Origin of the sequence: Paraburkholderia sp. Ac-20336 (assembly GCF_017105025.1) — a bacterium.
In the GTDB taxonomy this organism is placed as follows: Bacteria; Pseudomonadota; Gammaproteobacteria; order Burkholderiales; family Burkholderiaceae; genus Paraburkholderia.
In genome coordinates this window covers 1-50,586 of record NZ_JAAGPS010000044.1, presented here as the reverse complement: position 1 = coordinate 50,586, position 50,586 = coordinate 1, and the positions used below count along the sequence as shown (strand labels likewise).

The 50,586-nt window shown below is 63.1% G+C and carries 48 protein-coding genes, 1 tRNA gene and 1 riboswitch; of the genes, 26 read left to right on the top strand and 23 right to left on the bottom strand.

The features are described from left to right. Positions 1–653, top strand: a 653-nt coding sequence (locus GXB81_RS15415) for a crotonase/enoyl-CoA hydratase family protein (protein WP_205989677.1), incomplete at its 5' end; no start/stop codon positions are given. 258 nt (positions 654–911) lie between these two features. Next, positions 912–2,069: an MFS transporter gene (locus GXB81_RS15410; protein ID WP_167036175.1), complete on the top strand. Its 1,158-nt coding sequence runs from the start codon at positions 912–914 to the stop codon at positions 2,067–2,069. Positions 2,070–2,087: 18 nt separating this feature from the next. On the opposite strand, the gene fahA is transcribed toward GXB81_RS15410, so the two are convergent. Together fahA and hmgA are read right to left on the bottom strand one after the other, a co-directional pair. Further along, on the bottom strand, positions 2,088–3,386 hold the full coding sequence (gene fahA / locus GXB81_RS15405; protein ID WP_205989676.1) for a fumarylacetoacetase: 1,299 nt from the start codon (positions 3,384–3,386) through the stop codon (positions 2,088–2,090). Next, complete coding sequence (gene hmgA, locus GXB81_RS15400) at positions 3,383–4,729, bottom strand: homogentisate 1,2-dioxygenase (RefSeq protein ID WP_205989675.1); 1,347 nt, start codon at positions 4,727–4,729, stop codon at positions 3,383–3,385. Before hmgA ends, fahA begins: the two co-directional genes overlap by 4 nt. 440 nt (positions 4,730–5,169) lie before the next feature. Here hmgA and GXB81_RS15395 point away from each other — a divergent pair, with 440 nt between their 5' ends. Next, on the top strand, positions 5,170–6,003 hold the full coding sequence (locus GXB81_RS15395) for an EAL domain-containing protein (RefSeq protein ID WP_205989674.1): 834 nt from the start codon (positions 5,170–5,172) through the stop codon (positions 6,001–6,003). 123 nt (positions 6,004–6,126) lie between these two features. Here the strand turns inward: GXB81_RS15395 and GXB81_RS15390 are convergent, their stop codons facing one another. Next, positions 6,127–6,912 (bottom strand): IclR family transcriptional regulator, encoded by a 786-nt coding sequence (locus GXB81_RS15390; RefSeq protein ID WP_167282191.1) that lies wholly within the window; start codon positions 6,910–6,912, stop codon positions 6,127–6,129. Between the two features lie 94 nt (positions 6,913–7,006). Here GXB81_RS15390 and GXB81_RS15385 point away from each other — a divergent pair, with 94 nt between their 5' ends. After that, positions 7,007–8,197, top strand: a complete 1,191-nt coding sequence (locus GXB81_RS15385) for an acyl-CoA dehydrogenase (RefSeq protein ID WP_205989673.1) — start codon at positions 7,007–7,009, stop codon at positions 8,195–8,197. Positions 8,198–8,403: 206 nt separating this feature from the next. Here the strand turns inward: GXB81_RS15385 and GXB81_RS15380 are convergent, their stop codons facing one another. Further along, on the bottom strand, positions 8,404–9,042 hold the full coding sequence (locus tag GXB81_RS15380; protein ID WP_167036157.1) for a peroxiredoxin: 639 nt from the start codon (positions 9,040–9,042) through the stop codon (positions 8,404–8,406). Between the two features lie 353 nt (positions 9,043–9,395). Between GXB81_RS15380 and GXB81_RS15375 the strand changes: the two genes are divergently transcribed. From GXB81_RS15375 to GXB81_RS15365, 3 genes are all read left to right on the top strand, one after another. Then, on the top strand, positions 9,396–9,698 hold the full coding sequence (locus GXB81_RS15375) for a DUF883 family protein (RefSeq protein ID WP_007584918.1): 303 nt from the start codon (positions 9,396–9,398) through the stop codon (positions 9,696–9,698). A gap of 132 nt (positions 9,699–9,830) precedes the next feature. After that, positions 9,831–10,217 carry a phage holin family protein gene (locus GXB81_RS15370; protein WP_167036154.1) on the top strand — a complete coding sequence of 129 codons (387 nt, stop codon included), beginning with the start codon at positions 9,831–9,833 and terminating at the stop codon, positions 10,215–10,217. Between the two features lie 61 nt (positions 10,218–10,278). Further along, positions 10,279–10,797 carry a DUF3318 domain-containing protein gene (locus GXB81_RS15365; RefSeq protein WP_205989672.1) on the top strand — a complete coding sequence of 173 codons (519 nt, stop codon included), beginning with the start codon at positions 10,279–10,281 and terminating at the stop codon, positions 10,795–10,797. 169 nt (positions 10,798–10,966) lie between these two features. Here the strand turns inward: GXB81_RS15365 and GXB81_RS15360 are convergent, their stop codons facing one another. From GXB81_RS15360 to glyA, 7 genes are all read right to left on the bottom strand, one after another. After that, positions 10,967–11,398: a type IV pilin protein gene (locus GXB81_RS15360; RefSeq protein ID WP_167282195.1), complete on the bottom strand. Its 432-nt coding sequence runs from the start codon at positions 11,396–11,398 to the stop codon at positions 10,967–10,969. A 10-nt stretch (positions 11,399–11,408) separates the two neighbouring features. Continuing rightward, positions 11,409–11,867 (bottom strand): hypothetical protein, encoded by a 459-nt coding sequence (locus tag GXB81_RS15355; protein WP_346777797.1) that lies wholly within the window; start codon positions 11,865–11,867, stop codon positions 11,409–11,411. Between the two features lie 161 nt (positions 11,868–12,028). Beyond that, complete coding sequence (locus GXB81_RS15350) at positions 12,029–12,841, bottom strand: PilW family protein (RefSeq protein ID WP_205989671.1); 813 nt, start codon at positions 12,839–12,841, stop codon at positions 12,029–12,031. Next, positions 12,838–13,290 carry a hypothetical protein gene (locus GXB81_RS15345; RefSeq protein WP_205989670.1) on the bottom strand — a complete coding sequence of 151 codons (453 nt, stop codon included), beginning with the start codon at positions 13,288–13,290 and terminating at the stop codon, positions 12,838–12,840. Before GXB81_RS15345 ends, GXB81_RS15350 begins: the two co-directional genes overlap by 4 nt. Then, positions 13,287–13,847: a GspH/FimT family pseudopilin gene (locus GXB81_RS15340; RefSeq protein WP_205192475.1), complete on the bottom strand. Its 561-nt coding sequence runs from the start codon at positions 13,845–13,847 to the stop codon at positions 13,287–13,289. Before GXB81_RS15340 ends, GXB81_RS15345 begins: the two co-directional genes overlap by 4 nt. Positions 13,848–14,076: 229 nt before the next feature. Continuing rightward, entirely contained in the window at positions 14,077–14,559 is a 483-nt protein-coding gene (gene nrdR, locus GXB81_RS15335; RefSeq protein ID WP_027799387.1) for a transcriptional regulator NrdR, read from the bottom strand. A 6-nt stretch (positions 14,560–14,565) separates the two neighbouring features. After that, positions 14,566–15,813, bottom strand: coding sequence for a serine hydroxymethyltransferase (gene glyA, locus GXB81_RS15330; RefSeq protein WP_205989669.1), 1,248 nt, complete (start codon positions 15,811–15,813; stop codon positions 14,566–14,568). Between the two features lie 166 nt (positions 15,814–15,979). Further along, positions 15,980–16,106, bottom strand: a riboswitch (ZMP/ZTP riboswitch). A gap of 247 nt (positions 16,107–16,353) precedes the next feature. On the opposite strand from glyA, the gene ydfG reads away from it, so the two are divergent. The 10 genes from ydfG to GXB81_RS15280 all read left to right on the top strand — a co-directional run bounded on the left by ydfG (position 16,354) and on the right by GXB81_RS15280 (position 24,331). Then, a complete protein-coding gene (ydfG, locus tag GXB81_RS15325) occupies positions 16,354–17,100 on the top strand; it encodes a bifunctional NADP-dependent 3-hydroxy acid dehydrogenase/3-hydroxypropionate dehydrogenase YdfG (RefSeq protein WP_205989668.1) in 747 nt (248 codons plus the stop codon). 231 nt (positions 17,101–17,331) lie between these two features. Beyond that, complete coding sequence (gene ybgC / locus GXB81_RS15320) at positions 17,332–17,784, top strand: tol-pal system-associated acyl-CoA thioesterase (protein WP_167284251.1); 453 nt, start codon at positions 17,332–17,334, stop codon at positions 17,782–17,784. 187 nt (positions 17,785–17,971) lie between these two features. After that, positions 17,972–18,649 carry a protein TolQ gene (gene tolQ / locus GXB81_RS15315; protein ID WP_007179119.1) on the top strand — a complete coding sequence of 226 codons (678 nt, stop codon included), beginning with the start codon at positions 17,972–17,974 and terminating at the stop codon, positions 18,647–18,649. A 10-nt stretch (positions 18,650–18,659) separates the two neighbouring features. Next, the gene (gene tolR, locus GXB81_RS15310; protein WP_167036130.1) at positions 18,660–19,106 is read left to right on the top strand and encodes a protein TolR; all 447 of its coding nucleotides are present in this window, start codon (positions 18,660–18,662) and stop codon (positions 19,104–19,106) included. Next, a complete protein-coding gene (tolA, locus tag GXB81_RS15305) occupies positions 19,103–20,113 on the top strand; it encodes a cell envelope integrity protein TolA (protein ID WP_205989667.1) in 1,011 nt (336 codons plus the stop codon). The genes tolR and tolA overlap by 4 nt, the downstream gene beginning before the upstream one ends. Positions 20,114–20,295: 182 nt before the next feature. Beyond that, entirely contained in the window at positions 20,296–21,588 is a 1,293-nt protein-coding gene (gene tolB / locus GXB81_RS15300; RefSeq protein WP_205989666.1) for a Tol-Pal system beta propeller repeat protein TolB, read from the top strand. Between the two features lie 32 nt (positions 21,589–21,620). Next, complete coding sequence (gene pal, locus GXB81_RS15295; protein WP_167036121.1) at positions 21,621–22,127, top strand: peptidoglycan-associated lipoprotein Pal; 507 nt, start codon at positions 21,621–21,623, stop codon at positions 22,125–22,127. A 20-nt stretch (positions 22,128–22,147) separates the two neighbouring features. After that, positions 22,148–22,897, top strand: coding sequence for a tol-pal system protein YbgF (gene ybgF / locus GXB81_RS15290; RefSeq protein ID WP_167036118.1), 750 nt, complete (start codon positions 22,148–22,150; stop codon positions 22,895–22,897). A 210-nt stretch (positions 22,898–23,107) separates the two neighbouring features. Then, positions 23,108–23,183 (top strand) — tRNA-Lys (locus GXB81_RS15285). A gap of 800 nt (positions 23,184–23,983) precedes the next feature. Beyond that, complete coding sequence (locus tag GXB81_RS15280) at positions 23,984–24,331, top strand: DUF4188 domain-containing protein (protein WP_167284231.1); 348 nt, start codon at positions 23,984–23,986, stop codon at positions 24,329–24,331. A 7-nt stretch (positions 24,332–24,338) separates the two neighbouring features. Here the strand turns inward: GXB81_RS15280 and GXB81_RS15275 are convergent, their stop codons facing one another. Then, positions 24,339–25,037, bottom strand: a complete 699-nt coding sequence (locus tag GXB81_RS15275) for a helix-turn-helix domain-containing protein (RefSeq protein ID WP_345889901.1) — start codon at positions 25,035–25,037, stop codon at positions 24,339–24,341. A 606-nt stretch (positions 25,038–25,643) separates the two neighbouring features. Here GXB81_RS15275 and GXB81_RS15270 point away from each other — a divergent pair. After that, positions 25,644–26,948 (top strand): amino acid permease, encoded by a 1,305-nt coding sequence (locus GXB81_RS15270; protein ID WP_167284233.1) that lies wholly within the window; start codon positions 25,644–25,646, stop codon positions 26,946–26,948. Between the two features lie 57 nt (positions 26,949–27,005). On the opposite strand, the gene GXB81_RS15265 is transcribed toward GXB81_RS15270, so the two are convergent. Then, on the bottom strand, positions 27,006–27,362 hold the full coding sequence (locus tag GXB81_RS15265) for an STAS/SEC14 domain-containing protein (RefSeq protein ID WP_167036109.1): 357 nt from the start codon (positions 27,360–27,362) through the stop codon (positions 27,006–27,008). Between the two features lie 402 nt (positions 27,363–27,764). Here GXB81_RS15265 and GXB81_RS15260 point away from each other — a divergent pair, with 402 nt between their 5' ends. Next, positions 27,765–28,391, top strand: coding sequence for an alpha/beta fold hydrolase (locus GXB81_RS15260; protein ID WP_167036106.1), 627 nt, complete (start codon positions 27,765–27,767; stop codon positions 28,389–28,391). Positions 28,392–28,541: 150 nt separating this feature from the next. On the opposite strand, the gene GXB81_RS15255 is transcribed toward GXB81_RS15260, so the two are convergent. Next, on the bottom strand, positions 28,542–30,347 hold the full coding sequence (locus tag GXB81_RS15255; RefSeq protein ID WP_205299337.1) for a hypothetical protein: 1,806 nt from the start codon (positions 30,345–30,347) through the stop codon (positions 28,542–28,544). A 534-nt stretch (positions 30,348–30,881) separates the two neighbouring features. On the opposite strand from GXB81_RS15255, the gene GXB81_RS15250 reads away from it, so the two are divergent. Beyond that, a complete protein-coding gene (locus GXB81_RS15250; protein ID WP_205989665.1) occupies positions 30,882–31,910 on the top strand; it encodes an alcohol dehydrogenase catalytic domain-containing protein in 1,029 nt (342 codons plus the stop codon). Between the two features lie 82 nt (positions 31,911–31,992). Here GXB81_RS15250 and GXB81_RS15245 read toward each other — a convergent pair whose 3' ends face one another. After that, on the bottom strand, positions 31,993–33,756 hold the full coding sequence (locus GXB81_RS15245; protein ID WP_205989664.1) for a hypothetical protein: 1,764 nt from the start codon (positions 33,754–33,756) through the stop codon (positions 31,993–31,995). A gap of 854 nt (positions 33,757–34,610) precedes the next feature. On the opposite strand from GXB81_RS15245, the gene GXB81_RS15240 reads away from it, so the two are divergent. Continuing rightward, complete coding sequence (locus GXB81_RS15240; protein ID WP_167036097.1) at positions 34,611–35,318, top strand: response regulator transcription factor; 708 nt, start codon at positions 34,611–34,613, stop codon at positions 35,316–35,318. Further along, on the top strand, positions 35,305–36,702 hold the full coding sequence (locus GXB81_RS15235) for an ATP-binding protein (protein ID WP_205989663.1): 1,398 nt from the start codon (positions 35,305–35,307) through the stop codon (positions 36,700–36,702). The genes GXB81_RS15240 and GXB81_RS15235 overlap by 14 nt, the downstream gene beginning before the upstream one ends. 48 nt (positions 36,703–36,750) lie before the next feature. Here the strand turns inward: GXB81_RS15235 and GXB81_RS15230 are convergent, their stop codons facing one another. The 7 genes from GXB81_RS15230 to GXB81_RS15200 form a co-directional block, all read right to left on the bottom strand. Beyond that, the gene (locus GXB81_RS15230; RefSeq protein WP_205989662.1) at positions 36,751–38,331 is read right to left on the bottom strand and encodes a dynamin family protein; all 1,581 of its coding nucleotides are present in this window, start codon (positions 38,329–38,331) and stop codon (positions 36,751–36,753) included. After that, positions 38,328–39,584 carry a GTPase gene (locus GXB81_RS15225; RefSeq protein WP_205989661.1) on the bottom strand — a complete coding sequence of 419 codons (1,257 nt, stop codon included), beginning with the start codon at positions 39,582–39,584 and terminating at the stop codon, positions 38,328–38,330. The genes GXB81_RS15230 and GXB81_RS15225 overlap by 4 nt, the downstream gene beginning before the upstream one ends. A gap of 231 nt (positions 39,585–39,815) precedes the next feature. Next, positions 39,816–40,751 carry a catechol 1,2-dioxygenase gene (catA, locus tag GXB81_RS15220; protein ID WP_167036086.1) on the bottom strand — a complete coding sequence of 312 codons (936 nt, stop codon included), beginning with the start codon at positions 40,749–40,751 and terminating at the stop codon, positions 39,816–39,818. 77 nt (positions 40,752–40,828) lie between these two features. After that, positions 40,829–41,119 (bottom strand): muconolactone Delta-isomerase, encoded by a 291-nt coding sequence (gene catC, locus GXB81_RS15215; protein WP_167036084.1) that lies wholly within the window; start codon positions 41,117–41,119, stop codon positions 40,829–40,831. A gap of 29 nt (positions 41,120–41,148) precedes the next feature. Continuing rightward, positions 41,149–42,285, bottom strand: a complete 1,137-nt coding sequence (locus tag GXB81_RS15210; protein WP_205989660.1) for a muconate/chloromuconate family cycloisomerase — start codon at positions 42,283–42,285, stop codon at positions 41,149–41,151. Between the two features lie 412 nt (positions 42,286–42,697). Then, positions 42,698–44,914, bottom strand: coding sequence for a catalase/peroxidase HPI (gene katG, locus GXB81_RS15205; RefSeq protein WP_205989659.1), 2,217 nt, complete (start codon positions 44,912–44,914; stop codon positions 42,698–42,700). A 392-nt stretch (positions 44,915–45,306) separates the two neighbouring features. After that, positions 45,307–45,558, bottom strand: a complete 252-nt coding sequence (locus GXB81_RS15200; protein ID WP_167036078.1) for a hypothetical protein — start codon at positions 45,556–45,558, stop codon at positions 45,307–45,309. 20 nt (positions 45,559–45,578) lie between these two features. Between GXB81_RS15200 and GXB81_RS15195 the strand changes: the two genes are divergently transcribed. Together GXB81_RS15195 and GXB81_RS15190 are read left to right on the top strand one after the other, a co-directional pair. Beyond that, positions 45,579–45,953: a hypothetical protein gene (locus tag GXB81_RS15195; RefSeq protein WP_167036075.1), complete on the top strand. Its 375-nt coding sequence runs from the start codon at positions 45,579–45,581 to the stop codon at positions 45,951–45,953. Between the two features lie 193 nt (positions 45,954–46,146). After that, positions 46,147–46,965: a mechanosensitive ion channel family protein gene (locus tag GXB81_RS15190; RefSeq protein WP_167036072.1), complete on the top strand. Its 819-nt coding sequence runs from the start codon at positions 46,147–46,149 to the stop codon at positions 46,963–46,965. A 194-nt stretch (positions 46,966–47,159) separates the two neighbouring features. Here GXB81_RS15190 and GXB81_RS15185 read toward each other — a convergent pair whose 3' ends face one another. Further along, complete coding sequence (locus GXB81_RS15185; RefSeq protein ID WP_167036069.1) at positions 47,160–47,831, bottom strand: VTT domain-containing protein; 672 nt, start codon at positions 47,829–47,831, stop codon at positions 47,160–47,162. A 218-nt stretch (positions 47,832–48,049) separates the two neighbouring features. Here GXB81_RS15185 and mutL point away from each other — a divergent pair, with 218 nt between their 5' ends. Beyond that, positions 48,050–50,179, top strand: a complete 2,130-nt coding sequence (mutL, locus tag GXB81_RS15180; RefSeq protein WP_205989658.1) for a DNA mismatch repair endonuclease MutL — start codon at positions 48,050–48,052, stop codon at positions 50,177–50,179. Between the two features lie 45 nt (positions 50,180–50,224). Then, on the top strand, positions 50,225–50,586 hold a 362-nt coding region (locus GXB81_RS15175; protein WP_277396789.1), incomplete at its 3' end, for an isopentenyl transferase family protein.

Below are 50,586 nucleotides of genomic sequence, written 5' to 3'. Positions count from 1 at the left end.
CATGGCGCGCGGCGGTGCTGTTCGGCGCGGGCGGCACGTTTTGCGCGGGCGCGGACCTGAGCGCGCTTGGCGACGACACGCGCCGCAACGAACTGCGCGCCGACGGCAGCGGCCCCGGTCCGATGGGACCGACGCGCATGCACTTCAGCAAGCCGGTGATCGCGGCGATAGCGGGCCATGCGGTGGCGGGCGGGTTGGAGCTTGCGGCCATGTGCGATCTGCGGGTGGTCGAGGACGATGCGGTGCTGGGCGTGTTCTGCCGGCGCGTCGGGATTCCGCTGATCGACGGCGGCACGATCCGCCTGCCGCGGCTGATCGGCTTGTCGCGCGCGCTCGATCTGATCCTGACCGGCCGCGCGGTCGATGCCCGCGAAGCGCTCGCGATCGGTCTTGCCAACCGCGTGGTGCCGCACGGCACGGCCCGCGCGGCGGCCGAGCAACTGGCCGCCGAGCTTGCCGCGTTGCCGCAGGCCGCCCTGCTGGCCGACCGCCGCTCGGCATTGGAAAACAGTGCGCTCGACGATCTCGCCGAGGCGCTGCGGCGCGAAGGCGCGGGCGGATATCAGGCGGTGTTCGCCGAAGGTGTCGCGGGCGCGGCGCGCTTTGTCTCGGGGGCGGGGCGTCATGGGGAAACGTTCGGTCACGGTCAATGAGGCGATAGAGTAAGGCGATAATGAGGCGAACTCGCCGCTGCACGGCAACAGCCGGACAACCGCAACCTGGCAACCACAGCCTGTTTTACGACACATTCCGCACAAAACAACAGCCGTCCCAGCTGCGAGCACGCCTGTTTTGACTTAGGTAGAATCCCCTACTGTTTTACCCGATCCGGCGCCGGCGTTCTCGCCCCGACAACGTCCGCCGTCCGGCGCGTATCCGGCGCGCCGCTTCACGCCTCGTATCCCGTCATCATGCCTTTGCCCCTGCTTGCCCTTGCCGTTGCCGCCTTTGGGATCGGTACCACCGAGTTCGTCATCATGGGGCTGCTGCCCGACGTCGCGCGCGATCTGTCCGTCTCGATCCCGGCCGCGGGCATGCTCGTGTCGGCATATGCGCTCGGCGTCACGATCGGCGCGCCGATCGTCGCGATCGCCGTCGCCAACATGCCGCGCAAGAAAGCACTGATGAGCCTGATCGGCGTGTTCATCGTCGGCAATCTGCTGTGCGCGGTCGCGCCGGGCTACGCGGTGCTGATGGCCGCGCGCATCGTCACCGCGTTCTGTCATGGCGCGTTCTTCGGCATCGGCTCGGTGGTCGCGGCGGGGCTCGTCGCACCGAATCGCCGCGCGCAGGCCATCGCCCTGATGTTCACCGGCCTCACGCTCGCCAACGTGCTTGGCGTGCCGCTCGGCACCGCGCTTGGCCAGGCGGTCGGCTGGCGCGCGACGTTCTGGGCCGTGACCGGCATCGGCGTGCTGGCGGCGGCCGCGCTCGCGGTATGCCTGCCCGCGAAGATCGAGATGCAGAAGGCGAGCCTCGTGCGCGAATTCAGCGTGTTGAAGAACCCGCAGGTGCTGATGGTGCTCGGCATCAGCGTGCTCGCCTCGGCCAGCCTGTTTTCCACCTTCACCTACATCACGCCGATTCTCGAAGACGTGACCGGCTTCACGCCGCACGCGGTCACGCTCGTGCTGCTGCTGTTCGGCCTCGGCCTGACGGTCGGCAGCACGCTCGGCGGCAAGCTCGCCGACTGGCGACTGCTGCCTTCGCTGATCGCGTTCCTGCTCGCGATCGTCGTGATCCTGTGCGTGTTCGCGGGCACGATGCACGCGCGCATTCCGGCGATGCTGACGGTCTTCGTGTGGGGCGTGCTCGCGTTCGCGATCGTGCCGCCGCTGCAGATGCTGATCGTCGATCGCGCGAGCCATGCGCCGAACCTCGCCTCGACGCTGAACCAAGGCGCCTTCAATCTCGGCAACGCGACTGGCGCCTGGCTCGGCGGCATGGCGATCGGCGCGGGCGCACCGCTCACGACGCTGCCGTGGGTCGGCGTCGCGACCTCGTTCGGTGCGCTGCTGCTCACGCTGTGGTCGGTGTCGATCGAGCGGCGCATGGCGATGGCGGGCTGACGGCGAGCGGCGTGCGCCTCAGCGCAGCGCCGGCAGAATCTCGCCCGCGCACACGCCAAACCCGACGCGATACCCCTCGCCCTGGCACCATCCGGCCAGCGTCAGCTCGTCGCCATCCTCGATGAACGTGCGCGTGCCGCCCTCCTTCAGTTCGAGCGGCCTCTTGCCGTTCCACGTCAGTTCGAGCAGGCTGCCGTAGGAATCCTCGGTCGGTCCGCTGATCGTGCCCGAGCCCATCAGATCGCCGACGCGCGTATTGCAGCCCGACACCGTGTGATGCGCGAGCTGTTGCGCCATCGTCCAGTACATGTGCCTGAAGTTGGTCCGCGAGATCGTGTTTGCCTCGCGCGCGTGCTGCGCGCGCAAGGTGACTTCGAGATGGATATCGAACGCATGCTGGCCGTCGTGCCGCAGATAGTCGAGCGGCTGCGGTTCCTGCTGCGGCTGCGCGACGCGGAACGGTTCGAGCGCGTCGAGCGTGACGATCCACGGCGAGATCGTCGTCGCGAAGGTCTTCGAGTTGAACGGGCCGAGCGGCACGTATTCCCATTGCTGGATGTCGCGCGCGCTCCAGTCGTTCAACAGCACCATGCCGAAGATATGCGCCTCGGCATCCTCGCAGGCAATCGGCTCCCCCAACGCATTACCGCCGCCGACGATAAAGCCCATCTCGAGTTCGATATCGAGCTTGCGGCATGCGCCGAACACCGGCCGTTCCTGATCGGGCAGCTTCAGTTGACCGTTCGGGCGCCGCACCGGCGTGCCGCTCACGACCACCGACGACGCCCGTCCGTTGTAGCCGATCGGCATCTCCGACCAGTTCGGCAGCAGCGCATTCTTCGGATCGCGAAACATCGAACCGACGTTGGTCGCGTGCTCCTTCGACGAATAGAAATCGGTGTAGCCCGGAATCCGCAGCGGCAGATGGAGGCGCGCCTCGGCCTGGCTCACGAGCGCCTTCGCGCGCAACGCGGCATCGTCGCGCAGGGTGGCGCACTCGCGCGCGAGCAACTGGCTCAACTGGATGCGCACGCTACGCCACGCCTCGCGGCCAAGCGCGATGAAGTCGTTGAGCGCATCGCGCGCGAACACGCCCTGCGCGGGTACGTTCAGCAGGCTCGCCGCCTGCAACGCGGCGAGATCGACGATCGTGTCGCCGATCGCGACGCCCACGCGCGGCACGTCGTTGCCACGGTCGCTGAAAATGCCGAACGGCAGGTTCTGGATCGGGAAGTCGCTGGCCGGATCGTTGGCCGACTCGACCCAGCTTTTGCGCGACGGATCGAGCGTCGCCTGAAAATCGTTTACCGCGTTCATCGTTGCTCCGGATTGAAGTGTTTCTTGAGGCCTTGCCAGCACTCGTAGTAACGCGCCTGCAATTGCGCGGTTTCGAGCGCGAAACGGGTCGGCCGGATCAGCGTGCGCGTCTCGAACATGAAGGCCATCGTGTCGCCAACCTTCTTCGGCACCGACGTATCGATCTGCGATGCCTTCTCGAACGTATCCGCGTCGGGGCCGTGGCCCGTCATGCAGTTGTGCAGGCTCGCGCCACCCGGCACGAAGCCCTCGGCCTTCGCGTCGTAGACGCCATGCACGAGGCCCATGAACTCGCTCGCGACATTGCGATGGAACCACGGCGGACGGAACGTATCTTCGGCGGCGAGCCAGCGCGGCGGGAAGATCACGAAGTCGACCGTATCGACGCCGGGGGTATCGCTTTGCGATTGCAGCACGAGGAAGATCGACGGGTCCGGATGGTCGTAGCTGATCGAGCCGATCGTGTTGAAGCGGCGCAGGTCGTATTTGTACGGCGCGTAGTTGCCGTGCCACGCGACCACGTCGAGCGGCGAATGATCGATGTCCGCGCGCCACAGATGGCCGTTCATCTTCGCGACCAGTTCGAACGCGCCTTCGCGGTCTTCGTATGCGGCATGCGGCGTGAGGAAGTCGCGCGGATTGGCGAGCCCGTTCGAGCCGATCGGCCCGAGTTCCGGCAGGCGCAGCAGCGCACCGAAGTTCTCGCAGATATAGCCGCGCGCGCTGCCGTCCGGCAGGCTCACCGCGAAACGCACGCCGCGCGGAATCACCGCGATCTCGAACGGCTCGATATCGAGCCGGCCCAATTCGGTCGCGATATGCAGGCGCCCTTGTTGCGGCACGATCAGCAATTCGCCGTCGGCGCTATAGAAGAAGCGCTCCTGCATCGAGCGGTTCGCCGCGTACAGGTGAATCGCGCAGCCGCTCATCGCTTCGGCCGCGCCGTTGCCGGCCATCGTCACCCAACCGTCGATGAAATCGGTCGGCGCGGCAGGCATCGACAGCGGATCCCAGCGCAACTGGTTCGGCGGCGTCGGCGGCATCGCCGCGAAATTGGCGACGAGCCGCTCCGAGGGCATCAAGGTGAACGGCTGGTGCATGGCCGCCGGGCGAATCCGGTACAGCCAGGAGCGGCGGTTGTGGCCGCGCGGCGCCGTGAACGCGGTGCCCGACAGCTGTTCGGCGTACAGCCCGTAGGCCGCGCGCTGCGGCGAATTGCGCCCGCTCGGCAGCGCGCCCGGCAAGGCCTCGGTCGCGAACTCGTTCGCGAAACCCGACTGATAGCCCGGCTCGATTTCCGGCCGCAGGCGTCCGGCGGCCGGCGTGCGTGATGAGGTGTCCATACGAGGTTCTCCGTTAATACGCGATCTTTTCAGTCAGGCGGTCAAGCGATCAGGCCGGCATGGCGGGTCGGACCTGCTACGCCGCGCGGCCGACAGCCCGGCTCGACCCGGCTCGGTGTCAACGTTCCCGACCGTCGCAGCCGCCCTTTAATTTACGAATAGTAAAACGAATTATGAATAGTGAAAATAACGTATACCCTGGAGGCCGATCGGGCAATCTGTCCCCGAACTGGCGCCAGAGCCGCTTCCCGCGCGCCGTACCGCCCGGTGAAGCCCGCGCGGACAGGCGTCCGGCCAATATCGTTATGAGCATTTTGTTCATGTGCGCGCGGCGCGGACTGCTACCATCGAACCATGCGCCCATTGCGTCGCGTTTTGTGTCGCGCTTCGCATCGCCACGCGGCGGGCGCGGCATCCATCGTTGCCCTTGATCCCATTTCATGATTCCGCCGACCATCCCCGATCTCGTCGCCCGCGCCGCCCACCATCCGTTTCTCGGCAAGTATCTGGCGATGGGGGACGGCGCGCACGACGGCATCGCGCTCGCACGCTGCGACGGCCTCGAACTCGCGAGCGCCTACGAGCCGATCTTCGACATCAGCGTGCATGCGCTCGCGCAGTCGCTGTCATGCGGCGCGGAAGGCGTCGACCGCTTCGGCGACGAACTCGGCTTTCAGGCCGTCACGCACCGGCTCGACACGCCGCCGTCCGACGTCTTCGATCCCTTCGACCGGATCGCCGACGATCAGCAACTGGTCGCGCTCGATCGCATGTCGCGCGCGCTGCATGCGATCAATTTCTTTGGCGCCCAACGGCATGGGCTGCTGTTTCTGCGCGTGCACGAGCGGCTGCTCAAGAGCGTGAAATACGATCACGGCCAGCATTTTTCGAACGTGCTGACGTCGTTCGGATTGAGTCCGGCGCGCATCGTGATCGAGTTGCCGGCGGCCGCGGTCGCACACAAGACCTTCCTCGGCTACCTGACGCGCAGCTATCAGCATTACGGCTTCAAGGTGGCGGGCAATCTGTCGAACGCGGGGCAGATCCTGTCGGTGTCGGAAACGGCGCGGCTCGACTTCATCAAGATGGATGCGGGCGTCGCGTTGCGCGATGCGACGGTCAAGCCGCTGGTCGGCTATGCGAACCGCCTGCATGTGCCGCTGATTTTCAATCGTGTGGTGGATGAAGCGCAGTTCGTCGCGTTGCAGCAGTACGACGTGCGCTTCGTGCAGGGGCCGTTGTTCAACGCGCATTATCACGACCGGGCGGCGTGAGTTTTTCCGGCGCGTTCATGCGGCGCGGGTTCGCGCCGCGCTATCGACCCGTTGCCTTATTGGCCCAATGCAACGGTCCGACGGTCCATTGGCCCATCGCCCGCTTGCCTCGTCAGCCCTTTTTCAGCCCGGCTCGCCTAGTCGCCGCGCAAGCGCCTTCAGGCGCGGCGCGACGTTCTCGCGAAACACCTCCTCCCCCATCGACGAAGCCGGCCCGCTGCAACTGAGCACGAGCCAGCGCCCCTCGCGCGGCTCGCGAAACGGCACCGCGACCGCGTTGACGTCGTCGTGCCACGCGCGAAACGAATAGCAGCAGCGCTCGGCCGCGAACGCGGCGATTTCCTTTTCGGCCTCGGCAACCCGCAGCGCACCGGCCTTGCCCGCCGCCTTCCTCAGTTCGGCGATCAGCGCCGTGCGTGCGTCGGGCGGCTGCACGGCGAGATAGGCGCGGCCCATCGAACTCGTCAGCATCGACAGCTTCGAGCCCGAGGCAAGCCCGAGCGTCAGCGCGGTCTCGCTGCGGATCGTCTCGAGATAGATCATGTCGAGCCCGTCGCGGCAACCGAGCGACACCGCCGCGCCGACCTCGCGCGCGAACGCGCGCATATGTGGACGCGCGAGTTCGAGCGTATCGGTGCTCGCCAGCAGCGCAAAACCAAGTGACAGCACGCCCGCGTCGAGCGCATATTTGCCGTGCGTTTCGTCGAGCCGCAAATAGCCGAGCACGGTCAGCGTGTACGCAAGGCGATTGACGGTCGCCTTCGGCAACCCCGTGCGTTCGACGAAATCGCGGTTGCCGAGCATCGTCTCGCCAGGCCGGAACGCGCGCAGCAGGTCGAGCCCGCGCGCCAGCGCCACGACGAATTTGCGCTCGTCGAGCGGTGCGGAGAAAGTGGAAGGCAGCGTCATAGGGTGATACACTCAGGCGTCGTTTGCAAAACATTGTTTCGCAAGGCGGAACTTGAGTCAAGCTTGTTCCGGGCGAAAAATCAGGAGATACGTCATGGCCGTCGCCGCGCAGTTTTACTGGGAAGACCCGTTGCTGCTGGATCAGCAGCTCACCGAAGACGAACGCATGGTGCGCGATGCCGCCGCGGCGTACTCGCAGGACAAGCTGCTGCCGCGCGTGCTCGAAGCGTTCCGCCACGAGAAGACCGATGTCGAGATCTTTCGCGAAATGGGCGAACTCGGTCTGCTCGGCCCGACGATTCCCGAGCAATACGGCGGCCCCGGCCTGAACTACGTCGCGTACGGCCTGATCGCGCGCGAAGTGGAGCGCGTCGATTCCGGCTACCGCTCGATGATGTCGGTGCAATCGTCGCTCGTAATGGTGCCGATCTACGAATTCGGCTCGGACGCGCAGAAGGAAAAATATCTGCCGAAGCTCGCGCGCGGCGAGTGGATCGGCTGCTTCGGGCTGACCGAGCCGAATCACGGCTCCGATCCGGGCAGCATGGTCACGCGCGCGAAGAAGGTCGACGGCGGCTATTCGCTGTCGGGCTCGAAGATGTGGATCACCAATTCGCCGATCGCCGACGTGTTCGTCGTATGGGCGAAGCTCGAGGAAAACGGCAAGGACAGCATCCGCGGCTTCATTCTCGAGAAGGGCTGGAAAGGTCTGTCGGCACCGGCGATCCACGGCAAGGTAGGCTTGCGCGCCTCGATCACCGGCGAAATCGTGCTCGACGAAGTGTTCGTGCCGGAAGAGAACATCATGCCCGGTGTGAGCGGCCTGCGTGGCCCGTTCACGTGCCTGAATTCGGCGCGCTACGGCATCGCCTGGGGAGCGCTCGGCGCGGCTGAAGCGTGCTGGCACACCGCGCGTCAATACGTGCTCGATCGCAAGCAGTTCGGCCGGCCGCTCGCCGCGAACCAGCTGATCCAGAAAAAGCTCGCCGACATGCAGACCGAAATCACGCTCGGCCTGCAAGGCGTGCTGCGCCTTGGCCGCATGAAGGACGAAGGCACGGCGGCCGTCGAAATCACCTCGATCATGAAGCGCAATTCGTGCGGCAAGGCGCTCGACATCGCCCGCCTCGCCCGCGACATGCTTGGCGGCAATGGCATCTCGGACGAGTTCGGCATCGCGCGCCACCTCGTGAACCTCGAAGTCGTGAACACCTATGAAGGCACGCACGATGTGCACGCGCTGATTCTCGGCCGCGCGCAAACGGGTATTCAGGCGTTTTTCTGATTTTCGCTGCCCGGTCGATGTACCGGGCGTGTCCCGGGTGTGTTGTGTTGACTCGCGCGGTGGGTGGCGATCCACGATCCATCGCCCAAAACAGAAAGCCGGTTCTTACGAGCCGGCTTTCTGTTTTTGTGCGGCCTCAAGCGCGTGCTACTCAAGACATAGCGAAGCGCGCGTCGAGCCCGCCTCACTATGCTTCAGCCCACCGCTTACCGGTCCGGCTGCGGCGTCATGCGCAGATACGGACGCAACGCCTTGTAGCCCTTCGGGAATTTCTGCTTGATGACTTCCTCGTCCTTCAGCGACGGGACGATCACGACGTCATCGCCCTGCTTCCAGTTGCCCGGCGTCGCCACCGAGTGACTGTCGGTCAGTTGCAGCGAGTCGATCACGCGCAGCACTTCGTCGAAATTGCGGCCGGTGCTCGCCGGGTACGTGATGATGAGACGCACCTTCTTTTTCGGATCGATCACGAAGAGCGAGCGGACCGTGAGCGTTTCGTTCGCGTTCGGGTGGATCATGTCGTACAGCTCGGCAACCTTGCGATCGCCGTCCGCGAGAATCGGAAAGCCGACGCTCGCCGCCTGCGTCTCGTTGATGTCCTTGATCCACTCCTTGTGCGACTCCGCGCTGTCGACCGACAACGCGATCGTCTTCACATCGCGCTTTTCGAACTCGCTCGCGAGCTTCGCGGTCAGGCCCAGTTCGGTCGTGCAGACCGGCGTGAAATCGGCCGGGTGCGAAAACAGCACGCCCCAGCTATTGCCGAGCCATTCATGAAACCGGATCCGGCCGACACTCGACTCCTGCTCGAAATCGGGCGCGATGTCGCCAAGACGTAGACTCATAGTGCATCTCCTCATAGGTTTTCGGAAAGTATCCGGACGTGTTGCACGCGAGCCGTTGCCCGCGGCGCCCCGCAACGTTAAAGCATACGGCAGCGACGGTATATGACGAACCAACATCGCGTCACTACTTTATGCATTTTTGTAATTTTCTCCTATTTCAGGGAAACTTTGCGGGACAGATCAACTCCATCTGATGCCGATCTGGAGCAGACTGCCCTCAAACGGGTGTCATCGTGCTTTGCGGTATCGGGAACGGTTCATGCGTCGGCCTGGAACAACCGGGCACTGCGCTCGCCAGCGGCCGTTTCTTTGGTTACGATTCACGCGTGGCGTGAGACAAAGGGGAGCTGTCAATGTCGGAAGTCAACAAGGAGAGATTGATGTCGGATATCAAAACCGTCCTCGCGGACGCTGAGGACCTGCTGAAGCAGGCTGCGAGCGCCACCGGCGAGCGCGCTTCGGAACTGCGCGAAACCGCGCTGTCGCGCCTGAAGCAGGCCAAGGAAAAGGCGGCCGACGTACAGGTCGTCGTGGTCGAAAAAGGCAAGAAAGCCGCGCGTGCCACCGACGACTACGTGCACGAGCATCCGTGGGCGTCCATCGGCATCGCAGCCGGTGTCGGTGTGCTGGTCGGCTTGCTGATCAATCGCAAGTAAGGCCGGTGCGGCCGCCGGAGCAGGCACGTCCGGCGCACCGGCAAACCGGGCGGACCGGCGCAAGCCTCGCCGGTCCGCTTGTTCTGGCGCGCGTGCGCGCCAGCGAGGCCCTCACCAGCAACGCCCACAGCCATGACGACCGAAACCCAATCGCAGCGCGCAGAGCATAGTCCGTTGCGCCGCATTCTCAGTTCCGTGTTTACCATTCTGCAGACGCGGCTCGAACTGGTGGGCATCGAACTCGCCGAGGAAAAAGACCGTCTGCTAGGCGTGCTGTTTCTCGGCCTTGCCGCGATGATGCTCGCCACGATGGCACTGATCGCCCTGACCGCGCTGATCGCCATCGCCTTCTGGGACACCTACCGCCTGCAGGCGCTCGGCGGCATCACCGCGGTTTACGCGATTGCCGGCCTCGTATGCGCGCTGAAAGCACGCAGCGGTTTGCGCAACGCGCCCATGGTGTTCGAAGCCACCCTCGCAGAGTTCGAAAAAGACCGCGACGCGTTTCGCAAGCCGTGACGTCGTTCGCCCGACGCCGATCGCCCTCTCCCTCACTGCCGCCGTCACGCCCCGACACGCCATGAACCAGCCCCGTCCCGATACCGCATTCCGTCACCCGCGCCATCTGTCGAAGGACTTGAGCGCGCCGCATCTGCGCGCGCTGCGCAAGGAACTGCTGCTCGTGCGCGCGGACGTGGAGCGCGTCGAACTCGCGCAGGCCACCATCGAATTGCGCCAGGCGGTCACGCACTTCAGTTGGCTCAAGTTCATCGTTCCGGGCTTCGGCGGCGCGCGCATGGGCCGTGGATCGAAGGGGAGCGTGCTCAACGCGGGCACCCTCGGCGCGCTTCTGAAGCAGTACCCGTTCGTCAGCTCGATCATCTCGATGCTGCTCGCCAAGCCGCTGCGCGCGACCGTCATGGCAAGCGCCAAACCCGCGCTCAAATGGGGCGGCGTGGCGCTCGCCGCGTGGGAAGCGTTTCGCATCTGGCAGCAGATGAAGAACGATTCGTCGGCGAAGGCGGCGGCCCAGACGGCTACGGCAGCGACGGGAGAGTCTGCTGCGGAGAAGGCCGATTCGGCCGAAAGCGGGTATTGATACGGTGTAATGCGGATGCGTTGCAATGCGAATACGTTGTAGTGCGTTGCGATGCGTTGAACGCGAGTTTTTCCGCGTGTGTTTGCGCTAGTTCGCGTTCGTGCGGCTGCATGGCGAGTATCGAGCAAAGCGCGCTTTGCGTCGCACCGCATATCCGCCTCACGCCAGGCTACGACGTATTCCAGCACTCGCTACTGGCCGGCGTCGAACCGCCCGCCTCGTTTCTGTTGCCGCGCTGCCCCGTCGCATCGAGCGTGAACGTGCCGCAGGGATCGTCACGCATCGGCCCGGCATCCACCGGTGCCGCTTCGATCGCATAGCCGCCGTTCGTGTCGTCCCCAGGCAATACGTGCAGGCGATAGATCGCCGTGCCGGATTGCGGCGCCTGATCGAATCCCGCGGGCAATGTCGGCACGCTGTCGCTCGCCGCGCCCTCGACGAATTGCGCCGCGCGATACAACGCGGACGCCGCATCGACCCGATGCGTTCGCGCAATATGGCTGCGGTACGAAGGAATCGCAAACACGGCGAGCGTCGCGGTTATCGCCAGCGCGATCATCAGTTCGAGCAGCGTGAATGCCGATGCAGTCGATTTCGTCATGCACCTCCCATCAGAATGGCCTCGCGGCAACACGCCGCCAATGACGCTCGATAGCGCCGTCCTCGACCACCAGTTCCAGTTGCAGCCAGACCTGCGATTCACTCGTGTGGCCGAAGCCACGCGCGCTCAGCAGATACGCGGTGGCATTCGCCCGGCTGCCAAGACGCCAGGCCTCGACGAGACACTGCGGCGCCTGCGCCTCCGGCCATTGCGCGACAGGCGTCACAGCGCCGGCTTCGAACGCGGCTGCAAGCTTCCATTGGACCGGCTCGCCCGCCGCGAGCGGCGGCGGTATGTTCGCATCGACACCCATTGCAAGGACGTTGCGCTCACACAAAGTCAACGCCGAATCCGCCGCATGAAAAGCCTGCAAATAATCGCGTACATTGGTCGCCGCACGCGCCGACGCGAGCGATGTTTCGAACCAGATTGCGGACGTGGCCAGCATCATCGCGGCAATCAGCAGCACGATCGGCAAGACGACGCCGCGTTGGCGAACGCACGATGCATGAGCGAGCCAACCGGACGGACCATTGAATTTGCCTGGGTATCCCAACTTCATGCACTGCATGCGGCACTGGCGGTGCCAGCCAGGGCCATCACTCGACCACGTCGATTTCTCGTGGACCATCACGATGCAGCCCCCGCCTCCACGCGATTGCGTAGCGCAACGCGACGCGAAAACGCCTGTCGCGGCCGCAAATCGGCGCCGAGCGTGCTCACGCCGTCGCAATCGACATAGCGCGCACGCTGCCCTTGCGGCGCTCCACGCACGATCACGCAAAGATCCACCGCGACGACGTTGCCCCATTGATCCACCGGCACCGCCGACGCATTGATCGCATCGAGTGCGCCGGCCAGCCAGTAGCGCAGCCGCACGCGTTCGACGCCTTCCACCAGCGGCTGCGCGGTGCCCGCATTGCCATTGCCCTCGCAGTAAAGCTCCGGCTCGCCGGTCGAGCCACTGACGTTGGCAAAGTAGCGATTGACGACCGGCACACCCTGAGTGCCGAGCGCCGCATCGCTGCTCTTTACCGCTTGCCCCACGCAATCGGTTATCTCTCCGCTCGAAGACGGCCACGTGGACACGGCATCGCCAACGTAACGGATCGCAACGCCGTCCGAACCCGTGCTCAATGTCGTGCAGCCGGGACTGTTGTCGGCACCCGTCGGACGACCTCCCGAGCAGCCGAACAATGCAGGCGGCGCCGCGTAGCCGACGACGTCCGCGGGAACGAAACCGGCCATCTGCAATTGCTGGCCAATCAGCATCAGCGTGGTCAAACCGGCTTCGCGAATCCGCATCGCATTGCTCGCGCGCTCGAACGCATTGCGCTGCGTCGTGTAGAGCGAAACGGCGCCCGCAGTCACGATCAATCCGAGTGCCATCGCAATCACGAACTCGATAAGCGTGTGACCGCGAGCTACAAGTCGCCGCCTCATTTCACGAACGCCAATGCAACGCAGGAAGTGCCTGCGGGAACCGCCACGCCACCGCAAGACTCCGGTTTGTCGATCACGTCGACGTCACCCGCACCGGGCATGTCGTGCACGGCGTCCCAGGTCACGCGCGCCGCCGCAACTGCACCATTCTCTGCCAGCGACGCTTCGCCATGCGGCAAGACAACGCCTGCACGGGCGCTCCATTGGTTTAGCGCGGCATCGCTTGCCGGGGGCACCGCCAACGCTTCGACGACCGAATCGGCGATCCATGCAGCGTTTTCTCGCATCGTCATCGCGCGGGCTTCGCGCGCGATCCACAGTTGACCTGCGATCAAACCCAATGCGCTCACCGCGATCAATGCGACCGCCAGCATCACTTCGATCAGCGAACTACCTGCGCAAGCCGGCACAAATCGACGCAAACGGGTATTCGGCGCGCTTCGCATCATGACGTCGCTCCACACGCGCCTTCGGAAATCCGCGCGCGACCGCCCGACGCAATGCGGATGCAGCGTCGCCACATAGTCCCCTGCATCGCTTTGGATGGACTTCGCGGCGCAATATCGAAGTTTCGGAATGCGCCGATCAGTTGGCCGGCGGGTGGCGTGAACGTCAGGTCCGTTTGCACGCCCGTGATGCTCACTGCCGCAAGCGACGGTTGCGCTCGCAGCAGCGAGAGCTTGCCGCCACGCTCGGCGAGCACGGCCCAGCCGCAGGCCCAGTCGGCAATCGCGTCGCCGCATGGTTGCCCGGCGGCAAGGCAGGCGCGCGCCGCATTAGTCCGGCAGACGGTCACGCGCGTACCGCGGCGCAACGCCTCGCTGCGTGCATAGGCGAAGGTCGACAGCAAAGCCCGGGCGCGGGCGTCGACCTGATCGCGCACATGCCACGCAACGAACGCTGGCGTCGCCATCACCGCGATGACGGCCAGCAGCGCTATCACGGCCAGCGTTTCGACGAGTGTGAAACCGGCGCGCGACGGCCGGCAAATCGCATTGCATTTCATCTGCATCCCTGAGCGTTTCGAACGGATGCAGCCAATCTAGCGATTTGCCGAGCGCCCAGCAATCGGCCGAATGGCCAGGTGGTATTCGGACGCTATGGCAGACAACAATACCCGCGACGAACCATCATCGAGCGAGGTAGCGATGCGTGAAAAGACGCGCGAAAAGCGCGAAACAATGAATGCGAATACCGGTGCGAATGCCCGCGAACAACGCGCGGCACGCCTGCGCTCAGCGCTTGCGGGAAGGCTTGGGAGGAGAAGAGGCGCGGCGGAATTCCTCGATCACGTCCTCGAATTCGGAGACGTCTTCGAAGCGCCGGTACACCGAAGCAAAACGGACATAGGCGATCGTGTCGAGCGCACGCAACTCGTTCATCACGAGTTCGCCGAGACGCTCGCTGCGCACCTCGCGCTCGCCGCTGCCGAGCAGTTGATACTCGATGCGGGCGACCGCCGCGTCGATCGCGTCCGCCGCAACCGGGCGCTTGCGCAGCGCCAGTTGCATGCTCGCGACGATCTTGCGGCGATCGAACTCCGTGCGGCTGCCATCCTTCTTGACGACCGACGGCAACGCCAGCTCGACCCGCTCATACGTCGTAAAACGCTTGTCGCAGGCCGGGCAGCGGCGGCGCCGGCGAATCGTCGCGCCGTCTTCGGATACGCGCGAGTCGACGACCTGCGTATCGGCGTGGCGGCAGAAGGGGCAATGCATGGCGGCTTAGCGGTAGACCGGGAAACGCTGGGTCAACTCGGCGACCTGCCCACGCACGCGTTCGATCGTCGCGGCGTCTTCCGGGTTGTCCAGCACGTCGGCGATCAGGTTGCCGACCTGCTCGGCTTCCTTCACGCCGAAGCCGCGCGTGGTCATCGCCGGCGAACCGAGGCGCACGCCCGAGGTCACGAACGGCTTTTCCGGATCGTTCGGGATCGCGTTCTTGTTGACCGTGATATGCGCGGCACCGAGCGCCGCTTCCGCCGCCTTGCCGGTGATCTTCTTCGCGCGCAGGTCAACCAGCATCACGTGGCTTTCCGTGCGGCCCGAGACGATACGCAGACCGCGCCTGACCAGCGTTTCGGCGAGCACGCGCGCGTTCTCGACGACCTGCTGCTGATACGCCTTGAACTCCGGCGACAGCGCTTCCTTGAACGCGACGGCCTTGGCGGCGATCACGTGCATGAGCGGACCGCCCTGGATGCCCGGGAAGATAGCCGAGTTGATCGGCTTCTCGAACTCGGCCTTCATCAGGATTACGCCGCCGCGCGGGCCGCGCAGGCTCTTGTGCGTGGTGGTCGTGACGAAGTCGGCGTGCGGCACCGGGTTCGGGTAGACGCCCGCCGCGATCAGCCCGGCGTAGTGCGCCATGTCGACCATCAGGTATGCGCCGACCGACTTCGCGATCTTCGCGAGGCGCTCGAAGTCGATGCGCAGCGCGAACGCGGACGCGCCCGCCACGATGAGCTTCGGCTTGTGTTCCTGCGCGAGCTTTTCGGCCGCGTCGTAGTCGATGTCTTCGGCTTCGTTCAGGCCGTAGCTGACCACGTTGAACCACTTGCCCGACATGTTGACCGGCGAACCGTGCGTGAGGTGGCCACCATGCGCGAGGCTCATGCCCATGATCGTGTCGCCCGGCTTGAGCATGGCGAAGAACACGCCCTGATTGGCCTGCGAACCGGAGTTCGGCTGCACGTTGGCGGCTTCGGCGCCGAACAGCTGCTTCACGCGGTCGATCGCCAGTTGCTCCACCACGTCCACATATTCGCAGCCGCCGTAGTAGCGCTTGCCCGGATACCCTTCGGCGTACTTGTTCGTGAGTTGCGAGCCCTGTGCGGCCATGACCGCGGGCGAGGTGTAGTTTTCCGACGCGATCAGTTCGATGTGCTCTTCCTGACGGCGGTTTTCCTGCTCGATGACCTTCCAGAGTTCAGGATCGACGTTGGCGATGGTGCTTTGGGCTCTGTCAAACATACGGATTCCGTTGAGTGTGTTCAGGTTGACCGGATCGTGCGCCGAATCTTGCGTAGAGGGTACGCAGCGCTGCTGGCGGCCATGCCAGCCCAGACGTGGCGAGGGGGGAGTCGCCGCACACGCGAGGCAGGCCAACCACCGTCAGCGCAAATCGATGCGCGCGGATCACGGCTGCCCAGGCGAACGGCAAAACGGCACCCTGCGCTTCACGGTGGGTTGTTCCACCTTGAACCCGATTGGTTGAATCGGCTGAGTCGGCTGACTCGGTTCTATCGCCAGTCACGCAGGGTCGAGCGCGTTAGTGTATTGGAAGAGGCCCGAATAGGCAACCGGCTTTCCGGCGCCCCAGCGCCCGCCGGCGGGGCTTTCGGGCGCCCAGCGCCGCGTCTCGCGCACAGGTCTGACGAAAGCCGGGCAGCCGCGCCGAATATCCGCCAAACGCCGCTGCCACGGCTGCCGATGCGGCTCGTTCATCCTTGCCGCAGCGCCGCATTGCAAGTAGGCTTGGGGCCTTTGTCTCTTATCGACCAAGGAATTGCAATGATCGTGTTCGTTACCGGTGCGTCGGCAGGCTTCGGCGCCGCCATCGCTCGTGCCTTCGTCAAGGGCGGCCATCGCGTCGTCGCTACCGCTCGCCGCAAAGACCGTCTGCAGGCACTCGCCGACGAACTCGGCGACGCGCTGCTGCCATATGAACTCGACGTGCGCGACCGCGCCGCCGTCGAAGCCGTGCCCGCCTCGCTGCCGGCCGAATTCGCCGCGCTCGACGTGCTCGTCAACAACGCCGGCCTCGCGCTCGGCACCGAGCCCGCGCACAAGGCCAGCCTCGACGAATGGAACACCATGATCGAGACCAACTGCACGGGCCTCGTGCAGGTTACGCATGCGCTCCTGCCCGGCATGGTCGAGCGCAATCGCGGCCATATCTTCAATCTGGGCTCGATCGCGGGCCGCTGGCCGTACGCGGGCGGCAACGTCTACGGCGCGACCAAGGCGTTCGTGCGCCAGTTCAGCCTGAACCTGCGCGCCGATCTCGCCGGCACCGCGCTGCGCGTGACCGACATCGAACCGGGCCTGTGCGGCGGCACCGAATTCTCGAACGTGCGCTATCGCGGCGACGACGACAAGGCCGCCAAGGTCTACGAAAACGTCCAGCCGCTGACCGCCGAGGACATCGCCGATTCGATCTACTGGATCGCCACGCGCCCCGCCCACGTCAACATCAATACGATCGAGCTGATGCCGGTCGCGCAGTCGTTCGGCGGACTGACCGTGCATCGCGGCTGACCGCACCACGAGGGTCGTCGGCCCGGCGAGCGGTGGGCAAACCGCGCCCAGTGGTCCCGTCGGGTTCCTGGGTGGTCCCTGAGTGGCCCCTCGGCTACCCTTTGGCTCGCCCTGCCGGACGGCCCTCGAATGGGCGCTCGGGCGTGCGCCAAACCCGGCCGCACGCGCGGCCGGAGCACGCCGGACAAAACGCACATTTTGAAACAGACCCGCAGTATGCGTTCCGGTAAAATGCGCCGCATGAATATGTCGACCAGCCAGCCTGGCATGGAAAGCGGCTACACATGGCCCATCCGCGTGTACTACGAAGATACCGATGCGGGCGGCATCGTGTTTTACGCCAATTACCTGAAATTTTTCGAACGGGCGCGCACCGAATGGCTGCGCGCGTGCGGCGTCGACCAGCATCGGCTTGCGGAAGAAACGGGGGCGATTTTCATCGTGCGCAGCACCGCAGTCGACTACCGGGCTCCGGCCCGGCTCGACGACATCGTGAAAATTGTCAGCCGGATCGAGCGTCTTGGCAGAGCTTCGGTGGATTTCGCGCAGGAAGCATGGCGCGAAAGCACGCTGCTAGCCGCCGGTTCGATCCGGATCGGCTGCGTGGACCGCGACGCGCTGCGGCCGGCGGCGATCCCCGCCCCGGTTCTCGCCGCGCTGCGGCGCGGGCCAGATATGCATTGAGCAGCGCCGGCGTGTCAACGGACGATGACCGAGCCTCGTTGATACGGGGCCAGTGAACTCATACCGATCAGGCAACACAAAGCATGGTTCGGCTTCGATATCGCCGAAGCTTCCGTTCTGTTCACGGCAAGCTTGAGGCGGCCTTGCAGCCGGACGCCCCCTTCCCGGGACGTTAAAACGAACCTTTATGAACACTACACAAGATCTGTCGATCGTTTCACTCGTACTCAACGCGAGCCTGCTGGCCCAGGCGGTCATGGCTCTGCTGCTGTTGCTCTCGCTGCTGTCATGGACTTTCATCTTCCGCAAGTGGTTTGCGATTCGCCGGGCGCGCGCGCAAACTGAACGCTTCGAGCGTGATTTCTGGTCGGGCGGCGACCTGCAGGCGCTGTATCAGAGCGCCGCGAACAACCGTCACACGATCGGTGCGCTCGAGCGGATTTTCGAGTCCGGCATGCGCGAATTCCTGAAGGGCAAGGAAAAACGCCTGAACGATCCGGGCGCGATTCTCGACGGCGCCCGGCGTGCGATGCGCGCGGCGTTCCAGCGCGAAATGGACGTGCTCGAGGCGAACCTCGCGTTCCTCGCCTCGGTCGGTTCGGTCAGCCCGTATATCGGTCTGTTCGGTACGGTGTGGGGGATCATGAATGCGTTCCGCGGCCTCGCCAACGTGCAGCAGGCCACGCTCGCGAACGTCGCGCCGGGCATCGCCGAGGCGCTGACCGCCACCGCGATCGGCCTGTTCGCCGCAATTCCGGCCGTGGTTGCCTACAACCGCTACGCGCACGACATCGACCGTCTGGCGATCCGTTTCGAAACCTTCATCGAAGAGTTCTCGAACATTCTGCAGCGCCAGGCACAGTAAGGAGGCCACGATGGCAGGCTCCCGCTCCTCCAGCATGCGCGGCTCGCGTCAGCGCCGCGCGATGGCCGACATCAACGTCGTGCCGTACATCGACGTGATGCTCGTGCTGCTCGTGATCTTCATGGTCACGGCACCGCTCGTTGCGCCGTCGATCGTCAATCTGCCGACCGTCGGCGGCGCCGCGCCGCAGCAGCAAACCCCGCCCGTGATCGTCAACATCCGCGCGGACGGCAACATGAGCGTCAAGTACAAGGACGACGCCGGCACGCAGCAGCAGGAAGACATGACGAAGGCCGGCCTCAACGGCTTCATCGCCGATCGCGCGCAATCGCACCCGGACCAGCCCGTCGTGATCGCCGCCGACAAAACCGTGAAGTATGAAGCCGTGATGAACGTGATGTCCGAGCTGAAGGCTCAGGGCGTCAAGCGCGTTGGATTGCTCGTCAAATCGCAATGATCCGCAAGAATTCCGAATACCCGCTCCAGCCACCGCGTGAACGCGGCACCGGGCGAGCCTTTGCGTTCGCGCTGGTGATGCATGCGCTGCTCGGGTTCTTCCTGTACCACGGCATCCAGTGGCAGAACAGCACGCCCGAAGGCGCGGAAGCGGAACTGTGGACCGAGGTGCCGGACTCGGCGATTCCGCGTCCCGTTCCGCCGCCGCCCGCGCCGGTCGCCCCTGCCCCGCCCGTGCGCGACGAGCAGGCCGACATCGCCCTGCAGGAAAAGAAACGCCAGCAGCAGGAAGCAGCGCGCGCGGCGCAACTGGCCGAGCAGCAGCGTCAGCAGAAGCTGAAAGAGCAGCAGGAAGCGGACGCGAAACGCCAGCAGGAACTGGCGGCCGAGCAGGCCGCTCAACTCGCCGCCCAGAAGGCCGCGAAGCTCAAGCAGCAACAGCAGCAGCAGGCCGACAGGCTCAAGCAACAGCAGCTCGCCGAGCAGCAAAAGCAGCAGCAACTGAAAGAACAGCAGGAGCAGCAACAGAAGCAGGCTCAGGCGGAGGCGCAGAAGAAGGCTGACGCCGAGAAAGCGGCGAAGGCCAAGGCGCAGGCCGATGCCGCCGCGCAGGCGAAGAAACAGCTCGACTCGGAACGACGCGCGCGACTTGCGCAGATGCAGGGCATGGCGGGCCCCACGGGTTCGTCGGGCAACGGGCTCGGCAAGAGCGGTACTGGCAGCGGCTCGGGAGGCAATGCGGCATCGCCGGGTTATGCGGACAAGGTCCGCCGCGTCGTGCGCCCGAACATTTCGTGGGGCGGCGAAACGGAAGGCCTCGAAACCGTCATCTCCGTGCGCTGTTCGCCGACCGGCACCTTGCTGAGCGCGACGGTCTCGCGCAGTAGCGGCAACGCCGCATGGGACGCCGCCGCGTTACGGGCCGTGCAGCGCTCGGATCCGATGCCTCTGGACCTCAACGGCAAAACGCCGGAAAGCTTCCTGATAACGTTGCGCCCTGCGGGCTGACTTGCGGGTCGATTCGCAGAAGTTTGACAGCTGGCTAGCAGTCGATTTACGGCTAAGTTGCGGTCAATTGAGGACAAAAGCCGTGCTATGGCGCACGGCCGCCTCGGGAACGAATTAGCTGTTTTCCGGTCTGTCTGCTGTCGTGAAGTATTAGTAAAACCGTTTTGAGGAATCCATACAGCATGAGTTTGATGACCAAGCTAGGCCTGCGAACGCTCGTGGCAACGTGCCTCATCGCCGTCGGCGGCGCCGCCAATGCACAACTCAACGTCCTCGTGACGGGCGTCGGATCCACCCAGTTTCCGATCGCAACGGCGAATTTCGCCAATGAAGCGAACTCCCCGCAGCAGGTCAGCGCAATCGTGCGCCAGGACCTGCAACGCAGCGGCAAATTCACGAATGTCGACGCAGGCTCGACGCCGGTGTCGGAGACCGATTCGGTCGATCTCGGCGCCTGGAAGGCCAAGGGCGCCAACGCGTTCGTCGCGGGCAGCGTGAACCGCCTGCCGAACGGCCAGTACGAAGTGCGCTTCAAGCTGTACGACACGGTCAAGGGCGAAAGCCTCGGCGGCCTCGTGCTCGTAAGCCCGGCAAGCGGTCTGCGCATGAGCGCGCACAAGGTCGCCGACTACATCTACGCGAAGCTGATGGGCAATCGCGGCGTGTTCGCGACGCGCCTGTCGTACGTCATCAAGTCGGGCAACCGCTACCAGTTGCAGATTTCCGATTCGGACGGCCAGGACGCGCATATCGCGCTGTCGAGCCCCGAGCCGATCATCTCGCCGGCCTGGTCGCCGGACGGCACCAAGGTCGCCTACGTGTCGTTCGAAAAGAAAAAGCCGATCGTCTACATCCACGACCTGCCCACGGGCCGGCGTATCGTCGTATCGGACCAGAAGGGCAACAACAGCGCGCCGGCCTGGTCGCCGGACGGGCGCACGCTCGCCGTCGCGCTGTCGCGCACCGGCAATACGCAGATTTTCGCGGTCAATGCCGATGGCAGTGGCCTGCGACGTCTCACGCAAGGCAGCTCGATCGACACCGAGCCGACCTACTCTCCTGACGGCCAGTGGATCTATTTCACGAGCGACCGCGGCGGCTCGCCGCAGATCTACAAGATGCCGGCACAAGGCGAAAGCGCGGGCTCCGCGCAACGCGTCACGTTTACGGGCAGCTACAACACCAGCCCGCGAGTGAGTCCTGACGGCAAGCAGCTTGCCTACATCTCGCGCGTCGGCGGTGCATTCAAGCTGTATCTCCAGGACCTGCAAGGCGGAACCGCCACGGGCCTGACGGACACGACACATGACGAATCGCCGAGCTTCGCGGCGAACGGTCAGTACATTCTTTACGCCACTCAGGTGAACGGCCGTGGCGTGTTGGCCGCAGTATCGACCGACGGTCGTACCCGGCAGGTCCTGTCCGTTCAGGGCGGTAGCGTACGCGAACCGTCCTGGGGCCCGTTTATGCAATAACGTTGATGCAATAACACAAGGAGAGTAATCAAATGATGTCCAAACTTCGTTTCGCATTCGCCGTCGTCATGGTCGGCGCGCTGGCCGCGTGTCACTCGGGCGTCAAGCTCGACGAAAACGCCAACAAGGGTGCGGGCTCGGCTCAGCCGAACCCGAACGACGTCGCAACCGTCAACGTCGATCCGCTCAACGATCCGAACAGCCCGCTCGCCAAGCGCAGCATCTACTTCGACTTCGACAGCTACTCGGTCAAGGACGACTATCAGACGCTGCTTCAGCAACACGCTCAGTACCTGAAGAGCCATCCGCAACGTCACGTGCTGATCCAGGGCAACACCGACGAGCGCGGCACGAGCGAGTACAACCTGGCACTCGGCCAGAAGCGTGCTGAAGCCGTGCGCCGTTCGCTGTCGCTGATGGGCGTCGCGGATTCGCAAATGGAAGCCGTGAGCCTCGGCAAGGAAAAGCCGATGGCAACGGGTCATGACGAAGCGTCGTGGGCACAGAACCGCCGCGCCGACCTCGTGTATCAACAGTAAGTCAACAGGTAATGAGCCGAATGACGCATCGTTTCTCCTGGCTGCGGCTTGCCGCAGCGGCCTGCGTCGCAGGCACGGCCCTCGCGGCCGTGCCCGCTCATGCGGGCATCTTCGACGACGATCAGGCCCGCCAGGCCATTCTCGATCTGCGCTCGAAGACCGATAGCCTGTCGAGTCAGCTGTCGGCGGCGCAGCGCACGATCCTCGATCAGTCCAACCGTCTCGACCAGTTGAACCAGCAGGTCGCGACGCTGCGCGGGCAGAACGAGGACATGGCGAACCAGCTCGGCATGCTGCAAAAACAGCAGAAGGACTACTACACCGATCTCGACACGCGCCTGAAGAAATTCGAGCCGCAGCAACAGACGGTGGACGGCGTCCAGGGCGAAGTTCAGCCGGGTGAAACCGATGCGTTCAACGCGGCTTCACAGCAATTCCGCAGCGGCGATTTCAAGAATGCGGCCGCGTCGTTCCGCAGCTTCATCTCCAAATATCCGTCGAGCCCCTATCAGCCGACCGCGCAGTACTGGCTCGGCAATGCGCTGTATGCGCTGCGCGACTACAAGGGTTCGACGGCCGTCTGGCAGGGTGTGGTGAAGAATTACCCGCAGCATCCGCGCGCGCCTGAAGCGCTGCTCGCGATTGCGAACAATCAGCTCGAACAAGGTCAGAAGGCCGCGGCCAGGAAGACCCTCGAGCAGATCGTCGCGCAATACGGCGGCTCGGACGTCGCGCAGTCGGCGCAGAGCAAGCTGTCGCAGATCAAGTAGCGGCAGCGGAACTGATTGAGTCGTTGGCAGTACGCGCAGTGTCCGATGTCATAGCCACGCGCGCCTCTCGCTGAAAGGCCCGGATAGCGATATCCGGGCCTTTCATTTTGACGTTCGCGATTTCCCGTTCTTCAGGGAAACGCCGATAACGTGACGGGTATGTCGGGTTGACAGGTTATAGGCTCGCCGATATAATCCCGTTTCTCTTTTGGGTCGTTAGCTCAGCTGGTAGAGCAGCGGACTTTTAATCCGTTGGTCACAGGTTCGAATCCCGTACGGCCTACCAAAGAAATCAAGGGGTTACGTCATCTGGCGTAGCCCCTTTCCTTTAGTAGTCTGCCCTTGGTCTACACAAGGTCTACCCTCCTTCCCTTTGGGTGCAACAGAGCAATCTGCAATCAAACGGCTAGCTCGCCCATTTACCGCACCCCAGATTTCCGTGGCAGGCCGACGACAATCATGCCGCTCGCTTTCCGTGAGGCTTCCCTCAAAGGTTCGACGGCGTCTGCAAGTACCTGATCGGAACGACGAAGCCCGTTATAGCAGACGGATAATCTGGCGCCGCAGCCCCCTCTGTCATGCAGATTTTCCCAAGTGGGTTTTCCGGATCACGAGGATTCGCATGCAAACTCAAGACTTATAGCGTTGGTAAATCTTCGCGTAATCGCGCCTGTCGTAACCGCAATTCAGCCCGGGTATCGACAGGCAGTAGATGTTGGTCCTGATACAGAGTGTCTAATCAGGTTGGAACGGCTCACCGTTTCACTCTGCGAATCAAAAAATCTACGAGGTGAACCGGGACTTATCATCCTGTATCACGGTTGCTTTGCGAGACATTCGGAGAAATGAAATGCTTCGCAGACCGCTTCCAGTCGCCTGAAAGATCGCCGATCATCGGCCCGCTTCCACTACTCAAAATCCGACGATCATTGGATTCATCCACGGAAATCCGGCGCCGGATATGTTTGACGTAGAAATACGCCAGGCGATGAACGAGAGAATGTTGCTTCCGACGACCGCATAAGCCCTGATCGACGGCATCAATCGATCAAGATTTCTCCGCAACCACACCAGAAAGGACCGATCATGATTATCCGAACCTGGCGCGCCATTGCCGCTAACCAGCAGGTTGTCGACACATACGGAGCACACCTCGCGCGCAACACGTTCCAGGAAATGAAAAAGCTCGACGGTCACATCGGCGCGAGCATGTCGGCCAAACAGATCGGCGAGAAATACGAAATCCTGTTCATGAGCTACTGGCGCGATATGGATGCGGTACGTCAGTTTGCGCGCCGCGACGACATTCACGAGGCAGTCGTAAAAGAGAGCACCCAAAAGCTTCTCGACTCCTTCGATCCAAAGGTCGAATACTTCGAGGTTCAGGTTTCGAGCGGTTCGATCCTGGAGCAGGTTGCGTCGCAAGCAGGCTAGGGAAAGATCAGAGTCTTTCAGGTCTCGCGCGGCTGCAAGCATCGCCGATTTGCCGTGCGGTGTCCTTGAGCGCATCGACAGCCTCAACCAGTCGCGCGACGTGAGGTGCGGACATCGCAACCGAACAATTGATCGCGACAGGGCTCATCCGGCCCGGCAGTGGAAGTGGCACGGCTATCGCATCGATATCGGAAAGCCACGGTCCTCGTGCGCGACAATAACCAGTCCTGGCGAACAATGCTTCGTCATCCTTGAGAAGTGAAAGGCCTGCCTCGAAGTTCTCTGGGTCGCCCACCTTGATCCGATTGAGCAGACGTTCTTTTTCCGCCGAAGGATGACCGAATATGAGTGCGCGTCCGATTGCACTCTGCAGAAGAGGGCTGACGCGTCCGATATCGGGAAGGTAGGGATTGAAAAGATCAGCGCGAACAGTATCGATGTAGATTGCCTTCACACGCTCGCGCATAGCGAGATTTACAGTAAATCCTGTTTGATCGGCGAGTGCCTGCAGGAATGGGCGCGCGAGTTGTCGTACCGGCAAGCTCGCCAGAATGGGATGACTGAGTGCGAGGAAACCTGTTCCCAGGCGGTAAGCTCCGGACTCCTCCTGAACCAGATATCCGTACAGCGTGAGCGTGTACGTGAGTCGCGAAACAGTCGCTTTCGGTAGCCCGGTACGATCAGAAAGCGCCCGGTTGGTCAGCACGGGCTCGGCGGCAGTGAAAGCTCGCAGTACATCGAGACCTCGGGCAAGGTTTGTCGAGAACTGTCGGTCGCTTAAGGCGTCCGCGAGACCATCCGGTCCTGCGAGCCGAGGGCTCTGGGAATTTGGCTTTGAGGACAATTTGGGTATGGAAGCGATTCGGACAGGTGGACCGATTTCGATAGCTGCCCACTCTACTCTGAATTGTCATCACCGCCCACTGCTATATGGTTCGTCGTGACCATCCCGAGAGACCGGTGCTCCGGATACCCGCACGCGAATCTGCCGGCTACTGCCTGCCAATCGGCCCCAACCATTTGCACGTTCCAATCAGCGAAACACTTTTTTTGGAGCCGCTCGCGCTCCGATAATGCGAGCCAGGAGATGCATCAACTCGACGGTTCTTTTCGGGAAGCTAACTGGCATAAGGAACGACACGACTCCGTGTTGCCCCCCAGACAATGCAGTCGCGGCGCCGTGGCGTATCGACGTGGCGCGAAGCTTTTATGAATTGATGCTGTCAATAGCACGTCCGCGGAAAGCCCGCCGGTGCATTGTGATGAGCCGCGTGGCGAACGATATTGAAGAGAAAAAAATCCGGGAGATTCGATGAAAAACGCTGCCGACACGCTGCCAACTTGCCTGCCCGAAGCAACCGGGCAGCCCACGGTCCCCTTCACGCGATATGACGCCGGCTGGGTTGTGATGTGCATCGGGATGGCGATCGGGTCTGGGATCATTTTTCTGCCGATCCAGATGGGCGTCAAAGGATTCTGGGTGTCTTTGACGGCATTGGTGATCGCTTATCCTGCGACGTACCTTCAGGCTCGACTGTACCTTCAGTCGCTGGCGCATACCGAAGCGTGCGACGATTACAACGACATCATCACGCAATACCTCGGCAAAAACTGGGCTGGCTTCATGGGCGTTGCCTATTTTCTGATGCTGCTGAAGGGAATGCTCGCGTATTCCTCGGCTATCACAAGAGATAGCGCATCCTATCTTCAGACATACAAGCTGACGGCCGCGTCACTCGGCGATCATACGTGGTACATCGGTGCGATCATCATTACGCTTGTGTTGATCGCGTCGCGCGGAGAGCGACTCCTGTTCCGTATCTCCGGGCCTATGATTGTTTCGAAGCTGGGCATCATTGTGTTTCTCGGTTTGTCGATGATGCCTTACTGGAATGTGTCTCACCTCGCACTCGGTCACTTTCCGGAGATTTCGTCGTTCATGGTTGATGTGCTGCTCACCTTGCCTTGGGCCATGCTCTCGATCATCTACGTTCATGTGTTGAATCCGATGAACGTCGCGTACCGGAAACTGGAAGGAAAGCGTGAAATTGCCAACTATCGGTCGCTTCGTGCATGCCGATATGCCTACTTTATCCTCGTAACTTGCGTGGTGTTTTTTGCGCTGTCCTTTATGCTGGCGACACACCACGAGGATGCGGTCTACGCGATGACGCACAACATCTCTTCACTGGCGCTTGCCGCCAGAGTCATGAGAGGTGAAACAGTCCGGATTCTGGCTACGATTCTGAATGTTCTGGCAATCTTCACGGCCTTCTTCGGGATCTACCTCGGTTTCCACGACGCCGTGCGTGGCATTGTCACCAACATCGTCGATAGATTCATGGTCCGTAGTGACCGTTTCAACCGGTTAGTGCCGTTTGCGATTGCTATCGGTACGGTCTGCTTTCTGACCTTCTGGGTAAAGCTCAATATTTCGACGATGATGCTGATGCAGCTTACTGTGCCGGTGTTTGGCATCGTAGCCTGTCTGATTCCGTGCTATCTCGTGCGTCGCGTTCCTGCTCTCGCACACCTCAGAACACCGGCCTGGTGGATAGTTTTCGCGTTTGGACTACTCATTATCGCGTCGCCGTTCTTCAAACTGCTCGAACGGTAAGGTCTCATTGATTCACTGTCGTCTTCATTCGTCGATGCGATCGGTTGTCAACGACGTTCAGGCGTTGATCCAGGCCCGCGCCTGCTCCAGTTCGTTGACGTGAAATGCCTTGATTTCAGCCTTCGTAAAAAACCGCGCCAGATGCATCGCAGCGCGAATCCAGCCCGCATCGGCCACCACGGCGGCACGCGTGACCTTGCGGGCAACGGAGACACCGAGCGTCATATCGGTCCATAGCGCCTTCGGCTCGATGCCACTGAAATGCTCAATGCGTTCGAGCACGCGGGTCTTACCGTTCAGTTCAAGATCACCACGCATGCGCTCGATGGCTTCGCGCAGTTCGTGGTCGGTGATTTTGCCTTCGACTGAGATTTCGATAACCGGGGAATCGGGTACGGTGTGATAGAGGATCATGGCAGGACTCCTGGTCAGGGAGACGTTATACGCTCAGGTACGGATGAACCTGGCGTTCGATAACTTCCTCATGGTACCCCTTTCCATGCGACCGGTTAGGCTGCGAGCACGACGTGTCGCTCCGACGCCTGTCGGCGCGTGTGCGTTGCAAACACCCCTTGCACACACGCTTGCGGACATTGGGTGCCGCACGTCGAGCGTCGCGTCATGGTCGGTCGTACCTATCGAAATATGAAGCGACATAACCGCCGTTGACGCCGAACAAACGTGCGAACGGTTAGTGAAAGCGTATTGTCGGCGAGGAGCGACCGGTCGACATCAACATCGGGATCATCGACAATCGTTCTCCTCGCGCTGGCAACATCCACAACGTCCATACGCGCAATCGGCATCCCATAAGCAATGAAGAATCAGTACACGCGCACCCCCTCAAAATTACTCTTCCTGCCAGGCGCATCCGGCAACACCGCATTCTGGCAGCCACTCGCGAATCGCCTGACGAACCCCGCCAGAAAAGTCATCGTCGCGTATCCCGGGTTCGGCCAGGAGCCCGCTGCGCCCGACGTCAACGACATCGACGACCTGCTTCGGATGGTCGTCGACCAGATCGACCAACCCACCGCGCTGATCGCCCAATCGATGGGTGGCGTGATTGCGATCCGCGCAGCGCTCGCCAAGCCCGACCTGGTCACTCATCTGGTTCTGACGGTAACTTCTGGCGGAATCGACACCCAGGCACTGGGCGCCACGGATTGGCGAAGTGGATTGAGCAATGCAAATCCGCCTTTCCCCGACTGGTTCACATCCTTCAAGGCCGACCTGACGCACGAACTGCGCCGCATCGCGCAGCCGGTTCTTCTGCTTTGGGGAGATGCCGATCCAATCAGTCCAGTCGCGGTTGGCCGGCGGCTTCTCGAACTGCTTCCTGACGCACGCTTGCATGTCGTCGCAGGTGGCAACCACGATCTGGCACATGAGTACGCGCCGCAGTTGGCCCCTCTTGTCGACGCCCACCTATCGCAAACATGAACCACCAACCATACGCATAAAGCAAAGCGCCACCTGGCCGGTCAAGGCAGGTGGCGCTCAGGTTTTGCTTTCGGCTCCCTCGAGCACGTACGGCTCGGGAGAAACCGCAGACGGCTACCGCATACCGTCTGTACTACGCAAGATCAACGCTTACTGGTTATTGATGTTGTTCGGCGCCTTCGGCAGCGCCTTGCTGGCCGTCAGCACGATGTTGCCGATCTGACGGTAGTTCAGCAGGTCGGTCTTCGGCGACTGCACGCCATAACCCGCAAAGGTCACGCTCAGGTGCGTCGGATCGATCTGGATGCCCGACGGTGCGTACACGCGTTGGGCAAACCACGACTGCGTCGGGATCAGCGGCGGATTGGCCGGAATCGTCACCGTCGACTGATTGCCACCCTGGTTCTTCGCGGTGATCGTGTTGATCGACGCGATCGGATGGTTGATGTCGTTATAGACAGTCCAGTTCTTCAGGTCGCTCGATTCCGCGTACCCGATGTAGTGGAACGCATCGGAGTCCGCATCGAGACAGTTGCCTGCCGAGAACAGCAGGCCCCAGCGGCTGCCGTCACCGTTGATGTCGATCAGCGTGCCGCGCGGCGTCACCCAACGGGTTCCGTTGTAGTCGACCGTGGTCGGATCGTTCAGGCCATTGACCGCACCTTCATCGGTGAAGTGAACGCCGTCTGTCGTCGTGGCAAGCCGAACATACGTGATGTCATGGTTGGTCTTGCCGCTGAACGGGGCCTTGGCGCACTGCTGCACAGCCGGCAGAGCGGTGCTTCCGGTGTTGTCGCCGTTCAGGATCTTCTGCACGTACAGAACCGTGGTGGGCGTGCCCGGCGTGGTATTCGGAACCACGGCCAGAATGCCGTCGGGGTTCAGGAGACCGACCGTCTGCTGCACGACGACCGGAGACGTCGTGCCCGGCGTATTCGTCAGCGCGGTTTGAATCGCGTTGATGTCCTGCGAGCCGACCGTCGTGGCGTTCGTGTTCTGAATCGGGAATTTCGGCGATACGTTGGTCAGCTGGATCACGTTGAGCGGCGCAACGTCCACAGCTGCCGGAGCACGATTGAGCATGTACAGCATCTGGCCGCCAGTCTTCGCATTCGAGCCCGGCAACTGCACGATCGTGGCGTGGCCCCAGCCGTCGCCGGCCGTCGTCGCGGAGTTGTCGCTTTGCAGCGTGGCGGGGCAAACGTTATTGCCCGCGGCCAGCTCCAGCGTGTTCTGCATGAAGTACCACGTCTTGCCGTTGTCGTCGGATTCGGCCGCCACCAGGCCTTCGTCCATGTACTCGGGACGCCAGTCGAACAGGCCGATGATCGGCGTTGCCGAGGCGTTGACGTTGCCGGTCGACGTCACGTTCGACGTGTACGTCAGCGGGAAATAGAACGGCGCCATGTTCACGAACGGATAGGTCGCGCTCGTGCTGAAGGCCGATTTGGCGGTCGGCGTATTGAACGGCGTCGTCGAGCTGTTCAGCGGGTTCGTGGTGGCGGTCGTGCCGCCGTAGTACAGGCGTGCCGCCGAGGCCGTGTAGTTGCAAAGCCCATAGGCCGTATCCGGCACGTTGCCGTTGGCCTGGAACGGGTTGGACGCGCTCACGACGGTCTGCGTGTTGTTGGGGTCGGCCGCGAGAGCCGCCAGCGTGAACGGCGTACCGCCGGCACCCGAGCCGATGGACGGGCTCACGGCGATCTGTGCCTGCGTCACGGTCGTACCGGAGTCGACCGACCACGTCAGGCTGGCCGGGGTTACGACCGGCGTGGAAGCGCCCGTCGGTGCGGAGGCGCCCGTCGGCGTGGAAGCACCCGACGGGGTAGACGCACCTGACGGCGTGGAAGCACCCGACGGTGCGGACGCGCCGGAATTCCCGCCACCGCCGCACGCGGCAAGCGCGAGGCAGCCCAGGATCAGGATTTCTTTCTTTAGTATTGCTTTCAATTTCATTGACACATCCCCTCAGAAAAATTTCATTAAACTTGTCATGGATCAGTCCATTGCCTGTCCGTGCCGGCAACGCTCGATTCGATGCGTCCTGATCTGCTCAAGGCACGGACCCATGTCGAAATAAAAATGTCAGGTAGCAGAGCGGCAGCGCTGGCTTTGTGCGATTTGATATCCAGCCACGCTGCGGCCCAGGTGAAGTGGCGTCCGCTGTCGTACAGCGTGCGGCGATGGCGTACCGATGCCGCCAGCACTCCCCGTTCGCGCGGGCAAAAGCCATTCAGTACTTACTGGCAACCCGCCGCGGCAGCAGATTCTCGTTCTCAATGATGAAACAGCCGTGGCGGAAAAATTACGTTCCTTTTTAATTAATTCGATACCCGTGTAAGGAAAGGAATGTGTGCAGCTGTCGCGGGAAAAAGCACGGCGGTCCGTGCGGGCGGCGGTCGTCCGATGGTGCCGTGCCATAATCGGGTTGCCTAACGAACCTGGAGGGACAGTCAATTGAATCAGGAATGCTATTCGGCTGGAGGTGCCATGAAAGCGGCGCTGCAGACCGGCCTGCGCAAGCTCGAACTGATTGAAATGGAGCGACCCGAGGCCATCCCGGGAACGGTCGTTCTGAAGGTCGCCAATATCGGCATCTGCGGCAGCGATCTGCATCCCTATCGAACGTTTGCCGGCCGCTCCGGCTTTCCCATGGGCCACGAACTGAGCGGCGTCGTGGTTGCGGTCGGCGAAGGCGTGACGAACACCTTGCTCGGCCGGCGCGTCACCGTCGACATGGTGCTCGGCACCGCGTGCGGGAAATGTGCTTTTTGCAAGCGCGGCTATGCGCTGCACTGCCAGGCACGCGAGTTTCCGTTCGGCGGCGGTTTTGCCGAGTTCGTGAGGACGAAGGCAGTTGGCGTGTTTCCGCTTCCGGATGCGGTCGACGATCAGCTCGGCGCCATCGTCGAACCTGTCGCCGTCGGCGTGCATGCGGCGCGGCGCATGGGGATCGGCCCGGGCAGGACGGGCGTGATCGTGGGCGCGGGAACCATCGGCCTCTCCGCGTTGGCGGCGGCACTCGACGCCGGCAGCGAGAAGGTTTATGTGGTCGCCAAGCACGAGGTCCAGGCGAAGGCCGCCCTGAAGATGGGCGCGGCGGGGGTTCTTTCGTTAGACCTGCCGACGGCCGCCGGCGAGATCAATCAGGTGACGGATGGCCTCGGCGCCGACTATGCGATCGAGACCGTGGGCGGCTCGGCCGACACGCTCGACTTCTCGTGCAAGCTCGTGCGCCACCTCGGCATGCTGGGTGTCCTCGGCGCGTTCGATCGCGGCTTCCGCGGACTCGAAATCATCGAGGCCCTCGAACGCGAGCTCACCATCCATCTGCCGAACTGCTATAGCGTCATCGACGGCAAGCACGACTTCGAGGTCGCGATCGATCTGCTGGCGCGCAAGGGCAACGTGCTTCGGACGATGGTCACGCACGAGATGGATCTGGCCGAGATCGACGAGGCCTTCAGGATCGCCGCGGACAAAAGCGCGCATTCGATCAAGGTACAGATTCGCGCCTGACCAGACAAATGGCCCGCACTCCGAAGAATGCGGGCCATCCGAAACGCACCGGACCCTGTCCGGTGCCTGCCAGCGTTGCCGCTTAGCGGCTCGTCATCGTCACGCCGCGCAGAACCTGGCCGTACGGCGCCGTCTGCATCACGGAGAAGCCCGAGGTCGTCACGGTCGTGCCGCTCACGCTCAGCGTGATCTTCACGAGCTGGTTCGAATCGGCACCCGCGTCGAACGTCGTACCGAGGCTGTTGTTGGCCGTCGACGTGATCGCGTAGATCGTGTACGAGCCGTCGCTGTTGACCTGGCCGGTGATGTTGCGCAGACCGTCGGCCGAGGTCGTGTACTTCGCGCCCGCCGTGCCGTACGTGCCGGCGGTGTCGGTCACGGTGTACGCCTGGCCGAGATTCAGACCCTGGGTGAGGTGGGCGATCGCCGTCCACGTGCTGCCCGACTTCTGATAGACCCACAGACCGCCGCTGCCGATCGTCATGTCGGCCGGATCGCCGTCGCCTTCGTCAGCCACGAACATCAGGTTCGTGTTGGTCTTCGGCATCCACATGCCGAACGGGAAGCCCGTATTCCAGCTCATCGGCCACGACGTCACGCTGGCGGCCGTCAGCGCCGTGGTCAGCGTGGCGTTCGACGTCGGTTCGTTGGCGGCGCCCGGCGCGCCCGACCATGCGGTCGTCGGCGTGGTGAAGAGCGGCGTGATGGCGACGTTCTGCAGGTTGCTGAACTTCGCGCCGTTCGCGAGCGCGCCCGTTGCGCCGACCTGGAAGACCGTGTTCACGCCGTTGCCACCGCTGCCCTTCGACGCGTACAGGGTGCCGTCCGGCGCGAGGAACAGACCGCGGAAGTTGGCATCCTTGCCGGTCTTGTCGAACGGCTGGCTGAGCGAGGTCAGCGAGAAGCCGAACTGGTTGCCGCCGGCATTGGTCTTCTTGGCGAACGTGGTGCTCGACAGCGCGTCGGTGATCGTGCCCAGACCGCACGACATCGGTGCCGCGTAGGTGCTGCTGTTGCCCGAGAAGAACGTGCCGACCGGCTGCGAGAATGCGCAGCTGCTGCCTGCCGCGAGCGTCTGCACGCCCGTGTTCATGGTCAGCATGTCAAGCTGGCCATAGGTCGGGTTCGGCGACGAACCCGAGTTGCCGGCGTTGCCGACGATGTAGTACTGACCGCCGACCAGCACCGAGGCGCGGCCGTTGTTGCCCGAGTAAGCGTTGGTGTTCGTGAACGTCACGGCCTTGGTTGCCAGGTTGAGCTGGGCGACCGTGCGGTACGTCGGCGTGGCAACGTCGGGGTTGGTCGGATCGATCACGCCCGGCGTGTTCGAGTTCGAGAGATCGATCGAGTCGATCGGTGCGTTATAGCCGTTGAACGTAATCGCGGTGCCGTCCTGCGACAGGTTCATCGCGAGTTCCGACTTCGATGCGAAGCTCGTCGTGAAATCGAAACCGCCCTTCTTGGCCGCGGCCGTCACGTCGAGATAGGTGGTCGGGCTGGTGGCGCCGGCGGCCCATTGATCGATCACGATATCGGCGGTCACGCCGAAATTGCCGTCGGGGGTCGTCCCTTCCGTCGTGAACACGTTCGGATAGGTGCCCGGCGTCACGGCGCTCACCGGCGAAGCGTTGGTCGTTTCCGGCGTGGCGTTGTACGGCAGCGTGCCCGTGACCGTGAAGCTCGGGTCATAGACGCCGCGCGAAACCAGCAGGCTCGCCTGTGCGGTCGGGGTCGGGGTCGGCGTGGTGCCCGAGGCAGGGTTCGGCGCGGAAGGCGTCGACGACGGGTTCGGACCGCTTTGCCCCGGTGTGCTGCTACCGCCGCAAGCCCAAAGCATGGACGTCATTGCTGCAATCGGCAGCAGGCGAAGTGCGGTACTTTTCATTCAAACCTCTATCAATTTTGGATTTGGAATAAGTCCCATCGCATAGCAAAAGCAGGCCATGCCGGAAACGTATATGAATGGCTAAACCGGCTAGCTTGATTTACCCATGCCGCTGCCGAGCCGAAAGGTCACCTACACGATTTACCGCGCAGAAAAACTGCGGTGGGACTTTAGTCAGGACGCATGGCATCGCTATTACGTCAGCCTTGCATTTATAAACGCCGGGTGCGATTTCCCCGTAGCGTGCGGGCCTGTACCGTGCGTGACGTATAGAGGTAACCTCGGAGGCGACCTCGGCGCGGCGGGCGCGGCGCCGTGACGTCAATCATGTGGTCCGTCGATGAAACTGATGGGTCAGCGTCCGCTACCGGACCCATCTGCCCGGACCAGCGGGGAAGACTGGCGGCCATCCGTCGTCCTCAGTAGTCCTGCCGCTTCGATTCTTCGACACCCTTAAGGTATTGATAAGGAATCGCGGATAACATCGTCGCGCAAAAAATTTGTAGTGTTTATTTACAGCGTTCATTCCCAGCCCCAATTTCTCGCTATTGAAGGCTAAACGAATGAATATAGAAAATGTTCTGAAAATAATATCGCCGGAGCACCGTGGATTATTACGTCGTTTCCAGGCACCTCATATCAGGTGGCATAGACCGCACTCCTGAACCGAAATGGGCGCCAACACGCCGCCCCGTCCACGCCTCTTCTCCCGGCTTCGCGTTCAGCGAAACCGGGCACTCGATGCATACGAACGAAGTGGCCGGCCACGCGCTTCGTCCCCGGTGGACAAACCCGCGAGGCAACCGGTAAGCGACATGTCCACAGGCAAGTCACGTATTCTGGTCGTCGAAGACGACGACGGCGCGGCACTCGAAATTACGGCCGCACTCGAAGACCACGGCTTCCAGGTCGAATGGGTCGCAACGGGCTTTGAGGGCCTGCTGCAAGCCACCAACGGCAAATTCGACGCGATCGTGCTCGACCGCATGCTGCCCGACGTCGACGGTCTGTCGATTCTCGCGACGCTGCGCAACATCGGCAAACAGATGCCGGTGCTGATCCTGAGCGCGCTCGACGCGGTCGACGAGCGCGTGCGCGGGCTGCGCACCGGCGGCGACGATTACATGGTCAAGCCGTTCAACTGGCTGGAACTGACCGCGCGACTCAACGCGCTGCTACGGCGCCGCCGCATGAGCGACGACACCGCCGTCGCCGGATCGGCGCTTCGGGTCGACGATCTGACCGTCGATCCGGCGGCCGGCACGGTGCGGCGCGCCGGTCATCCGGTCGAACTGAAACCGCGCGAATACAGCCTGCTCCTGTTCCTGATGCGTCACGCGGGCGACGTCGTCACGCGCAGGATGCTGCTGGAGTCGGTATGGCATTACCACTCCAGCACACAGACCAACGTGATCGACATGCATATCTGCAGCCTGCGCCGCAAGATCAGCCTCGAGGGCCGGCTCTCGCCGATGATCGTCACGGTGCGCAACACGGGCTACATCCTTCATGCGTTCGGCTAGACGTACCTGCCCGGTGCAGCCTGGCGGCACCGGCTGGCTGCTGCTGGTATTCGCCGTCTCGTCGCTGGTGCTGTTCGTGTCACTGTACTGGCTGACGAGCAGCTACCTGATGCGCGAAGTCGATCACCGGCTGAAGGGCAAGTTCTCCGAATTCCACGCGATCAGTCGCGACAAGGCCATCTCGCGCATCGCGGCACTAAGCCGCCGCGATATCGCGGACACGCTGCCCTACGGCATCTTCGACGCGGACGGTACACGGCTCGCCGGCAACGTGCCGACGCTTCCGCACGAACCGGAGCGCGTGCCGTTCAACTATACGCAGACGGTGGACGACGGGACCGGCGTATCGACGGCGCACTTTCGCGGCATCATCATCCCGACAGACGACGGACTGCGCATCGTGGTCGGCCATTCGATCGACAGCGTGCTGCGCTTTGACCAGACGCTCGTCAAAACGCTATGCGCGGGCGTGACGCTATCGATCCTGCTCACGCTTGCCTGCGGCGCGATGCTCAATAGCCTCGCGAACCGCCGTATTCGCGCGGTCGGCGAAACGGCTCGGGAAATCATGGCCGGCCAACTCGGGCGGCGGCTGCCGACACACGGCACGCACGACGACCTCGACCGGCTCAGCATGATCGTCAACACCATGCTCGACGAAATCGAGCACCTCGTGGACGAGGTACGCAGCGTGTGCGCGGGCGTCGCCCACGATCTGCGCACGCCGATGACGCATCTGCGCGCGGGGCTCGAACGCGCGAGCCACCGGTCCAGGACGACAGCCGATTACGCGCAGGCGATCGATGGAGCCATCGCGCAGTCCGACGTCGTGCTGGCGCGGTTTTCAGCCCTGCTGAGAATCGCGGAAATCGAATCCGGCAGCCGGCGTTCGAGCTTCCGTACGATCTCGCTCGACGCGGTCCTGCGCGACGCGGCGGAACTCTACGAGCCGCTGGCCGAACACCGTCGGCTCTCGCTGGCACTGAGCGCTTCGGCACGCGTGGAAGTGAGCGGCGATTACGATCTCCTGTTCGGTGCGATCGAAAACCTGCTCGACAATGCGCTGAAATTTACGCCGCACGGCGGCGCCGTGACCGCGGACGTGCGCATGCATGGCACGCAGGCGGTATTGCAGATCGCCGACAACGGACCGGGCATCGCGGCCGCCGAGCATCGCGCGGTGCTCAGGCCGTTTTACCGCAGCGGCGCGGCGGCCACCCGCTCGACGCCGGGGCACGGCCTCGGCCTCAGTCTCGTGGCGGCGATTGCGCGGCTACACGACGCCTCGCTCGAAATACACGACAACGCGCCGGGCTGCCGCATGGTGCTGCGCTTCCCGTCTCAACCGTGTCCTGTCATGCCGGTTGCCGTCGCCGTTGATTGAATCGCCCTCAGGCATTGCCGCATACCGGCAACACCGAAGCGCGTTCCTTCAATCGAACTCCGCGCGCAATTCGCTTTTCAGCGCCAACAAGCCCTGGGCGTGAAGACCCAACGCATTCTTCAATCGTCCTGTAAGTTCGATCAGGCGCTCGAGCGAAGCATTGCACTGTTTGCCGGCCTTGCGGGCAAGGCGCAGCACGCTCGTATGAATCGCCTGTTTCAGCGCGGCGTGCAGCTTCTGATAATCGACGGCCACGACTTCGCGCAGGCTTCCGTCCGTCTCGGGATACGCGAGCACGATGCTCTCGAAACCCACCGCCTGATCGAGATCGAGGGTCACGACCGTTGCCTCGTTTGCGATGACGTAATCGGCGAACTGCGTGTTCGCCTCGCGCGAAAACGCCTCGTGAATCGCACGCGACAGGCTCTCGCGGATCGCCGGCACGTCACGTTCCTCAGCATACTGTTCGAGCAATGCCGGCAACGTCGGCAGAATGCCGCGCCATACGGCGTTGACGATCCGCTCCTGCTGTCGTTCGAGCAGATCGCGCGCCGCCTGCGATGCCGCATCCAGCTCCGCGAGCAGCGGCAGCACTTCGCCGCATAACTTGCCGAGCACGTTCTCTTCCAGATGGTGCAGCACTATCTCCGCCCGCTTGCGCCGCTTGTAGACGAGCGCCGGCTCGGTGATGGAAAGCAACGCCGCGTACAGCCGTTCGAATCCCGCTTCGCTCAAGGCCGGCGGCGTCTCGCCCTGCATGCGTGCCGTGTACGCGGAGATCGACACGGGCCGCTTCAGCAACGCGGCATCCACGTCCATTTCCACGAGCTTTTGCCGCGCGCGCGCTTCGACGTCGGCCTCCTGCAGCGCACGGCCCTGCACCGTCTTGTTGCACAGAAGCTTGACGATCTCGCCGTCGACTTCGTCTTCCTCGTACACGTCACTGCGTGTCACGACCGGCAGCAGCGGCTTGTTGCGATGCAGTTCGCGGCCCAACTCGTCGAGCTCCTGCACTTGCCCCGGCGACGTCGAACTGGTCAGCCAGATCACCGCATCGGCACTGTCGATAAAGCGCTGCGTCAGCGCCGCATTGTCCTGCGTCACCGAGTGCAAGCCGGGCGTGTCCAGCAAGACGAGCTTTTCGCCGAGACGCACGCCTTGCAGACGCGACGTCGTTTCGGTCGCGCCTTCGCTGAAGCGCTCCGCCGTCTCGACGACGCGGCCCGCATCGACATGGAAATACTGCACGGCCTTGCCGTGCGCAACGAAGCGGTCCGCGAGAAAATTGCAGAACGAACTTTTGCCGGCGTTGAACTTGCCGAATACGAGCAGCAAGGCGTTCTCATCGAAGGAGTCGGCCAGCGCCTGGGCGGATTCCAGATCGGCCCATTGCCGGGCACACGCCTGCGAATTGTTTTGCAGTACGGCGTTGATGGCAGCCGCCTGAGCGGCCAATGCGCTCTGCTCTTTCAAACCATCGCCGGCGAGAAGATGGTCGTGCAGATCGGCGTTCAGCTTCGCCAGCCAGGCATCCAGCGAGTGCAGAATCTTGCCGATATCGCGCTCGACGAATTCGAACCCGTCGACTTCGGCGATAAAGCGCAGTTCGTTGCTCACGTCCGCTTTCATGCGCGCGCTTCCAGTGTGCGCAACGCGGCCGATGCCTGTTCCGCGGCGACGATCGCGGCTTGCGTTTGCGCGATCCGCCCGGCTAATGCGCGCCGGTCGTCGGATAGCTCGTAGTAGTGCGTGAACTCGCGCTGCATGCGTTCGCGCCCCGCCGCTTCGCAGAACATCCTGCGCAAGTCCTTGCGGAATTTCACGGACACGCCCATCACGGCGATCATCACCGAATTCATGCGGCGTGAGCTCGTTTCCTGTTCCGGCGGCAAACCATCCACGCCGTGCCCGACCAGAAAACCATCCATTTCGATGCAGGCACGCGAGTAGGCAATCTGAATGTGCCCGCGCTCCACCTTTCCGGCGGTGATCGCATAAGCGTCCTGCGCGGAATCCGGTATCGCCGCGTGATCGGTGCCGAGCGCATTCAACATCGCCTCGATGTCGCCGCTCACCTTCTCGATGACCGCCTTCAGGCCCTGACGAAATTCGAGCGCCTGACGCTGCTGCGTTTCGCGCAGCGCAGCGAGCGTTGTCTCGTGCCCGGCACGCAGCGCGCGACATTCCTCGCGGATGTCGTCGAACACGAGCGCGACTTCATGTGCCCGCGCCTGCGGCACGCGCTCGAGCGCCGAGTGCAACGCGGCGCGCAGCGCGGGAATGCCGCTTTTCTCAAGCAGAAGCTGCTTGCCGCCTTCGAGCGCTTTGCGATTGCGCATCGACGAAACGACGTTCAGCTCCGTGCCCGGCGCCTGCTTGCCGATCGCCGTGCAGACTTTGTCGAGTTCGACCTCGTCGGCCAGCTGGTCGGCTTGCGAGAGCACGAAAAACGTTTGACGCCGCGTTCTCGCGCCGTCGGCATTCAATTCGGCGAAGAGCGCCGTTTCCTTTTCGTCGAGTTCGCCTTCCTTGGCGGCATGCACGAAGAGACGAATGTCCGACCTGAGCCATACCGCTTGCAGCGCATGGCGATCGTCGGCGGTACCCACGTCGGCGTCGAGCCCCGGCGCGTCGAGCCAGCGCACGCCTCGATGCACGTTATCCGCGAGGCTCACCGTTTCACGCCGGTCGGAAACCGCAAAGGTCTCGCGGCCGATCAATTCGTTGAGCAGACTGCTCTTGCCGTGGTTGTATTTGCCAATGACGGTCACGACGGGCTCGTCGCCATCGACAAGGATGCGCAGCCGCACCAGATCGTTGGCTCGATCGGGCAGTACGGCAAGGACATCGCGTGCTGCCTGCTCACGCATTTCACTGGACACTGTTGGCTCCCACCTCTTTATTGAACGTCGGGCGGCATGGCGTGGCATGCCGGCACCGATTTTTCGATAGTAATCTGACAGCGGCCGCGCACGAGGCAATGAACTCGCGCACGCCGGGTAGTGCAAGCGTTGAAGCGAACGTGGCTGCGAATGTGGCTGCAAACGCAGTGCGAACTTCGCTACGCCGGAAAAACAAGCGGCGACGCTCACGCGCCGCCGCGATGTCCCGCGTTAAGCCGCAGCCGAAGCACGCCGCCGGTTGACGACCTGGTTGTCCTTACCCTGGACCAGCGGCGTCAGCCTGACGTCGAACTGAATCGACTTGTATGCATCGCCCTTCAGACCCAGCGCTTCACCACCAGTCTTCTCGACAACAGGCGGAATCAGTTCTTCACGCGTCGCGTAGGCGAAGTCGTCCCAGATCAGCGGATCGCCTTCGATGTTGAACTGCGTCGTCAGCTTGCGGTGCTTGTCGTCGGTGACGAAGATGTGCACGTGAGCGGGGCGGTTACCGTGACGGCCGAGCCCGTTCAGCAACTGCTGGGTGGCGCCATGCGGCGGGCAGCCGTAACCGACCGGCATCAGCGTACGGAATTCGTATTTGCCGTCGGCGCCGGTTTTCACCGCGCCACGCAGATTGAACTCGCTCTGCGCGCCCGTCGGGTCGAAGTGCGAATAGAAGCCCTTCGAATTCGCGTGCCAGCATTCGACGACCGCACCCGCAACCGGCTTGCCGTCCGGACCCGTGACCGTGCCGTGAATCACGAGCGGGCCGGCGTCCTCGTCGGGGTTGATGTCGAGCTTCGACATGCCATCGCGCACCGGCGCGCCCGCGACATAGAGCGGGCCTTCGATGGTGCGCGGCGTGCCGCCGTCGAGACCGTCCTGTTTGTCGGCGGCATCCATGCGGATGTCGAGATACTTCTCGAGGCCGAGGCCCGCGGCGAGCAGCGCCGCTTCGCCATCCTGACCGAGTTTGTTCAGGTAGTTGACGCCGGCCCAGACTTCGTCGGGCGTGATGTCGAGATCGTCGACGGCCTTGAACAGATCGCCGAGCAGACGATGAATGATCTGTTGAAAACGTACATTGCCGTTGCTGCCGTCGATATTCGATGCGGCCTTCAACAGGTCCTGCGCTTCCTTGCTCTGGAATACTTTGACGTTCATGATGACAGTCTCCATGTGTATCAGGGGAAATGGCTCAGTGCGGGTCCGCGCCCGGAGGAGCGGCCTGCTCCGCTGGCTCAGGCGTCGCCGTCGCGAATCGACGACGGGTGACGGCACAGCGGCGTCACCGAAATTTTCATGTACGGAAATAGCGGCAAGCCGGTCAGAATGTCGTGCAGCTCGGCATTGCTCTCTACATCGAAAATGCTGTAGTTCGCGTACTCGCCGGCAAGACGCCAGATATGGCGCCACTTGCCGCTGCGCTGCAGGTCCTGCGAATAGGCCTTTTCGCGCGCCTTGATTTCATTGGCGACATCGGCCGGCATGTCGGCCGGAATATTCACATCCATTCGTACGTGGTAAAGCATGGTCGGCACCCTATCGGTGGTTGTCGGGGTTATCGAGTGACTTTCAGCAGCCCGTCGCGGGTGAAACGCCTGAGCTTCGCTTCGTCCAGTTCGATGCCCAGACCCGGGCCATTCGGCACGGTCAACTCGAAGTCGCTGTAATCCAGCGGTGTGGTCAGAATTTCTTCGGTAATCAGCAGCGGCCCGAACAGTTCGGTGCCCCACTGCAGGTTCGCAAAGCTCGCGAACAGATGCGCCGAGGCGATCGTGCTGAACGCGCCTTCCAGCATCGTGCCGCCGTACAGTTCGATACCGGCGGCGTCGGCAATCGCGGCGACGCGCTGCGCGGCGAACAGACCGCCGCTCTGCTCGATCTTGATCGCGAACACGTCGGCCGCACCGCTCTTCGCGATCTCGAATGCGCTTTCCGGGCCTTGCAGGATTTCGTCGGCCATCAGCGCGACCGGGAAACGGCGCATCAGGCGCGCCAGCGCCACGACGGACGCAACCGGCTGCTCCACCAGTTCGCAGCCGGCATCGGCCAGCGCGGGAATCGCCCATGCCGCCTGGGTCGAGCTCCAGGCCATGTTGACGTCGACACGCACCGCGGCGCGCTCGCCCACCGCCTTCTTGATGTCGGCAACGTGCTTGATGTCGGTCTTGAGTTCTTTCGCGCCGATCTTCAGCTTGAAGATCCGATGGCGGCGAATGTCGAGCATATGCTCGGCCTCGGCGATATCTTTCGCGGTATCGCCCGAAGCGAGCGTCCATGCGACCGGCAAGCGCTCGCGGCGGCGGCCGCCGAGCAGTTCGCTGACCGGCACGCCGAGGCGTTTGCCGTGTGCATCGAGCAGCGCGGTTTCGAGCGCGCTCTTCGAGAAGTGATTGACCTTGACCAGCTTGCCGAGATGCGCCATCAACGCCTGGATGCGCGTCGCGTCCTGGCCGAGCATGGCCGGTGCGAAGTAGGTGTCGATGGCGAGCTTCATCGCTTCCGGGCTTTCCGGGCCGTAGGCCATGCCGGCGATCGTAGTGCCTTCGCCGATGCCGACGATGCCGTCGCTGCAATAGACCTTCACGAGCATCAGCGTTTGGCCGTGCATCGTGGCAACCGAGAGCTTGTGAGGGCGAATCGTCGGCAAATCGACGAGGCAGGTTTCGATACGTTCGATCGTCGGAGTGGTCATGGCGGAGGCTGCTTCAGTGCGGTCACAGTGTGTGTTTTATACACGCGGCGTACTGAGAGCGTCCAATACTGTTCCAGTCGTTTTTCATACCTTGAAAGCATGGTATGGGCCGGAACGCCTGCTACTCTGGGGTTTCGAGATCGATCATATATTTCGGGTATCGAGATTCGGACGACTTTTCGCAGCCGTTCCAGCGGCTTTCGCCCCTTCTCCGACAGGCTGAGCGCGGGTCGTCGAATCCATACCGCTCGCCACAAACAACAAAGGGTTACAGGCATGAAGCGCTGTAACCCTTGGTGGTTTTCCGAAGCAAAGTGCCGCAAGGCATCACGGCTTCATGTCGGACTCGCGTCGATTCGCGTACTTGCCGACCTCGCCGGAACGCTTCGTCCCGACGAGGTCATGGGCCCGCTCAGGCGAGATCGAACCGGTCGAGGTTCATTACCTTGACCCATGCGGCGACAAAGTCGCGAAGGAACTTCTGCTGCCCGTCTCCGCTTGCATAGACTTCGGAGAGAGAGCGCAACACGGAGTTCGAACCGAACACCAGATCGACGCGCGAACCGGTCCACTTCACCTGACCGGTCTTGCGATCACGTCCCTCGAACGCATCCCGCTCCTCGGAGAGCGGCTTCCACTGCGTGTTCATATCGAGCAGGTTGCGGAAGAAGTCGTTGCTCAGCGTTTCGGGACGATCGGTGAAGACGCCCTGCGCATGCTTGCCGGCATTGACGTTCAGCACGCGCAGACCGCCGACCAGTGCCGTCATTTCCGGCGCGCTCAGCGTCAACAGTTGCGCCTTGTCGATCAGCAACGCTTCGGCCGGCAACGCGAACTTGCCCTTCAGGTAGTTGCGGAAACCATCGGCAACCGGTTCGAGCATGCCGACCGATTCCACGTCGGTCTGCTCCTGCGAGGCATCCATGCGGCCCGGCGAGAACGGCACTTCGACACTCTGGCCGGCCTTCTGTGCCGCCTGCTCGATACCGACGCCGCCCGCCAGCACGATCAGGTCCGCGAGCGAGACCTTCTTGCCGCCCGCTGCGCCGCCGTTGAACTCGCTCTGGATGCCTTCGAGCACCTTCAGCACCTTCGCCAGTTCCGCGGGCTGGTTGGCGTCCCAGTCCTTTTGCGGTGCAAGACGGATACGCGCACCGTTGGCGCCGCCGCGCATATCCGAGCCGCGGAAGGTCGAAGCCGAGGCCCACGCGGTCGACACCAGTTGCGCGACGCTAAGTCCCGATGCCTGGATTTTCTGCTTGAGCGCGGCAATGTCCTGCGCGTCGACGAGCGGATGATTCACGGCCGGAATCGGGTCTTGCCAGAGCAGTTCTTCGGCCGGCACTTCCGGGCCGAGGTAGCGCGAGCGCGGACCCATGTCGCGGTGCGTCAGCTTGAACCATGCACGCGCGAACGCATCGGCGAACGCATCCGGATTCGCCATGAAGTGGCGCGAGATTTTTTCGTAGGCCGGATCGAAGCGCAGCGAGAGATCGGTCGTGAGCATCGTCGGCAGCAGCTTTTTCGACGCGTCATAGGCATGCGGAATGGTTTCTCCCGCGTTCTTCGCGACCCATTGATGCGCGCCGGCCGGGCTCTTCGTCAGTTCCCATTCGTAGCCGAACAGGTTTTCGAAGAAGCCCATGCCCCACTTCGTCGGCGTGGTAGTCCACGTCACTTCGAGACCGCTCGTGATCGCGTCGCGGCCACTGCCGGTGCCGAAGCTGTTGCGCCAGCCGAGCCCCTGGTTCTCGAGGTCGGCGGCTTCGGGTTCAGGGCCGACGTTGCTGGCCGGACCGGCGCCGTGCGTCTTGCCGAACGTGTGGCCGCCGGCGATCAGCGCAACGGTTTCCTCGTCGTTCATCGCCATGCGCCCGAACGTATCGCGAATGTCGAAAGCCGCCGCGAGCGGATCGGGATTGCCATCCGGCCCTTCGGGGTTCACGTAGATGAGACCCATCTGCACCGCGCCGAGCGGATTCTCGAGATTGCGGCCTGCCTCGGCGCTCTGTGTCTGCGGGTCGGCAGCCGCACCCTTGCCATAGCGCAGATCGCCACCGAGCCAGGTCGTTTCCGCGCCCCAATAGACGTCGTGGTCCGGCTCCCACGTGTCCTCGCGACCGCCGGCGAAACCGAAAGTCTTGAAGCCCATGGTTTCGAGCGCGACGTTGCCGGTGAGGATCAGCAGATCGGCCCAGGAAATCTTCTGGCCATATTTTTGCTTGATCGGCCACAGCAGACGACGGGCCTTGTCGAGGCTGACGTTATCGGGCCAGCTGTTGAGCGGCGCGAACCGCTGCTGACCGCGGCCGCCACCTCCACGGCCATCGCCGGTGCGGTACGTGCCGGCGCTATGCCATGCCATACGGATAAACAGCGGCCCATAGTGACCAAAGTCGGCCGGCCACCACTCCTGCGAGTCGGTCATCAGCGCCGCGAGATCCTTCTTGACGGCAGCCAGATCGAGACTCTTGAATGCTTCAGCGTAGTTGAAGTCCTTGTCCAGCGGATTGGACTTGGTGGAATGTTGGCTGAGCAGGTCCAGTCGCAACTGCTTCGGCCACCAGTCGCGGTTGGTCGTGCCACTCCCGGCAGTATGCTTGAATGGGCATTTTGCTTCGCTTGACATGCGTTATCTCCTTCAACCGTGTTCAATGATTACCTACCCGGCCTCGGCCAAACTCCGGGTACCTTAGACATAATATTGGCTTCGGGTCGGCAACGGAAATTGACTTATTCGATTCGGGCGAGAGAAAAAAACTAACGCCATATAGTTCGCTGCGCTGCCGTCGATCACACCTCGACATCATGCGCAGGCGTTGACTCTACGCGCAATTGGCCGATCGTGTTGCGAATACGTCGAGAGGCAGCAATCGGGCGCGGCTTTCCATGCGCAATCCCGGGCCAGTATAGGAAAGAGATTACTGCGCACGAGCGACAGCGATGTGTCAGGTTCGCAGCCGAGGCATTCAATTCAAATAGCCCGTACGCATAGAGCTCGATGGAAGTGCTTCGTGGACATCAGCCGTAGACGGTTAATTCACGTCCGGTTTTCATACGTGATGATTGGCGACAAAGACGGGCGACAAAAAATGTTGCAGACGCAAAATTTTTGCCAATGTCCGTTGCATAGCCGCGTTGCGGTTTGTGCTCGATCGACATCGCGTGCTTATTTATCGAGACAGGAAGATATGTAATGATCGCCGCCGCCAGATCAACACGGCATGCCCGATACGTTGCACAAGCGGACGTTTCGGCGACGCCACGGCGCACTACGCTTTCATTGGATCGATATGACCCACTTTCTGTTAGACATCCTTGTCAATCTCGCCCTGCTTGCCGGCGTGTCGCTCGCGTGCGGCCTGTACAACCGGCTCGGCGCCGGCGCCACGCTGAGTGGTCCGCGCGTGTTCGCCGCACTCGCCGCGATCGCACTTGTCCTCGATATCGTGCTGACCTTCGTCGTGTTCGCCGATGCGCAGAGCCGCTACGGGCAATTTTCACGAACGGCAACATTTTTCCAGCGCTCGGGCGCCTATGTGCTGGCGATCATGGTCGCGTTCGCATGGCACTACGTGGCACGCCGCCGACGCTCGACGAAGCTCGACGCCTGCAAGACGATCGTGATCTCCACGTCGCCGTATTCGGAATCGCGTCTGCGCATCTGAGCCGACGCGCCGGCCCCACGCACGCCGAGCGCCCTCGCCACGAGCAGGAACGGTCCTTGCGCATGCGGGCGCGGTCGGCTATAACTCCCGAGGACCGGGTTTCGCCGGTCGCGCCCGTCGCCTAAGCATTTGCCGCTGTATTGCACCAGCGCCGTTCAATCAGTTCATGGCAACTTATCCAACGAGGTACATCTTGGATCTTGAAACCGTACGTGTCTTCATCATGACCCGAGGCATCGACCTCGGCACCAAGGTCGTCGGGGCAATCGTCCTGTGGATCGTCGGCCGCTGGATCATCGGCCTCATCACCGGGCTGCTGCGCAAGCTGGTCGTGCGCAACGGCCGTGTCGATCCCACTCTCGCTCACTATCTCAGCTCGATTGTCGGCGCCTTGCTGAACCTGCTGCTCGTTCTTGCGATCCTGCAGATCTTCGGCGTACAGACCACTTCGTTCGCGGCCTTGCTCGCCGGTCTCGGTCTCGCGATCGGCACGGCATGGGGCGGTCTGCTCGCGCACTTCGCGGCCGGCATATTCATGCAGGTGCTGCGGCCGTTCAAGGTCGGCGATTTCGTCACCGCGGCCGGCGTCACCGGCACGGTCACGGAACTGGGTCTGTTCGGCACCACGATCGTGACGCCCGACAACGTCACGACGATCGTCGGCAACAACAAGATCTTCTCCGATACGATCTCGAACTACAGCGTCTTGCCGGTGCGCCGGGTCGAGCTGACGGCGAAGATCGCCAATGGCGTCGACCCGGCCGATGCGATGGCGCGCCTCAAAGCGGCCGTGACGAAAATTCCCAATGTCGTCGAGAGCCCCGCGCCGGATATCGAGGTATTGAGCTTCACGCCGGAAGGGCCTTTGCTGTGCGTGCGCCCTTATACGTCGAACCAGAACTACTGGCAGGTCTATTTCGACACGAATCGCGCGATCATAGAGACCTTCAAGGAAGCCGGTTATCCGACGCCGGAAACGCCGCTGGCGCCGCGCGCAGTCACACGCGATTGATCGGAAAAGGCGACGGGCGCGCAGACAGGAAATACGGCTTCAGTACAGCAGGCACCATGAAAAAGGCGTCGCTAAACTAGCGACGCCTTTCTGTTTTCATGCTCTGATTCATGCCCCGATTTTCATGCCCCGATCCGTACCCCGAAACGGGCCGGCACTATCACCCGATACCGGTATGCGGATATCGCCTCACCTCAGCGGTTACTCGCATTCGCGCCATTCTTGCGCAGCATCTTCCACAGGCCGCCGAGCACGACCGGCACGATCGCCGCGCCGATACCGACGAGCACGATCACGTTCAGATACTGACGGATGAACGGGATGTTGCCGAAGAAGTAGCCGAGCAGCACGAGCAGCAGCACCCACGACAGCGCACCGATGACGTTGAAGAACTGGAACCGGCTCCACGTCATCGTCGAGGCGCCCGCGACGAACGGCGCAAAGGTCCGCACGACCGGGATGAAGCGTGCGAGCACGATGGTCTTGCCGCCGTGCTTCTCGTAGAAGTTGTGCGTCTTCTGCAGCGCGGCGCGATCGAGAAAGCGCTCGAGCACCGGAATATGCGAATTGAACACGCGCGGCCCGATGGCGCGCCCGATCAGATAGTTGGTGGTATTGCCGGTGACCGCCGCGATCAGCAGCAGCAGGATCAGCGCGCCGAGGTTCATCTGCCCGGTCGCGCAGAAAGCGCCGCCGATGAACAGCAGCGAATCGCCCGGCAGAAACGGCAGAACGACGAGCCCGGTTTCGGCGAACACGATCAGGAACAGCACCGCATAGACCCAGGCGCCGTACACGTGAATGAAGTCCCCGAGAAACTTGTCGATGTGCAGGACAAGATTGACGAAATGTAGCAACGTATCCAAGGAACGTCCTTTATCGAGCGAATATGAGCGTGGAAAAACGGCCGCCGCGCGGCCTGCGGAGAGAGCCGGCATGCAGTATCGCAAACCGTTGCGAATTGACCGCGACATGATACATAAAGTGCCTCGGCGCGATTAAAAATCTGCCGCACCGGGCCGTACGATCGGCACGCATGAGGCATGCCCGCGAGCCTCTGGCGCCGAGTCGCTATAATTTCGCCATGTCAGAATTTTCCGAAACGCCTGCCGGCGCCCCCGCCGCGGCCGCGCACCCCGACACGTCCGGCACCGCGCCCGCGCCGCGTCCGTTGCGCGCGATCCAGCCCCTGCCCGATCAACTGATCAGCCAGATCGCCGCCGGCGAAGTGGTCGAACGGCCGGCCTCGGTGGTCAAGGAACTGCTCGAAAATGCGCTCGACGCGGGCGCGCAAACGCTGCGCATCCTGCTCGACGAAGGCGGCGTCAAACGCATTTCGATTACCGACGACGGCTGCGGCATCCCCGAAAACGAACTCGCGCTCGCCCTGACGCGCCACGCGACCAGCAAGATCCGCTCGCTCGCCGAGCTCGAAGCGGTCGCGACGCTCGGGTTCCGCGGCGAAGCGCTGGCGTCGATCGCATCGGTCGCGCAAATGAGCATCACGAGCCGCACGGCCGACGCGCCGCACGCGGTACGCATCGACGCGGAAACCGGCGTGCTGAGTCCCGCGGCCGGCACGCAAGGCACGACGATCGAAGTCCGCGAGCTGTACTTCAACACGCCCGCGCGCCGCAAATTCCTGAAAAGCGAACAGACCGAACTCGGCCATTGCCTCGAACAGATTCGCCGCGCCGCGCTCGCGCGTCCCGACGTCGCGATTTCGGTGCTGCATAACGGCAAGGCCGTCGAGCACTGGAACGCGAGCGAGCCGCCCGTGCGCGTCGCGAAGATTCTCGGCGACACGTTCGCGACCGCCCATCTGCCGCTCGACGAAGCCGCCGGTCCGCTCGCGATCTACGGCTGCGCCGGTCTGCCGACCGCGAGCCGCGGCCGCGCCGATCAGCAGTATTTCTTCGTCAACGGCCGCTTCGTGCGCGACAAGCTGCTCACCCACGCGGTGCGCGCCGCTTATGAAGACGTGCTGCACGGCGAGCGCTTTCCGTCCTACGTGCTGTTCCTCGATCTGCCGCCCGAAGGCGTCGACGTGAACGTGCATCCGTCGAAGATCGAAGTGCGTTTCCGCGATTCGCGCTCGATCCACCAGTTCGTGTTCCACGCGGTGCAGCGCGCGCTTGCGCGGCACGCGGGCGCGTCGCCGGAAACGACGGCGGGCGGACATGCGGCACACCTGGAGCCGACAGCGGGTGAGCCGGCTTCGTTTGGGGCGACGCCGTTGGGCGGTGCAAGTGGTGCAAGTAGCGCAGGCGGTGCCGGCAGCGCGGGCGGCGGCTTTGGCTCGGGTGCCGGTATGTCAGGCGGCGCTTCGGGAGCCGGTTTCGGCACCGGCGCCCGCACCGGCTCCGGCGGATTCGGCGGCTCGCAGCCCGGCAACACCTGGATGCGCCAGGCGCGCATGACGCAAGGCACGCTACCGGTCGCGCAACCGCTCGCGGGCTACGACGCGCTGTTCGGCCGCAAGGACCCGCTTGCCGGGCGGGTCGAAGGGGCCTCGCTGTTCGAGGCGCGCGATTCGGCCGCCGAAACGACCGCGCCCTACGGCACGACGGCACCCGCCGCGCCGTTTTCCGCCGCACCGTTCGGCGCAAGCACGTTCGACGCCGCCGACGACCAGCCGCTCGGCTTCGCGCTCGGCCAGGTTCACGGCATCTATGTGCTCGCGCAGAATCGCCACGGGCTCGTGATCGTCGACATGCACGCCGCGCACGAACGCATCCTCTACGAGCAGTTCAAGAACGCGCTCGCCGATCGCGCAATTGCCGTGCAGCCGCTGCTGATCCCGCAGACGATGCAGGCCGACCCGGTCGAAATCGGCACGGTCGAGGAAGAGCGCGACACGCTCGACGCGCTCGGCTTTGACCTCGCGGTGCTCTCGCCGACCACGCTCGCGATCCGCGCGGTGCCCGCGCTGCTGAAAGACGCCGATCTGCAGGCGCTCGCGCGCGCGGTACTGTCCGACCTGCACGCGTTCGGTGGCTCGCGCGTGCTGACCGAGCGCCAGCACGAACTGCTCGGCACGCTCGCCTGCCATCACGCGGTACGCGCGAACCGGCGTCTGACGCTCGACGAAATGAACGCGCTGTTGCGCCAGATGGAAGCAACCGAACGCGCCGACCAATGCAACCACGGGCGGCCGACCTGGTATCAGCTGACGCTCGCCGATCTCGATCGGCTGTTCATGCGCGGGCAATAACGCGCTGCGTTGAATGAAACCGTTGCGACGCGCGCCCGCTTGCCCATGACGTCACACCCTGCTCCGATCCCCTGCCTGCTCGGCCCGACCGCGTCCGGCAAAACCGCGGCCGCGCTCGCGCTGGCCGCGCGGCGGCCGGTCGAGATCATCAGCGTCGATTCGGCGCTCGTCTATCGCGAGATGGACATCGGCACCGCCAAGCCGACCGCCGCAGAACGCGCGGCCACGCCGCATCATCTGATCGATATCGTCGATCCGGCCGACTCGTATTCGGCCGCGCAGTTTCGCGCCGACACGCTGCGGCTCGTCGGCGAGATTCATGCGCGCGGCCGGCTACCGCTGCTGGTCGGCGGCACGATGCTGTACTACAAGGCGCTCACGCAGGGGCTCAACGATTTGCCCGCCGA

Excerpts from the sequence above, each read along its gene's own strand:
- GXB81_RS15350 (WP_205989671.1), bottom strand. The coding sequence starts at position 12,841 with ATGAGGCGGCGACTTGTAGCTCGCGGTCACACGCTTATCGAGTTCGTG.
- GXB81_RS15255 (WP_205299337.1), bottom strand. The coding sequence starts at position 30,347 with ATGAAATTGAAAGCAATACTAAAGAAAGAAATCCTGATCCTGGGCTGC.
- hmgA (WP_205989675.1), bottom strand. The coding sequence starts at position 4,729 with ATGGACACCTCATCACGCACGCCGGCCGCCGGACGCCTGCGGCCGGAA.
- GXB81_RS15230 (WP_205989662.1), bottom strand. The coding sequence starts at position 38,331 with ATGAAAGCGGACGTGAGCAACGAACTGCGCTTTATCGCCGAAGTCGAC.
- GXB81_RS15195 (WP_167036075.1), top strand. The coding sequence starts at position 45,579 with ATGACCCACTTTCTGTTAGACATCCTTGTCAATCTCGCCCTGCTTGCC.
- GXB81_RS15345 (WP_205989670.1), bottom strand. The coding sequence starts at position 13,290 with ATGATGCGAAGCGCGCCGAATACCCGTTTGCGTCGATTTGTGCCGGCT.
- GXB81_RS15360 (WP_167282195.1), bottom strand. The coding sequence starts at position 11,398 with ATGACGAAATCGACTGCATCGGCATTCACGCTGCTCGAACTGATGATC.
- katG (WP_205989659.1), bottom strand. The coding sequence starts at position 44,914 with ATGTCAAGCGAAGCAAAATGCCCATTCAAGCATACTGCCGGGAGTGGC.
- GXB81_RS15265 (WP_167036109.1), bottom strand. The coding sequence starts at position 27,362 with ATGATCCTCTATCACACCGTACCCGATTCCCCGGTTATCGAAATCTCA.
- GXB81_RS15260 (WP_167036106.1), top strand. The coding sequence starts at position 27,765 with ATGAAGAATCAGTACACGCGCACCCCCTCAAAATTACTCTTCCTGCCA.
- GXB81_RS15270 (WP_167284233.1), top strand. The coding sequence starts at position 25,644 with ATGAAAAACGCTGCCGACACGCTGCCAACTTGCCTGCCCGAAGCAACC.
- GXB81_RS15375 (WP_007584918.1), top strand. The coding sequence starts at position 9,396 with ATGTCGGAAGTCAACAAGGAGAGATTGATGTCGGATATCAAAACCGTC.
- mutL (WP_205989658.1), top strand. The coding sequence starts at position 48,050 with ATGTCAGAATTTTCCGAAACGCCTGCCGGCGCCCCCGCCGCGGCCGCG.
- GXB81_RS15370 (WP_167036154.1), top strand. The coding sequence starts at position 9,831 with ATGACGACCGAAACCCAATCGCAGCGCGCAGAGCATAGTCCGTTGCGC.
- ydfG (WP_205989668.1), top strand. The coding sequence starts at position 16,354 with ATGATCGTGTTCGTTACCGGTGCGTCGGCAGGCTTCGGCGCCGCCATC.
- tolB (WP_205989666.1), top strand. The coding sequence starts at position 20,296 with ATGAGTTTGATGACCAAGCTAGGCCTGCGAACGCTCGTGGCAACGTGC.
- ybgC (WP_167284251.1), top strand. The coding sequence starts at position 17,332 with ATGCGCCGCATGAATATGTCGACCAGCCAGCCTGGCATGGAAAGCGGC.
- GXB81_RS15390 (WP_167282191.1), bottom strand. The coding sequence starts at position 6,912 with ATGACGCTGCCTTCCACTTTCTCCGCACCGCTCGACGAGCGCAAATTC.
- GXB81_RS15250 (WP_205989665.1), top strand. The coding sequence starts at position 30,882 with ATGAAAGCGGCGCTGCAGACCGGCCTGCGCAAGCTCGAACTGATTGAA.
- GXB81_RS15280 (WP_167284231.1), top strand. The coding sequence starts at position 23,984 with ATGATTATCCGAACCTGGCGCGCCATTGCCGCTAACCAGCAGGTTGTC.
- GXB81_RS15245 (WP_205989664.1), bottom strand. The coding sequence starts at position 33,756 with ATGACGTCCATGCTTTGGGCTTGCGGCGGTAGCAGCACACCGGGGCAA.
- catC (WP_167036084.1), bottom strand. The coding sequence starts at position 41,119 with ATGCTTTACCACGTACGAATGGATGTGAATATTCCGGCCGACATGCCG.
- GXB81_RS15385 (WP_205989673.1), top strand. The coding sequence starts at position 7,007 with ATGGCCGTCGCCGCGCAGTTTTACTGGGAAGACCCGTTGCTGCTGGAT.
- nrdR (WP_027799387.1), bottom strand. The coding sequence starts at position 14,559 with ATGCATTGCCCCTTCTGCCGCCACGCCGATACGCAGGTCGTCGACTCG.
- GXB81_RS15380 (WP_167036157.1), bottom strand. The coding sequence starts at position 9,042 with ATGAGTCTACGTCTTGGCGACATCGCGCCCGATTTCGAGCAGGAGTCG.
- fahA (WP_205989676.1), bottom strand. The coding sequence starts at position 3,386 with ATGAACGCGGTAAACGATTTTCAGGCGACGCTCGATCCGTCGCGCAAA.
- tolR (WP_167036130.1), top strand. The coding sequence starts at position 18,660 with ATGGCAGGCTCCCGCTCCTCCAGCATGCGCGGCTCGCGTCAGCGCCGC.
- GXB81_RS15235 (WP_205989663.1), top strand. The coding sequence starts at position 35,305 with ATGCGTTCGGCTAGACGTACCTGCCCGGTGCAGCCTGGCGGCACCGGC.
- tolA (WP_205989667.1), top strand. The coding sequence starts at position 19,103 with ATGATCCGCAAGAATTCCGAATACCCGCTCCAGCCACCGCGTGAACGC.
- GXB81_RS15340 (WP_205192475.1), bottom strand. The coding sequence starts at position 13,847 with ATGAAATGCAATGCGATTTGCCGGCCGTCGCGCGCCGGTTTCACACTC.
- GXB81_RS15240 (WP_167036097.1), top strand. The coding sequence starts at position 34,611 with ATGTCCACAGGCAAGTCACGTATTCTGGTCGTCGAAGACGACGACGGC.
- ybgF (WP_167036118.1), top strand. The coding sequence starts at position 22,148 with ATGACGCATCGTTTCTCCTGGCTGCGGCTTGCCGCAGCGGCCTGCGTC.
- GXB81_RS15395 (WP_205989674.1), top strand. The coding sequence starts at position 5,170 with ATGATTCCGCCGACCATCCCCGATCTCGTCGCCCGCGCCGCCCACCAT.
- pal (WP_167036121.1), top strand. The coding sequence starts at position 21,621 with ATGATGTCCAAACTTCGTTTCGCATTCGCCGTCGTCATGGTCGGCGCG.
- tolQ (WP_007179119.1), top strand. The coding sequence starts at position 17,972 with ATGAACACTACACAAGATCTGTCGATCGTTTCACTCGTACTCAACGCG.
- glyA (WP_205989669.1), bottom strand. The coding sequence starts at position 15,813 with ATGTTTGACAGAGCCCAAAGCACCATCGCCAACGTCGATCCTGAACTC.
- GXB81_RS15365 (WP_205989672.1), top strand. The coding sequence starts at position 10,279 with ATGAACCAGCCCCGTCCCGATACCGCATTCCGTCACCCGCGCCATCTG.
- GXB81_RS15410 (WP_167036175.1), top strand. The coding sequence starts at position 912 with ATGCCTTTGCCCCTGCTTGCCCTTGCCGTTGCCGCCTTTGGGATCGGT.
- GXB81_RS15210 (WP_205989660.1), bottom strand. The coding sequence starts at position 42,285 with ATGACCACTCCGACGATCGAACGTATCGAAACCTGCCTCGTCGATTTG.
- catA (WP_167036086.1), bottom strand. The coding sequence starts at position 40,751 with ATGAACGTCAAAGTATTCCAGAGCAAGGAAGCGCAGGACCTGTTGAAG.